Origin of the sequence: Pseudarthrobacter sp. DSP2-3-2b1 (genome assembly GCF_049895945.1) — a bacterium.
Taxonomy (GTDB): Bacteria; Actinomycetota; Actinomycetes; order Actinomycetales; family Micrococcaceae; genus Arthrobacter.
The window spans coordinates 1-57,274 of sequence record NZ_JAFCTI010000016.1 but is presented as its reverse complement, the minus strand read 5'-3'; the positions used below and the strand labels follow the sequence as shown (position 1 = coordinate 57,274).

The following is a 57,274-nucleotide window of genomic DNA, read 5'->3' as shown; positions in this document are numbered from 1 at the left end:
GAAGTCCTCGCGGAGCTGGCCGAGCTGGGTGAAAAGATGAGGGCCGCACAGTCATCCCTGGACGCGGCCGCCCTGAGGGAGCTGGGCAAGGAGCGCCGCACCCTGCTCGCCTCCGCTGTGGACACCGCCCGGTCCGAGGCGGAACGGCAGGGGCGGAGCATCAGCGCCACTATCGCGGCCGACGTCGAACGGTCACTGCGTGCGTTGACCGCGGACGAGGGCGCCGCCGCCGCAGTTCAAAGCGGCCTGCTGGTCCAGTCACTGTCAGCCGATGGGGTGGACACCGTCGATCTTGACGGTGCGGTCGCGGTGCCCGGAGTTGTGCCGGTCCGGCGTGCCGCTCCGGCGGCTGCGGCCGCCTCCCCCGCGGCGGTCTCAGCCAAGGAAGAACAGCGTACGACGACGAAAAGCGCCGCCCGCCCGGCGGCGGACCAGCCGCGGCTCAAGGCAGTCCGCCAGACCCCGCGGCCCGCATCGCCGTCGGCCCTGGAGAAAGCCAAAGCTGCCTTGGCCGAGGCCAAGGCAGCTGAGGAGGAATCCTCCCGGCTCGCTGATGAGCGGCGCGGCCAGCTGGAGGACACAGAAGCCGCCGTGGCTGATCTGACCCGTGAAACACGGCAGCTCCGGGCCAGGCTGCAAGAGGCCGAGGAGAAGCTCGAACGGTCCAGGAAGCAACTGGGCGCCCTCGCAGCTGAAGCCAAACAGGCGGCCAGGGCGGCGGAAAAGTCACAACGCTCAGCCATGCTCGCGCAGGAGCGGGTCCTCCGGCTGGGCAACACGCGGGACTGATACACGGTAATTGTCAGACCCCGGTTGCACACTGGATTTATGGAAAACCACACCGCACACGAATTTCACGTCACCTACTTCGACGCCGATTGTGGCCGCATCCGGAGTGAAAGCTTCGAGTCCCTGCAGGACGCGGAACGCTTCGCCAGCCGGAGCTGCGCCGGCGAGGACTCCTGGGCCGTCATTGATGCTGTCGCCGTCGAACAGGCCCGAGTCGCCGCCTGACCGGACGCGTCCCTAGGCGAAATCGGATACGGCCGGATCCGAGCCGATCCGGCCCTCGCCCCGGGCTGACCTGTCCAGGCCGTCAAGGGCTTCAATGTCTTTGCTGTCAAGCGCGAAGTCCAGAGCCGCGAAGTTCTCATGAATGCGCGTTTCCGTCACGGATTTGGGGATCACCACGTTGCCGATGGCCAGATGCCAGGCGATGACAACCTGCGCCGGGGTGGCCTGGTGCTTGGCAGCTATCCCTGTGACCGTAGGATCCTCGAGAAGCTCGCCGCCCTGTCCCAGTGGGGACCACGCCTGCGTCAGGATTCCCTTCGCGGCCCCGAACTCGCGCAGTTCACGCTGGCTGAAGTAAGGGTGAAGTTCAATCTGGTGGATGGCCGGCACCACTGAAGTCTCGTCAATGAGCCGCTGCAGCCCCTCCACTGTGAAGTTTGAGACTCCGATGGACCGGACCCTGCCCCGCTTCTGGAGCTCGATGAGGGCTTTCCACGTGTCCACGAACTTGTCCTGCTTGGGCTGCATCCAGTGGATCAGGTAGAGGTCCAGGGTCTCCAGGCCCAGCTTGTCCATGGATTCCTCGAATGCGGCCAGTGTGGACTCGTAGCCCTGATCGGCGTTCCACAGCTTGGTGGTGATGAAGAGCTCCTCCGGCCTGAGGCCTGAGCTGGCAATGGCCCGGCCAACGCCAGCTTCATTCCCGTAGATTTTTGCCGTATCGATGTGGCGGAAGCCTGCCTCGAAGGCCTGGCGGACAACCTTTTCAGCAATGCCGTCCTCTACCTGCCACACGCCGTAGCCGAGCTGGGGAATGGTGCGTCCGTCATTGAAAGTGAGTGTCGGTGTAGAAGTCATCCACCCATCGTGCCAAAGGGAACGGCCCGGGCCGGCGGTGAAAGGCGCCGCTAAGCCAGACGCTTAACCTGGAATACTTTCAGGGTGGCCGCTGGCGGCGTCCCCGGCGAGCCGGCGTTCGGCGTCAGCCACCTGCTCCAGCACGGATTCCGCCCGGCGCCGTACTGACGCCGCTCCCACCGGAACAGGCCCGACGGCGAGCCGAAGCATGGCGGCGGCCTCTGCAGTGGTAGCGAGCGAGTTGCCGGCCTTGGACAGCGCCCGGTGGACACCGGCCAGCGGTCCGGGGATATCCAGTCCCTCGCTCGGCGAGCGTCTCTGGGCTTCGACGCAAACCGCGCGGACACGTTCGAGGAGTTCGGAAAGCTCGTTGGCTATGTCGACCAGTTCGGCGTAGAGCTGTTCGTCCTCGACCCCTTCAAGGACCTGGTGGTAGCGGTCAAGTCCCCGGTGGAACCGGTCGTGGGCGCGCCGCCAGAGGCCCTTGCCCAGCTCAGCATCGTCCTTGCGCCCTTGACGGGCGGCAGTGAAAAATCCCACGCGGGAGCCTAGAGGTACTGGCCGGGGCCGTGGTCCGGTTCGTCCGGCCGCACAGGTGATCCTGCTCCGGTCCGCGGCTGGCCGGCGGTGGCCCGCTGCGGCTCGCCGTTCTCCCCGATAATTACCCCGGGGGCTATGACTGTTCCTGGCGGAAGCTGCTTCATCTGCAGCTGGGCCACAGCCTGCTCCCGAGCGGCATGCTGGGCCGCAATGGCCGTCTGTATGCCGTGAAAGAGCCCCTCCAGCCAACCAACCAGCTGGGCCTGGGCGATCCGGAGCTCAGCGTCCGAAGGCGTGCCGTCCTCCGGAAAAGGCAGGCTGATCCGCTCCAGCTCTTCAACCAGCTCCGGCGCCAGCCCGTCCTCCAGCTCCTTGATGGAGCGCTCGTGGATTTCAGCCAGGCGCTCGCGAGCGGCCAGGTCCAGCGGAGCGGACTTAACCTCTTCGAGAAGCTGCCGGATCATGGTGCCGATCCGCATGACTTTCGCCGGCTCGTCCACCAGGTCCTGAACGCTGCTGCCCCTGGGCCTGCCGGCAGGCGCCGCATCTTGTGCTGGTCCGCCCCCAGCCGGCCGGCCATCCGGTGCCCCGCTGCCGAGGGCAGGGCCGCCAGGAGCCGGACGGCCAGGAGCGGGACTGCCGGCGGCAGGGGTAACCGGTCCCTCGCTGTCAAGGGTTTTGCCCTCAACGGGGACGTCGTCAAGCTGAGTGTCGTTCGGATCGCTCATGCGTTCATACTCTCACGAGCTGGCGGCGCGCAGCCCAGCCGCTGAAGTCCCGCCAGGTCATGAATCGCAACCCGGTCCATACCCTGCTGCCCGCGCACCCTTCCAGCCCTGCCGGGGCGCCCAGGGAAGCTCAGCAGCACCTGCCCTGCGGGTTGGAGTCCTCGCGGTCCGTCCGGTCCCGCCAGAACTCACGTTCTGTCAAAGGCGGCAGCCCATGCCCGGCCGCGCGGTGATGCTCCACATACTTGGTGTACGCGTCCGCTCCGAGGACACCGCCAAGGTAGCGGGCAAAACCCCGGAAGCCCGTTGTTACTGCGGCCAGGCTGGTATTCATCAGTGGTGGCCCGGCCTTTCGTACCGCAGTTCCGCAGGCAGCTTGTTCCATTCGTCCATCAGTTCCTTTTCCGCCGGCGTGGGGATGAGCCCTGCAGGTGCGAACACCCGCGAAGCGCGGGCCGCGTCCTCATGGTCGTCGTTTGCTATGCCCGCCCCATGGTTACGGAATGCCTTGGCGGTGGCGATGAGCGCCGTGGCGATAACAATGATGCTCAGGACCACGAAGATGACAGACAACCAACCCTGGATTGCAGTGTTGCGGACCACGGCCTCCATGGCAGCGACGGTCTTGGCCGTTCCAAACTCGGTTTTGCCGTCGGCCAGGGCTTTGGAGAAGGCCGCGTTGTTGGCGAAGTACCCCACGGCCGGGACCGGCGAGAAGATCTTCTGGAAACTGGCGGTGATGGTTACCACTGCCGCAAACGTCAGCGGAAGAGCCACAATCCAGAGGTACTTGAATGAGCCCCGCTTGGCCGCAATGGCCAGGCAGACCGAAAGCGCGATGGCCGCAAGCAACTGGTTGGCAATGCCGAACAGCGGGAACAGCGTGTTGATGCCGCCCAGCGGGTCCGTGACACCCATCAGCAGCACCGCGCCCCAGGCCCCCACCATGACCGCTGTGCAGAGCCAGGCACCCGGCCGCCAGGAGTGCTCCTTGAACTTGGGGATGAAGTTGCCGATTGAATCCTGCAGCATGAAGCGGGCTACACGCGTGCCGGCGTCGACAGCGGTGAGGATGAACAGTGCCTCGAACATGATGGCGAAGTGATACCAGAACGCCATCAGGGCCGTACCGCCGATAAACTGCTGCATGATGTGGGCAAGGCCCACGGCCAGGGTAGGCGCACCGCCGGTCCGGGAAACGATGCTCTCTTCGCCAACGTTCCTGGCCGTCTCCGTGAGGAGCTCGGGGCTGATGTTGACCCCCGCCAGGCCCAGGCTGTTCACCCAGGTTGCGGCGGTTTCCACCGTGCCGCCGGTCAGGGCAACCGGTGCGTTCATGGCAAAGTACAGGCCGCGGTCAATGGAGATGGCAGCGACCAGGGCCATGATGGCCACGAACGATTCCATCAGCATGCCGCCGTACCCGATGAGCCGGGTCTGGCGTTCCTTTTCGATCAGCTTCGGGGTGGTGCCTGAGGAGATCAGGGCGTGGAACCCGGACAAGGCCCCGCACGCGATGGTGACAAAGAGGAAGGGGAACAGCGCCCCAGGGAACACCGGCCCGTTCTCCCTGCTGGCGAACTCGCTGAAGGCGGGAACTGTGATTTCGGGGCGGACCACGATGATGGCCAGCGCCAGCATGACGATCACGCCGATTTTCATGAACGTGGAAAGGTAGTCCCGGGGTGCCAGCAGGAGCCAGACCGGCAGGATAGCGGCGATGAAGCCGTAAACGATCAGGCCCCAGGCGATGGTGACCTTGTCGAGGGTGAAGAACGCTGCGCCCCATTCGGTCTCGGCCACGATGCCGCCGCCGATGATGGCCGCCATCAGCAGCACGAAGCCGATCAATGAGACTTCCATGACCTTGCCCGGCCGGAGGAAGCGCAGGTAGATCCCCATAAAGAGGGCGATGGGAATGGTCATGCCCACGGAGAAGACGCCCCAGGGGCTCTCGCCCAGCGCATTCACGACGACGAGCGCAAGGATGGCGACGATGATCACCATGATCAGAAGGGTTGCGATCAGGGCGGCGGTGCCGCCGATGACGCCGAGTTCCTCGCGGGCCATCTGGCCCAGGGAGCGGCCGCCGCGGCGCATGGAGAAGAAGAGGACGAGGTAGTCCTGCACCGCTCCGGCCAGGACGACGCCGATGATGATCCAGATGGTGCCGGGCAAGTAGCCCATCTGGGCAGCAATGACGGGACCTACGAGGGGGCCGGCCCCGGCAATGGCGGCGAAGTGGTGGCCGAACAGGACGTTGCGGTCCGTGCGGACGTAGTCCTTGCCGTCGGCCTTGTATTCCGCAGGAGTGGCGCGGCGGTCATCGGGCTTGGTGATGTAGCGTTCGATCACCTTGGAGTAGAACCGGTAGCCGATCAGGTATGTACAGACTGATGCAAAGACGAACCAGATGGCGTTGACAGTCTCGCCCCTGATGATGGCCAGCATGAACCAGGCAACGCCACCGAGCAGCGCGATGGCTGCCCACAAGGCGATCTTGGCCGGTGTCCATTTCCTGTCTTCCGATTCGCTGACGGCGGCATCCACAGCCGTCGGCGGCAGCGCCGGATCAGCGGTCAAGGGACCGCCCCGTTGTTGCCCTGAACCTGCCGGTTCACTAGACCTGTTGGCCATGTCTCCTCCTCGAGAATTCCTGCTTGAGTCGTTTGCTCGGTTTGCTCAAAGGCACCCTACCAACGCAGCGCCAACGAGAGAACGGCTGCGGCATCGCGCCGTGTGTCCATGCGGTGAACGGCGGGCTGTGGGAGCCGAGCGCGCGGTTCAGGTCGACTGGTCACAATGACGCCGGCCCGCCGTACGCCCGGCTGTATGAAATGCTCAGTCCGCCGGACGCAGGAAAAGCCCCTGCGCGGTTGTTCCCGGGCAGGGGCCTTCTCAATGGCTGCACCGTCGCGGGGGCAGCAGGTGCACGTGCTGTGGCGGCACGCGCTGTGAATACTTGGGTGGCGCCTACGCGTGTGAGTAGGTGAGGCAGTCGGCGTTGTCAGCGCCGGGGCCAACATGGACTTCAGGTGCATTGCACATCAAATGGTCGTTATGGACGCACTCGGAGCGCTGGCACGCCCCGACGTCGGCCAGGACCTTCGGCAGGCCGCCGTGCGTACCGGTGTCGATGAAGGTGGCGCAACTGGCATGGTCTTCGCTGCCACCGACTGTGATGGCGTGGGCCGTACAGCCTTCATGGTCGTTGAACGAGCAACGGGTAACACTGCAGTCTGCAACATGAGATGTCATACGAGGTTCCTCCGTACTTCGGCTGCCCGGGCCGGACAGCGTCCTGTGTCCCACGCTAAGCCCGTTCAAGCCAATCAAAAAGACCCAAATATGTGCCCTAATTCGCGTAAGTGACGTATTTCAGGCCTCAACTCCCCGGCGGGACATCGGAAGCCGTGCCCTTGTGAAAATCCAAGCCAGGGCTGAACCGGTCAGCGGCACAGCAACCAGCAGCGCAAGGAGCTGCAGCCAGGGAATTGTTGGCCCGGCAAACATCCGGGTGGCGGACACGATCAGGGACGCTGGGACAACACCGGCGGCGAGCCCGAGCAGTGTGCCGAGCCCTGCCGTCATCAGTGCCTGGGCTCCGGCTAGGGACTTCCGCAGACGCGGTGCTGCACCTACGGCCGCCAACGTCATATGGTCGGTCCTGGCATCCGCGAGCGCCAGGCCTGTGGTGATGCCCGCCGCGCTCAAGGTGATCAGCGCGCTCAAGCCCACCAGCAGCCAGAGCAAGGCTGAATTGTCCGTGTCCGCCCCGCGTTCCACGTATAGGGTCATGCCGGGAACACCGTAGAACCGGGCGAGGGCCGCTGAGACCTTGTCCCCCTCCGCGTCCGTAGGAATCCCCCGCAGCTGCACCAGGAGCGCTGCCGGCTCAACCGTCAACCCCAGCCTGGCAGCAGACTCCGGTGAGATGACGCCGTAATACGGCACCGGAGCCACGGGAACTTCGACGGCGGCCCGCAGCCGCGTGCTGGTGACCACCTCGTAGCCTTCGAACCGTTGGCCCGTGGTGGGCTTGGGCTTGCGCATGTCGGTGGATTCAAGCGTGGTGTGCCCGTCCTGGACGTATACGGGATTACTGACTGCCATGCCCCCGTTTTCCAGCACATCCAGAGCCTCCTGGCCCGGTTCCCGGCCAAGGACAGCACGGAGCTCGTCCGCCCCGCCCACAATCAGCTGTGGGAGTTGGCCGGAAATTCCGGCAGGAAACATTGAGCCGCGGCAGCGCCAGTCTGATGCGTCCGCGATCCGCCCTTTCGGTGTTGCCGGGCACTCATGGCCTGCCGGGACGGCGAGCCCGTACTGCAGGCACCCGGCAGGGTCCCCGCCCGCCACCCATCCACCATCCTCTGTGGCCTGCAGATCACACCACCGGGTCACTACCGAGTACAGCGGCTGCGTCCATTCGACCGCTTCGAGGGACTGCCGCACCACTTCAGCCACGGCATCAGGGTCATGGAAGGCAGGGTCCGGGTTGGCTGCGCCCGGGGAATTACCGCCCTGGACAGAGGGCCCGGCCGCCACGGGGACACCGTCCAGGGTCAGGGGAAGGGTCGCCTGAAACTGGTGCGCGGACCAGTAGTGGGTTCTCTTGGCATCCTCGAACTGGCTCGCTGCCAGCACCATGACCGCGCTGGCCAATGTCGCCGCGGCGAGAACGGCCGCCACAGCCGGGACGGTGCGGGTCCGGTTCCTGGCCGAATCCCTGGCCGCCAACCGCAGGGGCAGGCTCAGCCTGCCGGTGTGGCCGGTGAGAAGCGAAACAAACCCGCCGGTTAGGAGCACAAGGGCCACCACCAGCAGGACGGTGCCGCCAATCAGCAGGCCTGCCACAACGGGAACCCGTTCCGTCAGCACATCAAGGTCATCGCCAACCAGGCCAAGCCAGCCGCCGGCCGCGAGCAGCAGCACGGCCAGGACCAGCAGCGCCGTACCAACACGGGCCGGCCCCTTCCCGGGGACCGAGGGAGCGCGTCCCGATTTGAGCGCACCGAGTGCCGCTTGCCGCGCCACCTGCCGGGCGGGCACCAAAGCGGCAAGCGCGCACGCTCCCAGCCCCATGGACATTGCAACCACCGTCACCTGAATGTCCGGGTGGAAGCCGGGGAAACGCACCGACCCCTGCAACCTGGTCCACAACACAACCCCGGCCCCGCCGGCCAGACCCAGGGCCGCGCCGCTCAGCACCCCGGCCGCGCCAAGCCACAGCCCACCGGCTGTCACCACGGCCCGGACGGTCGGAGCTTCGGCGCCGGAGGCTGCCAGGAGAGCAAGTTCGCGGACCTGCCGCTTGGCCCCCACGGCGAAGGCGGCCCCCGCGAGAAGGCCCACCTCAAGCAGGGCGAGTGCGCCAACCAGACCCAGGGTGAGGTACAGCGCCCAGTCTTCCCAGCCCCGGGGAGCGGCCGCATCACGGACCGGGGGCGGGTCCAGCAGTACGCTGCGCGAGAGCACCGAGACGCCTTGCTTGTTCAGTTCGAGAATCTGCTGCCAGGTAACGGGCGCATCGCCCACGAGGTAGTAGAGGGTCTCGCGTTCTCCGGTACCGGCTTCTGCCTGGCCTGGCTTGAGGAAGAGGATGGCGTTGTTGTCCGAGAGAGTGGCATCGCGCAAGGTGCCCACCGCTGTAAAGGTACCCGCCGACGTCGTCATCCCCTCCCCCAGTTGCAGGCCAAGGCGCTTCAGGAGTCCCGGCGAAACCAGGACTTCCTGGGGCGCTGCAGGGGCGCGGCCCTGCAGCAGCGTGTACTTCCCGGCGAACGCGGGATTGAGGGCGTCCACTGCTTTGCCGATCAGGCGGACCTCTGCCTCACCGGATTCGCCCGTGACGGCCACGGGAGCTTCGGTCAGCACCCCGTAACCGGGAGGGATGACGTCCCGCGGATCCACCGGGACGTAGCCGGGGTCCGCCTGCCAGCCGCCCCCGAAGGAGGTATCGTTCAGCGGCTCCTGGACCATTTGGCTATTGGGTGCGGGGATCGGGCGGAACCGTGCCTGGGTGCTGCCCAGTTCGTACCGGACCTGTTCCGCTGCCGTCTCCTGCGTGCTCTGGATCAGGGTGGCCGCGCCCGTCATTCCGCCGACCGGCAGCATGATCAGCAGGATGATGAGCAGTGAGCGGCCCTTGTGGCGGCTGATATCGCGCCGCGCCATCCGGAGGGCCACCCGGTAGGACTGCCGGCGGCCGCCGGGTACGGGATCGAGGCGGAGTGCCACCTCAGTAGCCGGCCTGGGCCAGGAGGATGGCGGGATCGTGCATGGCAGCCGCCTGGTCTACGATCCGGCCGTCCCGGAGGAACACCACCCTGTCCGCCCACGCCGCGTGCCGGGCCTCATGCGTCACCAGCATCACGGCCGCGCCGGCGTCAGCCCTGGCCCTCAGCACCTCCATAACACCTTGGCCGGTGGTGGAATCGAGCGCGCCGGTGGGTTCATCGGCGAGGATCAGCCTGCGCTCGCCGACGATGGCGCGGGCAATGGCAACCCGCTGCTGCTGGCCACCGGACATCTGGTCCATGAACCGTTCCGCGAGTTCGGGAATCCCTACCTGCCGCAGCGCGTCCAGCGCCTGGCGATGCGCCTTCCGGGTGGCAGTGCCGTCCAGTTCCAGGGGCAGGGCCACGTTTTCGGCGGCGGTGAGTGTGGGCACCAGGTTGAAGTCCTGGAAAACATACCCGACGGCGCGGCGTCGCAGCCGGGCGAGCTCGTTCAGTCCCAGCCCCGAAAGGGGCGTTGATTCCACAAAGACAGTTCCCGACGTCGGGCTGTCCAGTCCCCCGGCCAGTGCCAGGAGGGAGGACTTACCGGAGCCGGATGGCCCCATCACCGCGACGAACTCGCCGGCGGCGATGGTGAGGTCCACGCCGCGCAGTGCTGCGACCGCCGTCGCCCCGTCACCGAAATTCCTGGAGACGTTGGCGAGCTCCAGGACCTGCTGCGGTCCCTGGACGCTCACCGGCGGTTATCCGCGATGAGCGGGGCAGCCTCTTCCACAGTGACCCCGTTGGACGGTTTACGTGCTGCAGCCTTGCCCGCTGTCTGCGCCTGCTGGATCATCCGCGCTTCGCAAAGATCCAGCCATCGGACCTCTGCTTCAGTCTGGAAGATCAACGAGTCCAGCACCAAAAGCCAGGCCGTATCAGCCGACTTGGCACTGGCCGCGGTGTCCCGGCGGGCCTTGGTGTAGTCCTGCAGCGCCCGGATGGAGGCCACGCGCTGGGCCTGGATGATGGCCTGCACGTCCACCCCGGGCAGCGTCACAGCGAGCGCCAGCTTGATGGCGAGCTCATTCCGCGGCGGGTTGTTGCGCTCCACGGGCGCGGTAAACCAGCCCTGTACGTCTTTTTTTCCCGCGGCGGTGATGCTGTAGATGACATGGCCTTCACCATCACTGCCATCGTTGCTGACCAGACCGTCGCGCTCCAGCCGGTCCAGGGTGGTGTAGACCTGGCCGATGTTCAGGGGCCAGGTTGACCCGGTGCGGTTCTCAAACTCGACCCTGAGCTGGTAGCCGTAACGCGGCTGGTCCTGCAGCAGAGCGAGGAGGCTGTGGCGGATGGACATGATGCTCCTTGCGACGGCGTCAGCGTGCGGTATGCACGGACCCCAAGACCCGTGCATACCGCGTATGGACTCAGGCTAACGCAAGCCTGCCCGCGGCACAATACTCAGTATTTACCCCGCTTTGGTGCACCTACATGACGAGCAGGATCTTCCCCACGTGGTCACCGGAATCGAAGTACTTATGGGCACCCTGAACTTGGGCCAACGGAAAAGTCTTCGCCACCAGGGGCCGGATCCGGCCGTCGGAGATCAGCGGCCACACGGACTCCCGGACGGCGTTCATGATGGCGCCCTTCTCCTCCACGGGCCGGGGCCTCAGAGCCGTTGCCACAACGGCAGCACGCTTCTTCAGGAGCAGGCCCAGGTCCAGTTCGCCCTTGGCCCCGCCCTGCAGTCCGATGACCACGAGCCGGCCGTAATCGGCGAGCGCATCAACATTCTGCGCCAGGTACTTGGCCCCCACCACGTCCAGGATGACGTCGGCGCCCTTGCCACCGTTCTGCCGCCGCAAACTTTCGGGGAAGTCTTCCTCTTTGTAGTGGATGGCTATGTCAGCCCCCAGGAAAGCCTTGGCCGTACCGACTTTCTCGTCCGTTCCCGCCGTGGTGGCAACCCTGGCACCGAAGGCCTTGGCGAGCTGGATGGCCATGGTGCCGATTCCGCCGGTGGCGCCGTGGATCAGGACGGTTTCGCCCGCCTGCAGCTGCGCGGTCATGATCAGGTTCGAATACACGGTGGCCGCCACTTCCGGCAGGGCCGCGGCAGTGACCACGTCAACGCCGTCGGGAATCCGCAGCACCTGCTCCGCCGGCACGGCAACCTTTTCGGCGTAGCCTCCCCCGGCGAGCAGCGCCACCACTTTGTCTCCGATGGAGAACGCCTTGGTGACCCCGGGGCCAAACCCGGCGATCCGGCCCGACACTTCAAGCCCCGGAACCTCGGAGGCACCGGGCGGCGGCGGATAGAAGCCCCGGCGCTGCTGGACGTCGGCCCTGTTCAAACCTGCCGCGACAACGTCGATCAGTACCTCGCCCTGCCCGGGGACCGGCGCGTCCACCTCACGGACCTCCAGCACCTCCGGACCGCCAGGCTCTGTTATGTAGACGGCTTTCATCCCGAACTCCCGTTTCTAGCTGATGAGTGCACCAAACCAGTGTGCACCGCACGCACGCCGGACCGGCGTTTTGTTGCAGCCAACTGCCTATGAAACACTACTCGTTAGGGAAGGTTGTCCGAGCGGCCGAAGGAGCTAGTCTTGAAAACTAGTGTGCGGTAACCCCGTACCAAGAGTTCGAATCTCTTACCTTCCGCGAAAGGAACCCCGGTTCGCCAGCAATGCTGGCCAGCCGGGGTTCTTTAGTTTTAACTCTCTCCCCCCACAGCCCACCCGGAACCGGCCAGGGTCCTCCCAACGTTGTTGACAAGACCCGGCCGGTTCATGCGTTATGCTCCGACCTCATAAACCTACCCTGCGGTAACCTCGCGTTCACCCAGTACTGCTTGGCTCTCCAATGGACATGTCTGGCCGGATGAAATGACCGGCTGATTTGCCGGTGAAAATCGCTCCGGCTTAGAAAAGCGCCCCGTGACCCGGGGCCCACAGTGAAAGTTAGAGCGGATGAATCACTCCACCTTGAGGGCGGCGCTCGGCACCGTGCTGGCAGCAGGGCTCGTTGCAGCCCCGCTGGCAACCGGCCCCGCGTTCGCCGTCGATGCAGCACCTGCTGCCGCGGGCACCTCGCCCGTCATCATCAACGAGGCCTACCTCAGCGGCGGCAGCAGTGGCGCGGCGTACAAGAACAAGTTCGTTGAGCTGTACAACAGCTCCGATTCCCCGGTCTCCCTGGCGGGCTGGTCGCTCCAGTACCGTTCTGCCAGCGGTACAACGGCGCCTACCGTGGCGCCGCTGACGGGCTCCATTCCCGCGAAGGGGTACTACCTCGTCCAGGGCAGCAGCAACGGCACGAACGGGGCGGACCTTCCCGCTGCGGACGTGGTGGCTACGAACCTGAATTTCCAGGGTCAGAACGGCACCATCGTGCTGGCGAAGCAGGCAACAGCCGTCACCCTCGCCACCGGTTCGGTTATTGAACCGGCCGGAGTGGCCGACCTTCTGGGCTATGGCACCTCCGTCACCTTTGAGACGCTGGCCGCGAAGGGCACTACTTCAAACTCCGACGTCAAGAGCTTGAACCGCAGCAACTTCGTAGACACCAACAACAACCTCAATGACGTCACGCTGAGCGCCAGCATCACCCCGACGGCGGCCGGCGGAAGTGTCGTCCCTGACCCCGACCCGACACCGGACCCGGATCCCACCCCGGACCCGACTCCCGCTCCCGTTGCGAAGACGATTAGCGAAATCCAGGGCACCGGCACCGCGAGTCCACTGGTTGATACATCGGTCACCACCCGCGGCAAAGTCACCGCGGCGTTCCCCACCGGCGGATTCGCGGGTTACTACATCCAGACCCCGGGAACCGGCGGGGACCTCACCCCGGCCGGCCACACGGCGTCGGACGCGATCTTTGTCTACTCGGCCGCCACGGCCGGTTCCGTCCAGATCGGCGACTACGTTGAAGTCACAGGTGCCGTCAGCGAGTACCACGGCATGACCCAGGTAACGGTCGCCGCCGCTGCGGGCCTGAAGAAGCTCACCGATCCAGCCCCTGAAGTGAAGGCCACCAACTTCACCCTGCCGGCCGCCGAGACCTTCCGCGAGTCCCTTGAAGGCATGCTCCTGGCACCCCAGGGGCCGGTCACCGTGACCGATAACTACACCCTGAACCAGTACGGCGAAATCGGGCTCTCCGGCGGAACCACCACCCTGGTTCAGCCCACCGCCGTCGCGCGTTACGGCACGGCTGAATTCCAGGCAGCCGTGGCGGACAACGCCGCCCGCGGGATCAAGCTGGACGACGGCGCCACCATGAACTTCCTGAACAGCTCGAACAAGGGCCAGGCGCTTCCGTACCTGACTGTCGCTGACCCCGTCCGCGTCGGTTCGCCGGTAACGTTCAAGACCAACGTGGTCCTCAGCTACACCAACGATGCCTGGAAGTTCCAGCCGCTGACCCACCTCACGGATGCCAACAGGGCAACTGTCCAGCCGGCGGACTTCGGCGCCACCCGCACCGAGGCGCCCGCCGCAGTGGGCGGCAACCTGAAGATCGCGTCCTTCAACGTGCTGAACTACTTCCCCACCACAGGCGACGCCCTCACCGGCTGCACCTACTACACGGACCGCGCCGGTAACCCCATCACGGTCCGCGGCGGTTGTGACGCCCGTGGCGCTGCGAACGCGGAGAACTTCGAACGCCAGCAGGCCAAGATCGTCGCCGCCATCACCAAAACCGACGCCGATGTTGTGTCCCTGATGGAAATCGAAAACTCCGCCAAGTTCGGCAAGGACCGCGACGACGCCCTGGTCAAACTGGTGGACGCGCTCAACATCGCCACCCCAGGGATCTGGGACTACGTCCGCACTCCTGCCAACGCTCCCCCGCTGACTGACGAGGACATGATCCGCACCGCCTTCATCTTCAAAAAGGCCGTGGCCGAACCCGTGGGTGAATCCATCATCCTCAACGACACTGCGGCTTTCGCCAGCGCGCGCAAGCCCCTGGCGCAGGTCTTCAAGCCTGTGGGCGCTGGACTCGACAAGAAGTTCATCGCCATCGCCAACCACTTCAAGTCCAAGGGATCGCCTCCTCCGGCAGACCCGACGGACACCGACAAGGGCCAGGGCGCATCCAACATCGCCCGCACCGCCCAGGCCGCGTCGCTGCGGGACTTTGCCGCGAGCCTGCAGGCGGAGAAGGAAACCGACAAGGTCTTCCTGATCGGCGATTTCAACTCCTACGCCAAGGAAGATCCGATGAACGTGCTGGCTGAGGCCGGTTACGTCAACCAGGACGAGAAGGCAAAGAACGCGGACGGCTCCGCCAAGCATTCATACCTCTTCGGTGGCATGGTGGGCTCGCTGGATCACATCCTCGCTTCCCCGGCAGCCAACGCCGTGGTCACTGGTGCGGACATCTGGAACATCAACTCAGTCGAGTCTGTGGCCCTGGAGTACAGCCGTTACAACAACAACATCACCAACTACTACGTCCCGGATCAGTTCCGCGCCAGCGACCACGATCCGGTTGTGGTGGGGCTGGACCTCCCGGCGGGACCTGCAACCCCCGCTAGCGTTGAGCTGAACTTCCTGGGCATCAACGATTTCCACGGCCGGATCGACGCCAACACCGTCCTCTTTGCAGGAACCATCGAGCAACTGCGCGCCGCTGCCGCCCCGGGGGCCACTGCCTTGCTGTCCGCAGGTGACAACATCGGAGCCTCGTTATTTGCTTCGGCAGTTGCCAAGGACCAGCCCACCATCGACGTCCTGAACGCCCTTGAACTTCAGGCGTCAGCGGTGGGCAACCACGAGTTCGACGGCGGTTGGGCGGACCTGCGGGACCGCGTCATCGCCGGCGGCACGAACGCCACGTTCCCGTACCTCGGCGCCAATGTGTACAGGAAGGGCACCACCGAACCGGTGCTGCCGGAATACACCGTCCTGGAGATGGACGGGATCAAGGTTGCCGTCATCGGCACCGTCACCGAGGAAGTTCCCTCGCTTGTCACTCCGGCAGGCATTGCCGACCTTGAATTCGGTGACCCCGTGGACGCCATCAACCGCGTAGCTGCGAAAATCACGGCGGAAAACCTCGCCGATGTGATCATCGTGGAAAACCACGACGGCGCCGGATCCGGTACGCCGGATGGCGCCACCCTGGCGGAGGAAGTGGCAGCCGGCGGCCCGTTCGCCAAACTGGTCACCGAAACCTCCGCTGACGTGGACGCCATCTTCACCGGCCACACGCACAAGGAATACGTCTGGGACGCTCCTGTCCCGGGCACGGAGGGCAAGACCCGCCCGATCGTCCAGACCGGAAACTACGGCGAGAACATCGGCCAGATCCGTCTGACTGTGGACACCGCCACCAAGGACGTCACCGCCTACACGGCGGGCAACGTCAAGCGCACCGCGGCAGCAGCCGCGGATCTGGTGGCTGCTTACCCACGGGTGGCTGTGGTTGATGCGATCGTGAAGAAGGCACTGGCCGAGGCCGCCGTGATCGGCGACCAGCCGATCGGCGCGGGAACGGAGGACATCACCACCGCGTTCTCGGCTGACCCCGCCGGCGGGGCGGCCAAGCGTGACGACCGTGCCAGCGAATCCACGCTGGGCAACCTCGTGGCCGACTCCCTGCTCGCTTCGCTCCAGCCGGCGGAACTGGGCGGCGCGGAAATCGGCGTGGTCAACGCCGGCGGCCTCCGCAACGAGCTGTACTACGCACCGGACGGCACAGTCACCTACGCCGAAGCCAACGCGGTCCTGCCGTTCGTGAACAACCTGTGGACCACGTCCCTCACCGGTGCACAGTTCAAGACGCTCCTGGAGCAGCAGTGGCAGACCAACGCTGACGGTTCGGTGGCCAGCCGCGCCTACCTGCAGCTGGGCCTGTCTGAGAACGTCAACTACACCTACGACGCAACCCGCGCCGCCGGTGACCGCATCACCTCCATCCGGGTGGACGGTGCGCTCATCGATCCGGCCAAGGCATACCGGATCGGCACGTTCAGCTTCCTGGCCACGGGCGGCGACAACTTCCGGATCTTCACGGAGGGTGCTGACACCAAGGATTCCGGCCTGGTGGACCGGGACGCCTGGATCAAGTACCTGCAGGCGAACAGCCCGGTATCGCCGGACTTTGCCCGGCGCTCCGTTGCCGTGGTGAACAACACTGCGGCCGAGGTCAAGAGCGGTGACGCCATCAGTTTGACGGTGTCCAAGCTGGATCTGACCTCGCTGGGCAGCCCGGTCAACACCGCACTGTCCGCGGTGTTCACCGATGCCGCAGGCACGGTGACCCAGCTCGGCAGCACCCCCGTGACCGCCGGCGCGGCCACTGTGAATGTGCAGGTTCCGGCAGGCGCGGCAGCCGGCACGGGCACCCTGGTGCTCACCGCCGTCGGGTCCGGCACCGTGGTCAAGACGGACGTGAAGGTCGCTGCCAGCGTCCCCGTCCCGCCCGTCTGCACCGCCCCGGTCAAGCCGCAGCGCCCTGCGGACCTGGTGGGCCAGACGAACTATGGCACCGCGATGTCCGCCTACCGTAAGTGCCTGAAGGGATAGTCCCCCACGCACCAAGACCAATGCGGGGTCACTCGCGCCGATTCCCTTCGGAATTGGCGCGAGTGACCCCGCGTTGCTTTAAGTGAGGCGGATCAAGCTGGCTGCGGTACCCGATCCGCGGTCTGGGCCGGGGCCTTGGCTGCGACGAAGGAGTTGGCCGGCCGGGAGAGCCCGTAGTGCTCGCGGAGGGTCCGCCCGGTGTACTCCCGCCGGAACAGGCCGCGGTCCTGCAGGATGGGCACCACCTGGTCCACGAAGATGTCCAGGCCGGACGGCAGGACCGGCGGCATGATGTTGAACCCGTCCGCGGCGCCGGACTGGAACCAGTGCGCGAGTGCGTCCGCCACCTGCTCAGGGGTCCCGGCGAAGGTGCGGTGCCCGCGGCCGCCGCCGAGCCGGCCGATGAGCTGCCGGACGGTCAGCTGCTCCTTTCGGGCAAGGTTCACGATCAGGGTGTAGCGGCTCTTGGAGCCCTCGATCTCATCCTCTGACGGAAGATCGGCCGGCAGCTGGCCGTCCAGTTTCAGGGATTCAGGGGGGACCCTCAGCTGGCCCGCCAGTTGGCGGACCGCGTGCTCGGGCAGGATCAGCTCGTCCAGTTCCCGCTCCAGCCGAAGTGCCTCTGCCTCGGTGGCGCCGATGACCGGAACGATGCCCGGCAGGATCTTGATGGACTGCGGGTCCCGGCCGGCCGCCGTCGTCCGCCGTTTCAGGTCGGCATAGAAGTCCTGCGCATCCACTAAGGTCTGGTGCGCGGTGAAGACGGCCTCCGCGTACACGGCCGCGAAGTCTTTGCCGTCCACCGAGGAGCCCGCCTGGACAATCACGGGGTGCCCCTGCACCGATCGGGGGACGTCCAGGGCGCCCTCCACCTGGAAATGCTGCCCTTCATGGTTGATCGGGTGCACCCGGTCAGTGTCCGCCCACACTCCCGCAGCCCTATCCCCCACCAGTGCGGTGTCCTCCCAGCTATCCCAGAGTTTCCGGGCAACATCGAGGAACTCCGCCGCCCGCTGGTACCGCTGGGAGTGGGCGGGCTGGCCGGCCAGGGAGAAATTCCTGGCGGCCGCGTCACCCGCGGTGGTCACCACGTTCCAGCCGGCCCGGCCGCCGCTGATGTGGTCCACCGAGGCAAAGCGGCGGGCCAGGTTGTACGGCTCGTTGTACGTGGTGGAGGCTGTGGCAATGAGCCCGATCCGCCCGGTGACGGCCGCGATGGCGGCGAGCAGCACGGTGGGTTCGAGGCTCGTGTAGGGCCTCTGGGCCACGTTCCCGTGCAGCACCGGCGAGTCTGCGAAGAAGATCGAGTCCAGCTTGCCGCGCTCGGCGGTCTGCGCCAGCCGTTGGAAATGCGCCACGTCCGTGCCGGCAAAACTGCTGCTCTCCGGCAGCCGCCACGACGCCTCGTGGTGGCCCGTGCTCATCAGGAACGCGTTCAGGTGCAGCTGCCGTGCGCCGTTCTCCGGCGCGCTCACTGGTTCACTCCGGCTGCTGCAAAAGCGGGGGCCTGGGAAGGTTCCGGTACGACGACGGTCTCGGAGTAGGCGGACGAGTCACCCTTGATGGAGGTGCTGTTGCGGCCGTCGACGCCGCGTGGAATGTCGCCGGCGATGGTCACGCGGTTAAGCTGGCGGGGCTGGCCATCGTAGTTGTCCGGTGCGTAGTGCTGGGTGATGCGGTTGTCGAAAAGCACCAGCTGGTCCGGCTCCCAGTTCACGCGGACCACGTTCTCGGGGCGGGTGATGTAGGCCTGCAGGAGGCGCAGGATGTCCTTGGACTCGGTGTTGGACAGCCCCACGATGCGCAGCCGCTGGGCGAACCCGCCGATGAACAGGCCCCGCTCCCCCGTCAGCGGGTGGACGCGGACTACAGGGTGGGCGGATTCGAAGTGGATCCTGGTGAATTCCTTGCGGCGTTCGTCCGCGTTGGCGTGTTCCAGGTTCTTGGGGACGGAGTAGTCGTAGTCGTTGGTGTGGATGGCCCAGAGGGTGTCGGCGAAGTTCCGCAGTTCCTCGGGCAGGTCCAGGTAAGCGCCGGCCGAGGAAGCAATCAGGGTTTCGCCGCCGTAGCCCGGCAGGGTGATGCTGCGCAGGGTAGAGGCCTGCGGCGGGTTCACCACGAACGTGACGTCGGTGTGCCAGTTGTTCGCGCTCCCGTTCTCGCTGTCCACGGGCAGGACCGCGGGTTTGCCGTCCACCGATGCCACGGTGGGGTGCGCCTTGGTGAGCGGGCCGAAGTGGCTGGCGAAACGGACCTGGTCCTCGTCCGTCCGGACGTTAGCTTGGCGGAAAACGAGGGCTTTGTGGGTGTTCAGGGCGGCACGGATCTGGGCCACGGTTTCCGCGGTCAGGTCACCGCTGAGGTCCAGGCCGCGGACTTCCGCGCCGATGCGGGCGCTGAGCTTGGTGAACTGGAGCTTGGTTTCGGTAATGACGGTCATGGGATTTCCTTTGCAGTTCAGGAGGGATTTAGGAGGTGGAGCCGACGGCGGTGCGCCAGCGGGAGAAGTGCCGTTCGAGCGCCACGAGCAGGGCGTTGACGGCCAACCCCAGCACGGAGACGGTCAGGATGCCCGCGTACATGTCCGGGATAAGGAAGCTCATCTGCGAATTGACGATCAGGTAGCCCAGCCCGGCCTTGGCGCCGACCATTTCGGCGGCGATAAGTACCAAAATGGACGATGTGCCGGCCATCCGGATCCCCGTGAAGATGGTGGGAACCGCTGACGGCAGGATCACCTTTTGGAAAAGCCTGAAGCTGTTGAGCCCTAAGGATTTTGCGGCCCGGATCAGCAGCGGGTCCACGGTCCGGACACCGGCGATGGTGTTGAGCAGGACCGGGAAGAACGCGGCATAGGCGACGATGGTGATCTTGGATTCCTCGCCGATCCCCAGGAGCAGGGTGAACACCGGCAGCAGGGCCAGGGTGGCAGTGTTGCGGAAGAGCTCCAGCAGCGGGTTCAGGAACGAATTCAGCCAGCCGTACCAGGCGATCAGCAGCCCCAGCACCACGGCGGAGACCACGGCGATCCCGAAGCCGGATACCGAGCGGGTCAGGCTGGCCTGCAGATGGCTCTGCAGCTGCCCGTCCTCCACGAGCTTGGCGCCGGCTGCCAGCACTTCGTGCAGCGGCGGGAGAAAAACCCGGGTGGCGGGCGTGGCAAGGTACTGCGGACCAAACTCCCACAGCGCCAGGAACAGGATGACGGCCAAGGATTTCCAGCCGGCCCGCCCGGCGAGGTGGGCAGCGGCACGCAGCCCGGCCGCCGGCGTCGGGCGTTGTCCGCTTTCGGTGCCGGGTCCTCCGGCCTGCCCGCCTACGGACTGTCCGTCTCCGGACTGCAGGGAAGGGTCGACGGCGGCAGCCGCCTCTGATGGTCGGGTCAACACAGTGCTCATCAGGCGGCACTCCTTTCGAGGGGCTGTTCATCGGGGGCGGTGCCGTCCGGGAGGATCTTCCGGTGGCCGGAGTCCTGGGCGAGGCGGACTTCGTCGTGCAGCAGGGACCAGACCTGGTGGCGGTGTTCGACGAAGGCGGGGTGGGAGCGGATGTCCGCCTCGCCGCCACGGTCGGGGATGTTGATGTCCACGATTTCCTTCAGTTTTCCCGGCCGGGCGCTCAGCACCGCCACGCGCTGGCCAAGGTAGACCGCTTCGTCGATCCCGTGGGTGATGAAGACGATGGTCTTGCCGGTCGCCTTCCAGATCCGCAGAAGCTCGTCCTGGAGCTGTTCGCGCGTCTGGGCGTCCAGCGCCGCGAAGGGCTCGTCCATCAGGAGTACGTCCGGCTCATAGGCGAGGCTTCTGGCGATAGCCACGCGCTGCTTCATACCGCCGGACAGTTCATGCGGGTACCGGTCCTCGAAGCCGGCCAGGCCCACAAGGTCCAGGAACTCGCTGGCCTTCGCCGCCCTTTCCTTCCTCGACAAGCCGGTGTTCTCCAGACCGATCGAGACGTTGGCCGAGGCTGTGCGCCACGGGAACAGCGCGTATTGCTGGAAAACCACGGCCCGGTCCTGGCCCGGTCCGGTGACTTCCTTGCCGTCCACCAGGACCTTCCCGGATGTGGGACGGGAAAGCCCGGCCAGCAGGTCCAGGAGGGTGGTCTTGCCGGAGCCGCTGGGGCCCACCAGAGTGAGGAACTCACCGGCGGCGACGTCCAGGCTGAGGTCATCGATGGCAGTGAGGACTGAGGGTTCGCCTTGGCGGCGGATGCCTGAGCCCTTGCCCGGCCTGACTGCGAACTCCTTGGTGACGTTTCGGAGACTGATTTTGGGTGTCATGTCCTATCCTTTCGAGGTTGCAGCAGGCGCCGGGGTATCGAGCAGGTTGAACTCATTGGTGTAGAGCTTGGTGGTGTCAAGGCCGCCGGTGATGATCCCCGCAGATTTCAGGTAGTCGGACCAGCGGGTGAAGTCGGTGTCCTGGATCCGCCCGCCGGGTGATGCCACCCCTACGCTCTTCCAGTACTTCAGCGCTTCGGTGCTCTCGTTCCGGCCGCGCTTGGCGATGATTTCCTCGAACTTGGCGATCACCTGCTCCCGTGGGGTGGTGCGCTCCCACTCGATGGCTTTCGCGACGCCGGTGACCAGGGTGCGGCTGGTTTCGGGGTTTTTCGCCAGGAAGTCGTTCCGGAGGACGTACTGGCCGGCATCGAAGGGACCGCCGATGACGCCGACGTCGGTGAACAGGGCGCGCACGCCGCCCTCGGCGAGCGCACGGTCCTGGAGCACACCGCCAAGCGTCCCGACGTCGACCTGCTTCTTGCGCAGGGCCACCTCAGTTTCGTTCGGCGGCACCACCACGAGCTGGACCTGCTTGATTTCCTCCGGCGTGAGTCCGCTGTTCTTCAGGTGGGTATTGATGACCGCTTCGTGGTGGGCACCCAGGGTATTCACTGCGATCTTCTTGCCGATCAGGTCCCGGGCGGTTTTGATGGGGCTGCCTTCCTCGACGTAGTAGCCGGTGAAGGTGTCCCTGTCCTCGCCGTAGTAGTTGATGACGGCTTTCACCGGTGCGCCGGCCTCTATCAGCTTGATCACGGCGCCGGTGAATGCTCCGCCGATGTCCGTCTGATCCGTGGCAACCGACTGGATGCTCTGCGGGCCGCTGGTGGTGTTGCTGACCCACTCGAGTTTGACGTCACCGAGGTAGCCGAGGTCCTCCGCCACTTCCACCAGCGCAACGGTGTTGGGCGAACCCTGGTACCGGACGGTTTTCACTTCAGAGCCGCCGGCACCCTGTGCCCCTCCTGACTGTGCCGTTGCTGCGCCGCCACAACCCGCCAGCACCAGGGACACGGCGATGGCTGACACGGCGGCAGCGGCCATACGCCGTCCCAGGCCTCGGCTGGGGCCGGCGGTGGTTGTTGTTGCTGCGGGCTTGGTTCGGTAGTTCATGGGGATTCTTTCTGCGCTTGGTGGGTGGAACCCGTTGATGCGGCTCCGGGCCGGCTGGCTCGTGGCAACCACTAGAACAGAGAAAAATCCGGGGAAGAAGGGTGGCGTTCACACGAAGAAACCGCGGGTCACAGGCGTCTACAGCGCGTCTTAACCGGCAATCCGGGACTCATGGGTCAACGCGGCGTCATCCACCACAACAGTGCGCAACGTGGCGTAGGGGAGCAGGGCGCGGGACGTCATGGAAGGCAACGCAATGACGCGGCCGCTCAACATGGGGACGTCGGAACCACAAACAGCTACGCCTCACGACGCAGCATGTTTCTGCTGCGGACGCGGTGAGCGGTGTTCCGGAGGCAAATATTTCTTCCCGAAGCCGCGGATTATTGCAACGCTGTGTACTGCCTCACCACAGCGTTGGATTCAGGGGGCCGTTCAGTTGCCGACGATGGCCCGGGCGATTTCGTCGGCGTCGCGCAGTGTCCGCTGGCCGCTGGGGTAGGTAGGACCGCCCGGCTGGATGGCTTCCGCGGCGATGGCTGTTCCCCACTGGGAGGCAGAAAGCTGCAGGCCCAACACGTACAGACCGTCCGGGACTGCGCCGTTGGACGCCACCGGCCGGTACGGGTGCGGGGCAACGTCAAGACCTGTGGACTGCACCGGGGCACCTTCGGCCGTCATCATCAGCCGCGGGCGCACCATTCCGTCCGCGAGCAGCTGTTCCAGGAGCGGCGAGTCATTGGCGGACACCCGGTTGGCGGGCGCAAGTGCCTCCACCATCGTCGTCGCGGTGACCGGCGGACCTCCCACCCACGGTGAAACGGCAGTAAAACGTCCGGTCCTCCGGTCAACGCCGAACCGCGGATCGGGCCCCACGAAGCTGACCACCCCGGCCCGGGCCAGGGCGGACAACTGCTCGGAACGGAGGGCCGGCGGCCCGCTGGCAAGTCCCTCCACAAACGACTCGAACCAGCCACGGAGACCGGCGACCCACGACGCATCGGTGATGCCGCCGTCGGCCACTGCTGTCTTGAGCACCGCCCGCCCGTGATGCAGTGCACCGATGGCCATCTTCACCGGGTCCTGCTCCCCCAGCGCTGAACGGCGGGCGTCATCAACGAGATAATCCACCACGGCGGCGTCCAGTTCAGCCCGCGACGCGAAAGACCGGCCGGCCAGCGGGGAGGCCAGGCCCAGCAGGTCCAGGCGGTGCCGCGGCCCGATATGCACTGCCAGGACGCTCTCCACCGCGGCCTCCCAACTGGCGGCACTGTGAGCGTGGGGGCGCAGGGCCTCATCCAACGCAGCCAGGAACACGGCCGGGTCCGGGACTACGCCCTTCTGCGAGCGCACCAGGGTGGAGTAGTAGGCCCAGAGCGTGTCGCGGTGCAGCAGCGGCCAGAGATCGTGATCGAAGCCCGGAGTGATCCCGGTTGCCGCGAACCGCGCCAGCGCCGCGTCTGTCAGGTACCGCAGGGTGACCGACGACGGGTAGTAACCGCCCAGCGCGGCCTTGGCCCGGTAGGGGGTGCCGCGGCGGGAGGCGGCACTGATCAACGGCTCCTGACCGGAGGGCTGGTACTCGAGCCTGCCACCGGCGTCGATGAATTTCCCGCCCCGGCCCTCGGTGAGCTGCCCCATAACGTCGAAGAAGTTCAGCCCCATCCCCCGCACCAGAACAGGTTCCGCGGCAGGGATGGCGGACCAGTCGACGTCGGCAGGGACGGCGGGCGGGAAATACTTCAGGCCCAGCTGCTTCGCTGACGACTGCAGCTCGCGCTGCTCCGGGTTGAGCCGGGAACTCAGGTGCCCCAGGGCGAGGACCACGGAATCGACGGTCAGCGAGCCGCCGCCGGCGAGTCCGACGTCGAACGTTCCGGCGACTGCTGTTGCGCCGCCGGGGCCGGCCTCCTCCGCGGATGTTCCACCGCCGGTTACGGTTGGGCGCACCCACACGGCTTCCGTCTCATGGAAGCTGACGGTGACGCCGTCGGGGAGCTTTGCCATGAGCTCCTCGAGCGTGCAGCGCAGGTAGCGGCCGTAGAGCGCGCGGCTGGGAAAGTCGCGGGATCCCAGCGCGGCCAGTTCCGACCGTTCATCCGGCGTGAGGGAGGGTAGCGGACCGGTTTGTTGGCGGGCGCGCCAGCGGTCGAACGTGGTGCCGGCGAGGGGCTTGGCCAGCCCGGGGTCCTCAGGGATGACCGTGGGATAGAAGGACTGGGTGTTCATGAGATACAGCCGGGACTGGTCAGGCTGCCACACATGTCCGGGACCCGCCGGGTAGGGATCAATCACGTCAATGTGGAGTCCGGAGCCGGGGCGGGCAGCGGCGTTGGCGAGCAGGCGTTCCAGGACACTGGTACCCCGGGGGCCGGCGCCGATGATGGCTGTCCGGATGCTCTGCGATTTACCCACGGCATCCAGAGTATCGGCCCATGCCCGTTGTGTTTGACTTGCACGCTGCGCTCAGATGTTGTTTGGATGGGGCGCATGACCACCACAGCAGCTGATCAAGCGCCCGGTTCTTCCTCCCCCAATGCCTCTTCGAATGCCTCCAGCGGCGGGGCCGCCCCTGAACCCACCGACGAGAACGTCTGGCTCGAGGAAATCTACGGCGAGGCGCAGCTTGACTGGGTCCGGGAGCAGAACGCCCGCACCGAGGACCTTCTGGAGGACGCTGACTACGCCGGCCTGGAAGGAAGCATTTTGGAGGTGCTGGACTCAACGGACCGGATCGCCATGGTGGGCAAACGCGGCGATTTCTACTACAACTTCTGGAAGGACCAGGCGAACCCCAAGGGTTTGTGGCGCCGCACCACCTGGGAGAGCTACGTAACGGACTCCCCCGAATGGGACGTCCTCCTGGACGTGGACGCACTCGCCGCCGCGGAAGGTGAGGAGTGGGTTTTCCACGGAGCCACCTTCCTTCGCCCTGCCGCTGGGGAGCCGTACAAACTGGCGCTGCTGGCGCTTTCCCCCGACGGCGGCGATGCCAACCGCTACCGGGAGTTCGACGTCGGAAGCCGCACCTTTGTTGACCCCGCAGCCGGCGGCTTTGACCTCCCGACGGCGAAGGGGAACGTCTCGTGGCTGGATGCGGACACGCTGCTGGTTGCCTCCACCGCCGGGGACCTGCCCAAGACGGCGTCCTCCTACGCCCGGACCGCCGTCACGCTGCGGCGCGGCGAAGCGCTGTCCGCCGCTGCCCGGCTTTTTGAGGTGGCTGAGGACCACATGATGGCCCTGGCCGCGCACGACTCCACGCCCGGTTTCGAGCGCACTTTCGCGGTGGACTACATCGACTTCTTCAACCGCCGCACGTTTGTGCAGGCTGACGGCGTTCTGGTGGAGATCGATGCCCCTACGGATGTGAACCTCAGCGCCCACCGGGAGTGGCTGCTGTTCCGGCCGCAGCGCGACTGGGTTCTGGACGGCACCACCTACCCTGCAGGTTCGCTGCTCGCGGCCAAATTCGAGGACTACGTTGCAGGGACGCGGGAAATCTCGGTGCTGTTCACCCCGGATGCCCACACCTCGCTGCAGTCGTGGAGCTGGACCAGGAATTTCCTGCTGCTGAATCTTCTGCGCGACGTCTCGTCCGAGATCCGGGTGCTGGACCCCTCCAGGCCGGGCCTGGCGGCGGGCGGTGCTGCCTGGGCTTCCTCCCTGCTGGACGCCTGCCCGCCGCTGCACGACGTCAACGCCTACGCAGTGGACGACGAGGATGAGGGACCGGCCGACGGCGGTGCGGGCGACGATTTCTGGCTGGTCGCCACTGGTTTCACCACCCCCAGCACGCTGATGCGCGGAACCCTGGTGAGGGACGGCGCCGGGACGGGCGGCGTGGTGAGCAGCCATACGGCAGTCAAGGCGTCGCCGTCGTTCTTTGATGATGCCAGCTACGAGGTGCAGCAGCACTTCGCTGTTTCGGCAGACGGCACCCGGGTCCCCTACTTTCAGGTTGCCTCGCGGGAGCTTGTCCTGGACGGGCAGAACCCCACGCAGCTCTCCGGTTATGGCGGCTTTGAGATTTCCAGGACCCCTGCCTACAGCGGGACCGTGGGCAGGGCGTGGCTGGAGCGCCGGACCACCGCCCCTGGTGGGCCGGGCGAGGCAGCTCATTCCCGCGGCGGGGTCTATGTGGTGGCCAACATCCGCGGTGGCGGCGAGTACGGACCGTCGTGGCACCGGGCAGCCCTGAAGGAGAACCGGCACCGCGCTTTCGAGGACTTCGCGGCAGTGGCGCAGGACCTGATCTCGCGCGGGGTCACGTCACGGGAACGGCTTGGCTGCGTGGGCGGCTCCAACGGCGGGCTGCTGGTGGGCAACATGCTCACCCGCTACCCGGAACTCTTTGGTGCGGTCTCGTGCGGAGTGCCGCTGCTGGACATGAGGCGTTACACCAAGCTCTCCGCCGGCCACTCCTGGATCGCCGAATATGGCGACCCGGATGTGGCTGAGGAATGGGAGTACATTAAAACGTTCTCGCCCTACCACCTGCTCAAGGACGGGGTGGAGTACCCGGAGACGTTCATCTGGACGGCCACGTCCGATGACAGGGTGGGACCGGTCCAGGCCCGCAAAATGGCTGCGCGGATGGAGGCCATGGGCATCCCCAATGTCTGGTTCCACGAGGCGCTGGAGGGTGGCCACGCCGGTGCCTCCGACAACCGGCAGGCGGCGGCACTCCAGGCACGCAGCCAGCACTTCCTGTGGCGGACGTTGGCTGGCGGGGGCGCCTGACGCGGCCCCAGTTCGGCGCGAACAGCGGCCTGAGTCGCCGCTCCCGGCGGCGCCGGGCTCCCGTTTTGCGCTGCATGCCCCGTTCTGCGTATCCTTGGTGGGCTAGGAATAGCAATTGGAGACGTGCCAGAGCGGCCGAATGGGCTTCACTGCTAATGAAGTGTGGGGCACAACTCCACCGGGGGTTCAAATCCCCCCGTCTCCGCGTTTGGCCCCGGTCCTTGACCGGGGCCTTTTGCGTACCCGGGTTCTGGGTTCAGCCAGTCCGGCGTACGGACACGCAGCGCGCACCGTTAGCCCGCGGTGGCAGGATGGTTCAATGGCAGCAAGCAACGGCACGGACACGGAACCCAGCACTCATCAGGTGTGGAATCCCCGGCTTGCCCTGCTGGTAGCCGCAACCTTCTTCATGGAAATCCTCGACGGCACCATCCTGACCACCGCCATCCCCAGCATCGCCGCGGACCTGCGCGTGCCCGCCGCCGACGTCAACATCACCATGACCGCCTACCTCATGACCGTGGCCATGGGTATCCCGTTCAGCGGCTGGCTCGCCGAACGCATGGGGGCCCGCCGCGTGTTCTGCCTGGCGATCGCGCTGTTCACCCTGGCTTCTTTGGCCTGTGCCCTGAGCACCGACCTCACCATGCTGACCCTCAGCCGGATCCTCCAGGGCGCAGGCGGGGCCATGATGGTCCCGGTGGGGACGCTGGTGGTGCTCCGCGGAACACCCAAGTCAGAACTGCTGCGCGCCACAGCCTTCCTGGTGTGGCCGGCACTGCTCGCCCCCGTACTGGCTCCACTGGCGGGCGGGGCCCTGACCACTTACCTGTCCTGGCATTGGATCTTCCTCATCAATCTGCCGCTGGGTGTGGCAGCCTTCATCGCTGCCCTGCGGCTGGTCCCTACCGGCGCCGGAGACCGTCAGCGGCGGCTGGACTGGCTCGGGCTGATCCTCACCAGCGCGGGAGTTGGCGCCCTGGTGGTTGGCCTGGAACTGGCCACCGCCCACCCGGACGGGCCATGGGCAGCCCTGAGCGCAGCTGCAGGTGCAGCGGCCCTGGTTGCCGCGGTGCTGTGGATGAGGCGCGCCAGAACCCCGCTCTTTGACCTCACCGTCTTTTCCACCCGGACCTTCCGTGCCATGGCCACCGGTGGGTTTGTTTACCGGCTGACCATTACCTCGGTGCCGTTCCTGTTGCCGCTGATGTTCCAGGCCGGCTTCGGCTGGTCGCCGATCCACGCCGGAATCATGGTGGCCGCGGTTTTTGTCGGCAACATCGGCATCAAGCCGGCTACTACCCCGCTGATCAGGCGCTTCGGCTTCCGGGCCATGCTGGTCTTCGGCTCGCTGGCCTCCGCGGCAACCTTCGCCGCCTGCGCCCTGATCACTCCTGACACGCCGGAAGCCCTGATCTTCGCCTTGCTGGTCCTCAGCGGGGCATTCCGGTCAATCGGCTTCTCCGCCTACGCCTCGGTGCAGTATGCGGACATCGGGCCCGCCCAGCTCACCTCCGCCAACACCGTATCCGCCACGCTGGTGCAGCTGGCTGCAGGTGCCGGCATTGCGGTGGGCGCGCTCCTGATCCGCATTTTCGACGGCGTGGGCGCCTTCTCCGCAGATCCGGCCGGCCCGTACCGCGGGGCCTTCCTGACCATGGCTGTCCTGATGCTCCTCAGCACGGCGGACAGCCTGGCCCTTCACCGGCAGGCCGGTGCCGCCGTCAGCCGGCCTGGCCAAGAACAAGCGGAAGAACAGCCCCCGCACCCGCCCGCCGCAGGGCGCGTCCAGCCACGGTGACTGTCCAGCGGCTGTCCACGAGGTCATCAATCAGCATCACGCCCTGACCGCCCAGGGAAGCCAAAGCAGCCTCCAGCTCCGGGCCCACCACCACGCGGTCCCAGACGCCGGCCAAGCGGTACGCGCTGTTGCCGCCCCGGCTTCCCGTTGGTCCGCCATGGCCGAGGTCCAGCTCGCCCAGGTAGGGCATCCTGCCGATTTCCGAGATCCCCTGCGCAAGCGAGCGGACCAGTTCAGGTTTGCTGCGTGAGGGCATGCTGACGATTGCCGCCGGCCTGCCCGCACCGCTCCAACCCGGGTTCCGGCCAACAGGAGTTGCCCATTCGCGCAGGACCTGGACGCATGCCTGCAGCATGGCCGGATCGACCGGCCGGTCTTCTGCCCCGGCCGCGAAAATCCCACGCATCGCCCCGCCCCAGCCCAGATCGGTGAGCCTGGCCAGCACCCGGCCGTCCGTCAGTGATTCGTCGGGCTTGATTTTGCCTTTCACCGGAACGCCCAGGCGGTCCATGCCACTGGGCCACTGCAGGCGTGCCTCGAGCACGCCGCCGGCGCGGCTGAGGGTTTGCCCGGCGGCCGCGGTGGCGTCCTCGGCGATGTCCGCGGGGAACCAGCGGCCGGCACAGTTGTCGCACCGTCCGCAGGCGTGCGCCGTTTCGTCATCCAGAACCGAGGTGATGTACTCCATCCGGCAGCCGGCCGTGTCCTGGTAAATCACCATGGAGTCCTGCTCGTCCACCCGGGCTTCGGCAATGCGGCGGTAGCGTTCAGAATCGTAGAACCAGGGCTGGCCGGTGGACCGCCAGCCGCCGCCGACCCGTTCCACGGCACCGTCCACGGCCAGAACCTTGAGCAGCAGTTCCAGCGGCGTGCGGCGCAGGTCAACCCGCGCTTCCAAGGCAACCGTTGACACGGCCGTGCCTGCTTCAGCCAGGGCGGTCAGCACGGCACTGGCCTTCTCCTCGGAGGGCATGGAAGCAGTGGCGAAGTACTGCCAGATATCGCGGTCTTCCGAGCCGGGCAGCAGCAGCACGTCTGCGTTTGCCGCGCCACGGCCCGCACGCCCCACCTGCTGGTAGTAGGCCACCGGGGAAGACGGAGCCCCCAGGTGCACAACGAACCCAAGGTCCGGCTTGTCAAAGCCCATTCCCAGGGCGGAGGTGGCCACAAGCGCCTTCACCTGGTTGTCCTTGAGGAGCTGCTCAGCCCGTTCGCGGTCCGCAGGATCGGTCCGGCCCGTGTAGGCCTGCACCTCGTGACCCGCTTCGGCAAGAAGACGCGCCGTGTCTTCGGCAGCGGAGACTGTCAGGGTGTAGATGATGCCGCTGCCGGGGAGGTCGGCGAGATGGGTCAGGAGCCAGCCCAGCCGTTCGCGGGAGTTGGGCAGTGCCAGGACGCCCAGGCGCAGGGAGTCGCGGCCGAGGGTGCCGCGGATGGTCAGGACACCGGCGCCCAGCTGTTCCTCGATATCGTGGACCACCCGCGAATTGGCCGTTGCTGTGGTGGCAAGCACAGGCACGGAGTCAGGCAGCTGCGTGATGAGGTCCGCGATCCGCCGGTAGTCCGGCCGGAAGTCGTGGCCCCAGTCGGAAATGCAGTGGGCCTCGTCAATGACCAGCAGACCGGTCCGGCGGATGAGCTCCGGCAGCTGGTTTTCCCGGAATGAGGGGTTGGTGAGCCGTTCCGGCGAGACCAGGAGCACGTCCACCTCATCGGCCGCGAGCTGTTCCCGGACGGTGTCCCACTCCAGCTGGTTCGCGGAGTTGATTGCCACGGCCCGGACGCCGGCACGGGCGGCCGCGGCGACCTGGTCCCGCATCAGGGCCAGAAGCGGCGAGACGATCAGGGTGGGGCCTGCACCGCGGCGCCGGAGCAGCAGGGAGGCCACAAAGTACACTGCCGATTTTCCCCAACCGGTGCGCTGGACCACCAAAGCCCGCCGGCCGCCGTCGACCAGTGCTTCGATGGCTTCAAACTGCCCGTCGTGGAAGCCCGCTTCCGGATGCCCCACAAGTTCACGGAGGACCTTCAGCGCCTGGGTCCTGGTGGGACCGGAGTCAGCAGCAGCGGCGGGGCGAAGGGCGGTGTTCTGGGTATCGGCCATTGATTCAGTATCCCAGCCGCCACCGACAGCGAGGACCCGGAGGCCCACTATGTGGATACGGTCAGTGCTCCACTTCCCCTCAACAGGCACCTGTCCGCTTCCACGTAAGATAAGACCCGTGACTAGCGAACAGACAAAAACTTTTGACCTCTCGGCATCCTTCAAGGCCTACGACGTCCGGGGAATCGTGGGTGATTCCATCACGGCCGAAATCGTCGAAGCCGTCGGAGCCGCGTTCGTCGATGTCCTTGAGCTGGAAGGCCAGACTGTCCTCGTGGGCGGCGATATGCGCCCGTCCTCCCCCGAATTCAGCAAAGCGTTCGCAGACGGTGCCGCCACCCGCGGAGCCAACGTCCAGCTGCTGGACCTGATCTCCACCGACGAACTCTACTTCGCCTGCGGGTCACTGAACGCGGCCGGCGCAACGTTCACTGCCAGCCACAACCCCGCGGAGTACAACGGGATCAAGATGTCCAAGGCCGGTGCGCAGCCCATCTCCTCCGAATCCGGACTCAAGGAAATCCAGGCACTCGCCGAGCACTACCTCAACACCGGCTCCATCCCGGCAGCGCCCACACGCGGCCTGATCGGCGTCCACGATGTCCTCAAGGACTACGCCGTGTACCTGCGCAAGCTGGTGGATCTCTCCGGCTCCCGCCCGCTGAAGGTCGTGGTCGACGCCGGCAACGGCATGGCCGGCCTCACCACCCCGGCGGTTCTGGGCGACGCCCTCCTGCACAAGCTTCCGTTCGAGATCATCCCCCTCTACTTCGAGCTGGACGGTTCGTTCCCCAACCACCCGGCCAACCCCCTTGAGCCGGAAAACCTCCGTGACCTGCAGGCCGCTGTCCTCGCCCACGGCGCCGATATCGGACTGGCGTTCGACGGCGACGCCGACCGCTGCTTCGTCATTGACGAAAAGGGTGAGCCCGTTTCGCCGTCGGCCATCACCGGCATGGTGGCGCGCCGCGAAATTGCCCGCGCCCAGGCTCAGGGTGAGGCGAAGCCCACCATCATCCACAATCTGCTCACCTCCCGCGCAGTGCCGGAGCTTGTAGAGCACGATGGCGGCCGTGCGGTCCGCACCCGCGTGGGCCACTCCTTCATCAAGGCAGTCATGGCAGAGGAAGGCGCGGTGTTCGGCGGCGAGCACTCCGCCCACTTCTACTTCCGCGACTTCTGGAACGCTGACACAGGCATGCTGGCCGCCATGCACGTCCTGGCTGCCCTCGGGGAGCAGGACGGCCCGCTGTCCGAGCTCGGCCGCGAGTACGAGCCCTACGTTTCCTCCGGTGAGGTCAACTCCGAGATCGACGACAAGGCCGCAGCCGTTGAGCGGGTCCGGGCAGATTTTGCCGCGGAAGACATCACCATCGACACCATGGACGGCAGCACGTTCACGGCAAACGACGGCAGCTACTGGTTCAACCTGCGTCCTTCCAACACCGAGCCCTTCCTCCGCCTGAACGTGGAAGCAACGGACCGTCCCACCATGGAACGTGTTCGCGACCGCGTGCTCTCCAATGTCCGGCGCTAAACCGTACGTGGACTCCAACGCCTCCAGTGGCTCCGCGGATACCCCTGTGGAAACCCCGTCCTGGCGGGACAGCGTCCCGGAAGCCACTGCCACGGACCTTGAAAACCTGTTGGGCACGGGCATCGGCGCGGCCCAGGAACAGCTGCAGCGGAACGGCGGGTTCCTGCCGTTCGCCCTGGTGGTGGAAAACGACGGTGAAGTCCGGCTGATGGCCGTCACCCCCGCTGACGCCAAGGACGGTTCGGATGCCGACTTCGACGCCGACTCGATGATCAGCGACCTCACCGAACTGCTCCGCCAGAACAGGGGTGAGTTCCGCGCCGCGGCGGTGGTCTGCGACATCCTCCTGGTGGAGGAGGACTCGGACGCCATCCATGTGGCTACCGAACACAGGGACGGCTCCCTTTTTGCGGCTGTGCTGCCATATAAACCCAACACGGAGTCCCCCCACGAATGGGAGTTCGGCCAGCTGGCAGCTGATTCCAGCGAACCCGCCATCTGGGTGGACTAGACCTCCGCTAGGTTGATGACATGAGACTCAATGCCTTTGCGGACGTAAGCCTGCGGGCAATGATGGTGCTCGCCGCAGCCCCGGACGGTAACCTGCTGACCACGCAGAGCATCGCCAACGCTGTGGGCACCCCGTACAACCACGTCAGCAAAGCCATGGCCAGGCTCCGTGAGCTGGGCATGATTGACGTCGAGCGGGGCCGGAACGGCGGCTCGAGGCTCAGCGCGGTGGGCCACACGGCAACGGTGGGCCAGCTGTTGCGGCTCTTGAATACCCGTGCAGACCCGGCGGACTGCCACACCCTGAATGGCGAATGCCCGCTCATCAATGAGTGCCGGCTGCGCGGCGCCTTGGCCCGTGCCCGGGAGGCTTTCTACCGGGAGCTCGATCCGCTGGTTATTGCCGAACTTCCCAGCTTCCGGCAGATGGCGCCCGTCTTTGCCATGATCGGGCTGCGGCCCGGCCTCTAAGTCCCGAAGCCCCGCACGTCACCGATTTGATTCGAAATTCTACAAGGTGTAGAACTTTGGATATGAATACTCGCATTGCAAATACGAGTATTGAATACGGCCGGATGAACGCCCGGTCCCTACATCAGGAGTACGCATGCTCTCGGACAAGTCCCGCCCAGTCATTGAGGCAACGCTGCCGCTCGTCGGCTCGCGGATCGGAGCCATCACCCCCAACTTCTATTCCAGGCTGTTCGCCGCTCATCCCGAACTGCTTGACGGGCTCTTCTCCCGTTCCAACCAGCGCTCGGGCAACCAGCAGCAGGCCCTGGCCGGAAGCATCGCCGCCTTCGCAACCCACCTGGTTAGTAATCCCGGCACTCTTCCCGAGACCGTGCTCGCCCGCATCGCCCACCGGCACGCGTCCCTCGGAATCACCGAACCGCAGTACCAGGTGGTCTATAAGCACCTCTTCGATGCCATCGCCGAAGACCTGGCCGAGGTCATCACGCCGGCAATCGCCGAGGCTTGGACCGAGGTCTACTGGCTGATGGCGGACGCTTTGATCAAGCTGGAGAAAGGCCTCTACGCTGCGCAGGCCAACGGCAAGATGTGGAGCCCCTGGAGGGTCGCAGCAAAGACGGCCGCCGGCACCGGTTCCATGACGTTCACCCTGGAACCCGCCGACGACACCCCCATAACACCGGCCCTCCCGGGCCAGTACGTCAGCGTGAAAGTGACCCTGCCGGACGGCCTGCGCCAGGTCCGCCAGTACTCGCTGTCCGGCGAAGCCGGCACAAGCCGCAGCTTCACCACAAAGAAGGACGACGGCGGCGAAGTCTCGCCCGTGTTGCACAACAGCGTCGAGGTGGGCGACGTCCTGGACATTTCCAACCCCTACGGCGAAATCACGCTCAAGGAAGGCGACGGCCCTGTGGTCCTGGCCTCGGCCGGAATCGGCTGCACGCCCACCGCGTCCATCCTGCGCTCCTTGGCCGATTCCGGCTCGGACCGCCAGGTGTTGGTCCTGCATGCTGAAAGCGACCTGGAAAGCTGGGCCCTCCGCAGCCAGATGACCGATGACGTCGAACGCCTCGACGGGGCCGATCTTCAGCTCTGGCTCGAGCGCCCGGTCGCCGGGACCAAGGAAGGCTTTATGTCCCTTCGCGAAGTGGATCTTCCGGCCGACGCCTCGCTGTACCTGTGCGGGCCGCTGCCGTTTATGAAGAACATCCGCAACGAGGCCATCAACGCCGGCATCCCCGCTACCCGGATCCACTACGAAGTGTTCGGCCCCGACATCTGGCTCGCCAGCTAGAAAGCGTACGACGACGGCCCCGCACCTTTTCGAAAAAGGTGCGGGGCCGTCGTCGTACTTTAGGGGTTTCAGCCCAGGCGTGCCTTCAATGAGGCAAGCTCGGAGGTCAGTGCCTCGGGCAGGGAGTCACCGAACCTGGCGTACCACTCCTCGATGGAAGCCAGTTCAGCGGCCCATTCCCCGGGATCAACGCGCACGGCGTCCTCCACGTCGGCGTGGGTCAGGTCCAGTCCGGTGAGGTCCAGCGAGTCGCCGGTCGGAACAAAGCCGATGGGGGTCTCCACAGCGGCGGCCTTGCCTTCGATGCGCTCGATGGCCCACTTGAGGACGCGGGCGTTATCACCAAAGCCAGGCCAGGCAAATCCGCCGTCAGCTGTCCGGCGGAACCAGTTGACCAGGAAGATCTTGGGCAGCCGCGCCGGGTTGGCCTTGGAGGAAACGCTGATCCAGTGCTTGAGGTAGTCACCGGCGTCGTAGCCGATGAACGGCAGCATGGCCATCGGGTCGCGGCGGAGCACGCCCACCTGGCCGGCAGCAGCTGCTGTGGTCTCCGAGGACAGCGTGGAGCCCATGAAAATGCCGTTGGTCCAGTCGCGGGCCTGGGTTACCAGGGGCACCGTGGTCTTGCGGCGGCCGCCGAAGAGGATGGCAGAGAGCTCCACACCATCGGGGCTGTTGTATTCCTCGGCCAGCATGTCGATCTGGGAAATTGGCGTGCAGAAGCGCGAGTTGGGATGTGCGGCTGGCTTGTCCGAGTCCGGGGTCCACGAGTTGCCCTGCCAGTCGGTCAGGTGGGCGGGAACCTCATCGGTCATACCCTCCCACCACACGCCGCCCTCGTCCGTGAGTGCAACGTTGGTGAAGATGCTGTGGCCCTTGGCGATGGCGCGCATGGCGTTGGGGTTGGTGCCCCAGCCGGTGCCGGGGGCTACGCCGAACAGGCCGGCCTCGGGGTTGGTGGCGCGGAGTTCGCCTTCCTTGCCGATCCGCATCCAGGTGATGTCATCACCCAGGGTTTCGACCTTCCAGCCTTCGATGGTGGGATCGAGGAGCGCGAGGTTGGTCTTGCCGCAGGCGGACGGGAAGGCCGCAGAGACGTAGTACTTCTTCTGCTCCGGGGAGGTCAGCTTGAGGATGAGCATATGCTCGGCCAACCAGCCTTCATCGCGTGCCATCACGGAAGCGATGCGGAGGGCGTAGCACTTCTTGCCCAGCAGGGCGTTTCCGCCGTAGCCGGAGCCGAAGGACCAGATGGAGCGCTCTTCGGGGAAGTGGACAATCCACTTGTCCGGGTTGCAGGGCCAGGCGACGTCCTTCTGGCCCTCCGCGAGCGGAGCACCCAGGGAGTGGAGTGCCGGAACGAAGAAGGCGTTGGTCTCGGTGATCTTGTCCAGTACCGCCGTTCCGATATTGGCCATGATGCGCATGGATGCGACCACGTAGGCGCTGTCCGTGATTTCGACGCCGAATTTGGGATCCTCAGCGTCGAGGTGGCCCATAACAAACGGGATCACGTACATGGTGCGGCCGCGCATGGAGCCTGTGAACAGGCCACGCAGCTTTTCCTTCATCTCGGTGGGCGCCATCCAGTTGTTGGTGAAGCCGGCGTCGCGTTCGTTCTCGGAGCAGATGAAGGTCTGCTCTTCCACCCGGGCCACGTCTGCGGGGTCCGAGAAAGCTGCGAAAGAGTCCGGGAAGAGCTCCTGGTTCAGCCGGGTCAGTGTTCCCGCGGCGACCAGTTCGTCCGTGAGCCGGGTGTTCTCTTCTTCGGAGCCGTCAACCCAGTGGATGCGGTCCGGCTGCGTGAGCTCCGCAACCTCTTCGACCCATGCGAGCAGTGCTGCATGTGTGGTGGGTGCTTTCTCAAGCAGCGGCTGTTGTGCCAGATCGCCCATTGCGGTTCCCTTCCTCGGGTTCGTCGGTGTGTCCTAAATGCTATTGGGCCGCCCGGGCCTGATTTTCTGGCCCACGCTGCAACTTCGTGCGCGTTTGAGCGAGAAACCGCGCAAAACCAAGGGAGGAACGTGCAAAACCATGAAATTAAGTGACAAAGGTCACCTAGACCGGTCTAGTCGTCGACATTACATGCTTCTCGATTTGGCAGGAGGTGCCAGCCTCGCGTAAAGTAATTCGAGGTTCGGGGAGCGAGATACTCCGCGAAACACAAGATGCGCCCATAGCTCAGCTGGATAGAGCGTCTGTCTACGGAACAGAAGGCCGGGGGTTCGAATCCCTCTGGGCGCACATCCTAAAGACCCGCACCGGTTCGCCGGCGCGGGTCTTTTGCTTTAATCCAGCGAACCCCTGGAACCCCGCATGCCCCGGCGTAGGCTGGACCAATGACCACTCAGGCTCTGACCCGCGAATTTGACGTCATCGTGCTGGGCGCCGGCGCCGCAGGAGAAAATGTGGCGGACCGGGTGGTCCAGGGCGGTCTGACTGCGGTCCTCGTGGAGGCCGAACTGGTGGGCGGTGAGTGCTCGTACTGGGCCTGCATCCCCTCGAAGGCCCTGCTCCGCTCCGGTACCGCCCTGCATGGCGCCCAAACGGTTCCAGGGGCGGCGGAAGCGGTCACCCGAACCCTGGATGTGGCCGCGGTCCTCAAGCGCAGGGACTACTTCACCGGCAACTGGCAGGATGACGGGCAAGTGAAGTGGGTGGAGGACACCGGAATTGAACTGATCAGGGGCCACGGCTGGATCACCGGGAAGCGCTCGGTTGAAGTAGCCGGACTGGACGGTAACTCCTACGAACTCACGGCGCGTCACGCCGTCGTCCTTGCCACCGGCTCAACCCCCACCATGCCGCCCATCCAAGGGCTGGCCGATCTGCAGGTCTGGGGTACCCGGGACGCCACCTCAGCCAAAGAGGTGCCCGGCCGGCTGGCAGTGGTGGGCGGCGGGGTGGCCGGGACAGAACTGGCCCAGGCCTTCGCCCGGCTGGGCTCGGCCGTGACCCTGGTGGCCAGGAGTGGCCTGCTGCGCAGCTTTCCGGCTGAGGCGTCGAATCTCGTAGCAGCCGGGCTACGGGCTGACGGTGTGGAGATCCGCCTCAACACCACGACGGAAACCGTCCGGGAAAACAACGACGGCACCTTTGAACTGACCCTGGGCGAGCAAAACCCCGACGATCTGAACCCCGACGGCGAGAACACGGGCGGTCAGGACACCGGCAAACAGAGGACCGTCACCGTTGACAAGGTCCTGGTCTCCACCGGCCGGCATCCTGCCCTCGAGGGTCTTGGCCTGGAAAGCCTCGGCTTCACCGCTCAGGACGGCAATGCCTTGACGCTCACCACCGATTCGACGGGCCTGGTCCAAGGAGCCCCAGGCAACGACTCCTGGCTCTACGCCGTGGGCGACGCCGCCGGCGGCAACTTCTTCACCCACCAGGGCAAGTACGAGGCCCGGGCCACCGGGGACGCCATTGCAGCACGGGCCAAAGGCGAACTCCGCGGCACCCCGGAAGCCTGGAGCCGCTACGCCCACACCGCCAACGAACACGCCGTCCCGCGTGTGGTGTTCACGGATCCGGAACTCGCCACCGTGGGGCGCACGCTGCAGCAAGCCCGCGAGGATGGCTACAACGCCTCATCCGTGGAACTTCCCATCGAGGTTTCCGGCGCGTCCCTGCGGTCAGACCACTACGAGGGCTGGGCGCAACTGGTTATCGACGAGGACCGGAGGGTGCTTCTGGGCGCCACGTTCGCCGGCCCGGAGGTGGCCGAACTGCTGCACGCCGCCACCATCGCCGTGGTGGGCGAAATCCCGCTGGAGCGGCTATGGCATGCGGTGCCGTCGTTCCCCACGGTCAGCGAAGTGTGGCTGAGACTGCTGGAGAAGTACGGCCTCTAGGTTCTATTTGGACTGACCGGTCAGTTTAGTTAGACTGGGAGCAGATAGCTTCCTGCGAAAGGTCATCTTTGCTCTCCGCTCAGCAACTCCTTGTGAAAGGCCGGCGCGGCGACCTCCTTCCGCCCACCTCCTTACGCGCCGGCCGCGGCGGCCTGCTCCTAGTCACCGGCGGACGCCAGGACCAGCGGACCGCCCTTGCCTTGGCCGTCAGTGGACGCATGAAACCCACCGGCGGGCGCATCCTGTGGGATGGCAGCCCCGGCACCAAGGCCCTCCGCCTCGCCAGCGCCCTGGTCGATTCACCCCGTGTGAACGAACCGGAGGAACACCTCAGCGTGCGCGACCTCGTCACCGAGGACCTCGCCCTGATCCCCCGCCGTTACCGGGGGACGCTGCTCAGCAAGCCCTGGCTGAAGGTCAACAGGTTCGAGGACATTGCGGATCTGTGGACCGAACAGCTGCCGCCGGACCGCAGGATGGAGCTGCTGACAGCCCTCGCTCTGGCCAACCCGCACACAGACCTCCTGGTGGTGGATTCCCCGGACCGCCACAGCGCCCACGCGGCGGATTGGCTCCCGCGGCTTGAACAGCTGGCGTACGACGGCGGCCGGCCGCTCGCCGTCGTCGTCACCGTTGCTGCCCTCCCGGCGGGGTGGAAGGGACCGGCAGCAGTGATCGGCAACTCGGTCCACCACCCCGGGGGCGTTCCGGCCAGGACGCCCGAAAGCGATCTCCGACTCGAAACCGAGGATGCCAAGTGACTGTCCTGCGGCTCGCCCGTTCCGAACTCAAGCGGATGACCGGCGGGCTGCTGCCCAAGCTGACCATTCTGGCGCTGATCATGGTGCCGCTGCTCTACGGGGCCGTGTACCTGTACGCCAACTGGAATCCCTATGGGAACCTGAACCAGATCGATGCCGCCCTGGTGGTCGAAGATACCGGCGCCACGTCCGGCGATGGCACCGAACTTCAGGCCGGCAGGAAGGTGGCGGACGGACTGGTGGACGGCAACGTCTTCAACTGGACGCCGGTAGGCACTGCAGCCGAGGCCGATGAGGGAGTCAGCAGCGGCAAGTACGCCTTCGCACTGAAGATCCCGCACGACTTCTCCACCAACCTCGTCTCCCCCGGCAGCTTCGATTCGGCCAGCCAGGCCATGCTGAACGTCACCACCAACGATGCCAACAACTACCTGCTGAGCACCATCGTGGACAAGCTGACCACCGCCGTGCACACCACCGTGGCCAAGGAGGTGGGCGAAGAGACCGCCAACCAGTTGCTCACCGGTTTCGGCACCATCCATGCCCAGATGCTCGAGGCGGCCGGCGGGGCGGGGCAACTTGCCGACGGTGTCGCGTCCCTCCGCGACGGCACCACCGCCCTGCATACGGGCACCAGCGAGCTGAAAAACGGCGCAGGGGAACTGTACGCAGGGCAGCTGAAACTCCGGGATGGGGCAAACCAGCTGACCGACGGCGCCGGGCAGCTCAGCAGCGGGCTTTCGGTGCTCAAGGACAAGACAGCCACCCTGCCGACGGATTCGCAGACGCTCGCCAACGGCGCAGCCCAGGTGGCTGCCGGAAACGCCCAGCTGAACACGAAGATCCAGGGCGTCGTCACCCAGCTCGACGCCGCCGGCCAGGGGTTCCGGACACGGGTCAGCGAATCGAACGCCCGCCTGGTGGCCGAGCAGGTCATCACCCAGGCGCAGGCGGACAGCATCCTTGCCGACTTTGACACCGCAGCAGCCTCCGGCCCGGTATCCGTAGCTAAGACCACCATCCAAACCGATGCGGCGCAGATCCAGCAACTGGCAGACGGCTCCGAAGCCGTGAGTGTGGGTGCGGCCCAGCTCGCTGCAGCTACCCCGGCCCTCAAGGACGCCATTGGCCAGGCCTCGGCAGGCGCCGACCAGCTGCACACCGGCGCAGCCACGCTGGCCACCGGGCAGCAGACAGCCCTCGACGGCGCCGGACGCCTGGCGGACGGAGCAGAGACGCTCGACGCCGGCGCGGGGCAGGTTGAGGCGGGGACCCGCACCGCCGCGGAGGGCTCCCGGACGCTGGCCGACCAAATTTCCAAGGGTGCGGGACAGGTGCCCAACCCTGACGACTCGCAAAAAAGCAGCCTGTCGCAGGTGATCGCCGATCCCGTTGCCGTCAGCAATGTCTCCCAGGCCAAGGCAGACTCCTACGGTGCAGGGCTGGCGCCGTTTTTCCTGACCCTCGCTTTGTGGATCGGCATCTTCATGCTGATCCAGGCCATGCGGCCCATCACCCAGCGGGCCCTGGCGTCAAATGCCCCCGCCTGGAAAATCGCCGTCGGGGGCTGGCTTCCGTTCCTTGCCGTTTCAGTGGTGCAAGCAAGCCTGCTGACTCTGGTGGTTGATCTGGCCCTCGGCCTGAACCCGGCGCATCCGGTGCTGATGTGGCTCTTTATGCTGGCCGCGGCCATGGCGTTCAGTGCCATCATCCAGGGCGTAGTGGCTTTGCTGGGATCGCCTGGAAAGCTTGTGGTGCTGATCCTGCTGGTGCTGCAGCTGGTGTCCTCCGGTGGAACCTTCCCCTGGCAGACCACGCCGCAGCCGCTGCATGTGGTGCACCAGGTCCTGCCGATGGGCTACGTGGTGACGGGCATGCGGCACCTGATCTACGGCGCTGACCTGTCCATGATCCTGCCCACCGTGATGGGCCTGCTCGGCTACACCTTGCTGGGGGCGGCCATGTCCACGCTTGCGGTGCGGAAGCACAAATACTGGACCCTCAAGTCGCTGAAGCCGGAGATCGCGGTATGAGCCGCGGAACCGGGGCTGGGACCGGAATCGGGGCCGCGGCCGGGGCGGGTCCTGCCGACAAGAAGCTGCGCCCGGAACGCACTAATGCCACGCGTCAAAAGCTGTTCGAGGCGTCGATGGAACTGATCGGCGAACGTGGCACCGCCGGCGTGACCATGGACGAGATCGCCGCGGCGGCGGGGGTGTCCAAGGGCACTGTCTATTACAACTTCGGCAGCAAATCGGATCTGATTGCCCAACTGCTCCGGCACGGCGTGGACATCCTGAAGGAACGCCTGCTGACCGAGCAGGGCGAAGCTGCGGCCGATCCTTTGGTGTCGATGGAGGCGATGATCGGGCAGGCCATGGATTTTATGGCGGAGTACCCGTCCTTCGCGCGGCTGTGGGTAAGCGAGAACTGGCGTATCCCCAGCGAATGGCAGGACACGTTTGCCGTCCTCCGTGCGGAGCTGCTCGCAGTGATCGGCGCAGCCATCGATAAGGTGGCCGCTGTTCATCCTGTGGACGTGGGCGTTTCGCGCGGCAGCCTGGAGACAGCAATCTTCGGTGCCTGCTTTGTGGTGGGGCTGGACCGCCAGACCTATAACCCGGAGCGCACCCGTGACCAAAGCGTTGCAGCAATCATGGCAATTATGCGCGGCTACGTCGTTAAGTAGCTTTTGGCTCAGCGATGATTGATCACATGCGTCACATGGGGAACAGCGGAAAGCTCGCCTTGGTCACGGCCGTGGTGGCGCTGCTCATGCTGGTTTTGACGGCCGTCACCCTCGAAGAGCCGGTCATGTTCACATTCCTCGGACTGCTGGCCCTGGCCTATGCCGCGGCACTCTTTGAAGTTCTCTCGAGGCGCCGGTACGCCGTAGCTGTGGCGGTTGGCGTGGGCACCAGCCTGACCCTGGCCTTTTCGCTGGCCTTCGTCAGCACCTGGGAACTCGCGTACGCCAACCAGTCCTCGATTATTGGTACGCCGCTGCCCACGGGAGACCCCGACAATTATTTCTTTCTTGCCGGCGGCTCTGCAATCGTCACGCTGGTGGTCCTGTTCCTTGGGGCGGCGTGGCCCGCCGTCAGGGGGCCGGGGGTTGCACGGCGGAAGCCCTCGGCGGCCAAGCGGCGGCCCGCTTCCTCTTCCCGCCGGCCCGCGGCCAGGTTTCCCGCTGGCAGTGGGTCAGCAGCACGAGGTTCAGCAACGCGGAGTTCAGCAACGCGGGGTTCAGCAACGCGGGGTTCAGCAACACGGGGTTCAGCAACGCAGGGTTCAGCAACGCAGGGGACGGGAGCCCGGACCGCTGCGGGTCAGGGTTCGTCCGGGTCCCGCGCTCCGGCGCGCCTGCCCGGGGCGGCAGCGAAGCGGCCCGCATCGTCAGCCTCCCCGGTTCGCAAACCGGCACCCAAGCCGGGATCCAAAGCCCCGTCCCGCCGCTGACCGGGCCTGCGGCTTACGGTGAGCACCGCCGTCGCCACCCCGCCCAGGAGGAGCAGACCGCCCAGCAGCTCGGCCGGCGCAGGCACCTCCCCCAGAACGAGCCACGCGGCGGTCATTCCCACCACCGGCACCAGCAGCGTGAAAGGGACCACGGCCGAGGACGGGTAGCGGGCCAGCAGCCAGTTCCAGATCCCGTACCCCACCAGCGACCCGAAGATGGCGGTGTACAACGCGCTCAAAAGCGTTACCGGCTGCAGGTCCCCCAGCGCCCCCAGCACGGCCTCCGGCCCGTCGACCAGGAAGGACAGTCCGGCCAGGGGAACCGGCACAACGGCACCGGACCAGACCACCAGCCCCAGCCCTGAGGCGGCTTTCGCCTGCCGGGCAATAACGTTTCCGGCGGCCCAGGACAGCGCCGCTCCGAGCACAATGATGAGCGGGAGCAACGGTGCCACAGCACTGCGGCCCAAAGCCACCACGGCCAGCCCGGCAACGCCCAGGACGACGCCGGCCAGCTGACGGCGGGTGGGCCGCTCCCCGAGGAACATGGCGGCCAAGAGAACCGTCAGGAGAACCTGCGCCTGCAGCACCAGGGAAGCAATGCCGGCGGGCATGCCCACCGCCATGGCCACATAGAGGAGACCGAACTGGCCCGCGCTCATAAAGAGTCCGACGCCAACGATCGCCTTCCAGCTGACGGCCGGCTTCCTGATGAAGAAAATCAGCGGAAAGACCACCAGGATGAACCGCATGGCCACAAACAGGAGCGGCGGAACTTCATGCTCGCCCGCGTGCAGGCCAAGGTCGATAGCCACGAAGTTCAGGCCCCAGAGCACGGCGACCAGGAGGGCAAGGAAGGAGTGGCGGAGGTTCACCCGTCCAACTATTGCAGACGGTGGCAGCCGGGGTTGTGCCGGCTTCGTGGTCAGTGCGCCCTTGGCACCTTGAACTTGGTCAGCCGGGCGTCCTGCCCGTCCAGTTCGGCCCAGGATTTTTCCGTCTCCAGCACCGTGAGCGCGCTGGTGGGATAGCGGGTGGCAGCGTCCATGTAGGCGTCGTGGTTGGAGTCGCGGGAAGCAAGATGCATGGCGAGGTCCTGGACTCCGGGCATGTGCGAGATCAGCATCAGGGTGGTGACGGTGTCCGGGACATGGTTGACCACTGTGAGCATGCGAAGCGCGGAGGCGGCGTACAAACCATCCTCGAGCTTCGGCGTCGGGGCCTTGTCCCCCAGTTCGGAGCAGACCCACGTGCACGTCTGGCGGGTGCGGAGCGCGCTGGAGCACAGGATGAAGTCCGGCACGATGCCGTGTTTAACCAGCCATTTCCCGGCCAGCGGCGCCTCCCGGTGGCCACGCTCCTCCAACGGCCGTTCGTGATCAGCCACACCGCCGGGCCAATCGGCTTTGGAGTGTCGCATGATCACCAGGCGCTTAATATGGTGCTCGCTCATCCCCCAAGCCTAGCGCCGCAGCAGAAACCCGCTGTTGCGTCGCTGAAGTCGACTAGATCGAGTATTCCGGAGCGGCCCAGACAACAACTTCGGGGTGCTCGTAGAAGCGGTACCCCTGGCCGCGGACGGTGCGCACAGTGTTGGCGAGGCGGCCCAGCTTGGAGCGGAGGCGGCGGATGTGGACGTCGATGGTGCGCTCGTTGGGGACTTCCTCGGCATTGCGCCACAGGCCTTCAAGCAGTTCATCACGGCCCACGGTACGGGTGCCGTTCTCCACGAGGTAGTTCAGGAGTTCGAATTCCTTGAAGGTCAGGTTGAGGGACTCGCCGTCCAGGTGGACTTCGCGGCGGGCCAGGTCGATCAGGACGCCCGAGGGACGCGGATCCTGGGGCTGCTGCAGGCGGGCAGTCTCAGTGCGCTTCTGTGCGTTGACTGTTGGGTCGCCGAACGTGGAACGGACGACGTCGAGCGCGGAACCGGGCGTGCCTGCTGGGGCCACAGCGACGGCAGCGTAGCTCTCAGCGCCGCTTACGAGTGACTGTGCGTAAGCGCGGATTTCCTGGGCCAGCTTGGCAATGGACGTTCCGGCAGCCGCGGCGGTCTCTTCATCAATGCCCATGTACAGGACGAAGCCACGGGCCAGGTTCTCGTTGGCAACGGGCCGTACGGCGTCGGCTCCGGCAATAACGGGCGTCGGTGCGGTGAGCGGAGCGGCTTCGACGGGCTGGACGGCGCGGAGCTGGCCGTAGGAGTTGGGGTTGTAGCCCTGGGGTGCGTAGGCGGGCGCCTGGATGCCGGCGCCGGGGCCGCCGGGGCCGAATGCCGGGCGGGCACCGAAGCCTTGGCGGAGGCCTGAGGCCTGGGGGGCCTTGCCTGCGTTACGGACGGAGATGTGGACGTATCCGGATGCAACGGTCATGTTTGCTTACCTCAATGTGAATGGCCGTCATCGCGGCTCGAATGCTGGTTTTCCCCGCAATGAAAACTGGGGAGGGGCGCCCTACGCTGGGCTGGGGGCGAATGCCTAAGAACTTCGTGGGGTCTGAAGGTCAGGCGTGCATTCGACAACAGCGAGTGTCGGCAGCAGCGGGTGTGCTGGGCCAATATTCTGCGGCTGCAGGTGCTGTTGAGTTCTTGTTCACAATTGAAAGTGTGCAACGTAACAATGAAAACTTGCAAGTAACAAAGGCCCATTAGTTCCGCATTGTGAGACAAAAGGGCTATATGTGCCGTAGATCACGATTCTGGAATGGCGATGAATTCGCGGTTGCAGTCAACAAACGCGGTGCTTCAGCGGGCTAGTCCCGAATATGCTTCGGGCCAACGCGACTTTCTGGCGAGAAAATTCATCCCTGTAAGAGTTCCCGGAATTGCTCTCTCGTTTTGGCCTTCTGTCCACCCCCAAAGGCTATATCTGCGCTTTGGCCCGGTGGGGCACCCAACCCCGGCAGCTGAGGAGCACCCCCTTCGTGCCCGGCGTTACCCACATACGACCGGAAACGGGAAGCGTCCTTAATTCAGCTCGCTAGGCTGGGATTCACAGCACGCTCACAGGAACCCCATAGCGCGCGCTAACCGAAGGATCGGAGAGTTGTCACATGGCCACCTCGCACTCCATGACCAACAACCTCCCGCAGCTCACCCACCCGGACGGCTCCCCCATCCGCGCCCTGGTGGTTGACGACGAACCCAGCCTCTCCGAGCTCATGAGCATGGGGCTGCGCATGGCGGGCTGGTCTGTTGCCGTGGCCGCCGATGGCCCCGAGGCCGTCAAACTCGCCAAGGAGTTCCGCCCGGACGTCCTGGTATTGGATGTGATGCTGCCAGGGTTCGACGGCGTTGAGCTGCTGGGCAGGATCAGGGCCTTCGCACCCGAGGTTCCGGCCCTTTTCCTGACGGCCAAAGACGCCGTCCAGGACCGGATCGTCGGCCTGGCTGCCGGCGGGGACGATTACGTCACCAAGCCATTCAGCATGGAAGAAGTCCTGCTGCGGCTGCACCGTCTGGTTCAGCGGTCCGGTGTCGCCGCTATGGACACCGCCGAGCTCGTGGTGGGCGATCTTGTCCTCAACATCGACACCCGCGAGGTGAGCCGCGCCGGCGACGACCTCCAGCTCACTGCCACCCAGTTCGAACTGCTCCGCTACCTGATGGAAAACCCCAAACGAGTGATCAGTAAGGCTCAAATCCTGGACCGCGTCTGGAACTACGATTTCGGCGGACAGGCCAACATCGTGGAACTCTACATTTCCTACCTCCGCAAAAAAGTCGACTCGGTACACCCGCCCATGATCCACACCGTGCGCGGCGCCGGCTACGTCATCAAGCCTGCGGAGTAGCGCCGCCATGTCGCCGCCGCGGGCAACCCCGCCACCCACACGGAGCTGGCTCAAACCCGCCACCTGGCACCTGCGCACCCGCCTTGTATTGCTAGCCATGGCCCTGCTGGTAGCCATCTGCGGCTCTGTAGGACTGTTCAGCTACGCCTCGATGGACTCTTTCCTCACCCGGCAACTCGACGAACAGTTGACCCAGGCCGCCGCCCGGTCCAACGATCCCGGCCGGCCCCCCGCGGGCGGATTCAACGGCAGGGACCCGCTGGACGCCCGTGGCCAAAGTGTCGGAACCCTCAACGCGCGGATCGTGAACGGCCAGATCAACAGCGGCGGCTACCTCGACTCGGACACCACGCGCTCCGCCCTCAGCTCAGAGGACAAGCAAACCCTGCTTGCCTTGGCGCAGAACGGAAATCCCGTGGACCGTTCGCTGTCCAACGGGGATTATCGGATTGTCGCCGTGGCGACCGGCTACGGCGACGTCCTGGTGACCGGCCTTCCGCTCGCAGCCAAGGAAAGCACCCTCGCCTCGCTGGTGTGGACGTTCACATTCGTTTCCCTCGGCGGCCTGGCGCTGATTGGCCTTGCCGGGACCGTGCTCATCCGGCGCACTATGAAGCCGCTGGAGCAGCTCTCGGAGGTCGCCACCCGAGTCTCGCAGCTCCCCCTGGATGCCGGTGAGGTGGCACTCGCGGTGCGCGTCCCGCCGTCGAACTCTAATCCCGGAACCGAGGTAGGCAGCGTCGGGCACGCGCTCAACCTCATGCTGGACAACGTGGCCAATGCCCTGGAGGCGCGGCAGAAGAGCGAAACCAAAGTGCGGCAGTTCGTGGCCGACGCGTCCCACGAACTCCGCACCCCGCTGACGGCCATCCGCGGTTACACAGAGCTAATGCGGATGACCGAAAACTTCACGCCGGACGGCCGGAAATCGCTGGCCCGCGTGCAGAGCCAGTCCGAACGCATGACGGCCCTGGTGGAGGACCTTCTCCTGCTCGCCCGGCTCGACGAAGGCCAGCCGCTGAAACTGGGCGAAGTGGACCTCACCCAACTGGTAATTGAGACCGTCAGTGACGAAAAAGTTATGGCCCCGGGTCACAGCTGGCGTCTCGAGCTGCCGGATGAGCCGATCGCTGTCACCGGCGATGCATCGCAGTTGCGCCAGGTTCTGGTGAACCTGCTCTCCAACGCCCGCAAGCACACGCCTCCCGGCACCACGGTGGTGACCGGCGTCTGCAGCGCAGCTGATGGGAGCGCCGAAGTAACGGTAACGGACGACGGCGGCGGCATGCCGGCTGACTTCGTGGACCAGGCGTTTTCGCGCTTTGCCCGCGCAGACGCTGCCCGGGCGGGCACGGCACCGGCCTCCGGATCTGCGGCTTCCGAAGGCACCAGCGGACTCGGCTTGTCCATCGTCCAGTCGATCGTGGAGGCTCACGGCGGAACGGTGACCGTAGATTCCGGCCCCGGCAAGACTGTTTTCAAGCTTCGCCTGCCCTTCGCCCACTGACCCTGCAAGCCGACACACCGCCGTCGTGATCTCCGTTACCAAAATGTGACTTAAGCGCTGAGCTCCTGTACCGTCGATTAGGTGCAGCTCTATCGGGCTGCATATCCGGATGACGCCAAGCTCTGCCGCTTCCCGGATTCCGCGTTCAGAGGCAGAGGCGGGGGACCCACGGTCCCGGGCCACGAGTGCCCTTGGGGTTAAGCCAGCACGTGATTTTCCGTGTGGCCGGATGCCCTCATCCGAACCCGACAGCTAACTCCGTAGGTGTGAGAGGCGATCCATCATGTCTGAATTCAAGGTACAAACGCGCCCTGAGAACGGGTCAGAGAAACTGCACGGCCGCCATGAAGTTACCGAGGCAGGCGCGGCACCGGGAGCTACCGAGTCCGGCTCCCCCACGTCACCCCGCGCAAAATTCCCGTCCTTTGGCCGCCGCGCAGCCGTATTCACCGCGGCGTGCGCCCTCCTTGTAGGCGTCGGCGCCGCAGGCCATGCCTCGGACGCCAATTTCCTGACGGCCAGCGAGACTGCGCCGGCTTCCGGTGCCTCCGCTGACGCGGATTCCAACCTGAGCTTCGAAAAGGCCGAGATCCAGGCCAAGCCTTCCCCGGAAGCCGCGCCGGCCGAAATCAGCGTCGCGCCTCAGGCTGCCGAGCCGGCACCCGCGGCTCCTGCGCCTGACCCTGCTCCTGCGCCCGCCCCGGCACCTGAGCCTGCCCCGGCGCCCGCTCCCGTTGTAGCAATTGATGACCCGGCCGGCGCCCAGGCGTACGCCGCCGGGCAGCTAGCCTCCTACGGCTGGGCGGCTGACCAGATGCAGTGCCTGAAGACGCTCTGGACCAAGGAATCCGATTGGACCACCACGGCCACCAACCCCAGCAGCGGCGCGTATGGCATCGTCCAGTCGCTGCCTGCGGAGAAGATGGCGAGCGCCGGTGCGGATTACCGCACCAATTACCGCACGCAGATCAACTGGGGCCTGAACTACATCCAGGAGCGCTACCAGTCGCCCTGCGGCGCGCTGAACTTCCACCTCTCCAACAACTGGTACTAAGCCGCACCACTGGTACTAAGCCGCACACAACTGATACCAGCCGCACAGCCGGTAACAGCCGCACACCCGATACCGGCCGAACAAGGACCTGGCGCAGCCCGTACCGGACGCTACTGGTCCCGCCAGCTGTAGTACCAGCTGGCCCAGCATCTGTTGGCGCCGCGCCCGCCGGGGCATACTGGGGCCATGGAATTCACCACCACCATTCTCGGCAGCGGCAACAAGACCGGCATAGAGGTTCCGCCGGAGGTGGTTGCCGGACTCGGAGCGGGCAAGCGACCTCCGGTGGTGGTGACCATCAACGGCAAAAGCTACCGCAGCAGCATCGCCGTGATGGGCGGGCAGAACCTGATCGCTGTCAGCGAGCACAACCGCGAGTTCACCGGCGTTTCAGCCGGTGACACCGTGGAGGTGCACGTCGAGCTGGACACGCAGCCCCGCATAGTCGAGGTTCCGGACGACCTTGCCGCGGCCTTGGCTGCCGAACCTGACGCGCAGGCGTTCTATGCCACGCTCAGCTACAGCGGTCAGCGGCGTTATGTGGAACCCCTCGCGGACGCCAAGACACCGGAGACCCGGGCACGGCGGATCGCGAAGGTAGTTGCCGATCTCAAAGCTGGAAAGAAATAGTCCTTAGTCCCTGCGCATCTGCAGCCACAGAAGCGGTAACTGCTGAGTAGTCCGGGATATGCAGGACGCCGGGCGGCAGCGCTCCAGTGTTGGCTCCCACTGCGATGGTCCGGATGCCGGCGGCCACCCCGGCAGCAATTCCTGCCGGCGCATCTTCAAACACCACGGCGTCCCCGGGCTCCACGCCCAACAGGCGTGCCGCCGTCAGGTAGCCCTCAGGGTGCGGCTTGCCGAAGGTCACAACGTCAGCCGTCACGGACGTGCCTGGCATTGCGAGTCCGGCGGCGTCCATCCTGATATCCGCCAGAATCCGGTCGGCGGACGTCACCAGCGCCACGGCGTCGGCGGGCAAGCTTGCGAGCAGCCGGGCGGCCCCGGGCAGGGCGATGATGCCGGCAGTCCGCACCCGTTCCATGGCACTAAGTTCCTCGGTGAGCGCCAGGACATCCGACCCCGCCGGAGCGAACCGCCGCACCGTATCGACGGCCTGGACACCATGGGAGGTCCGCAGGATTTCGGCAATGTCCAGGCTGTACCGGGCCGCGAACTCACCCCATACCTCCTCCACCACAGCCGTGGAGTCCACCAGGGTTCCGTCCATGTCAAAGAGGACGGCACGGCAGGTGAGCGTGCGTGCTGCAGAAGGAGCGGGGAGGGTCATGCTCCCCATTTTGCCTTGCGCGGATTCGCCATACGGCTTTACCCGGCGCGCTATGTTCCGGGTCCGGGGATGTCGCGCCCGGGGATGTACTGCACGGCCCATTTGTTGCCGTCCGGATCCGCAAAATAGACGAAGTGACCCCAGTCCTGCACGTCAATATCGCTGACATCCACGCCGTTGTTTTTCAGGTGGTCGTGGGCCGCCTGGATGTCAGTGACCACGAGCTGCAGGTTCGGCGCACTGCCCGGCGGGGCATCCGTGAGCCCCTCGCCGATGCTGATGGAGCAGGCGGAGCCAGTCGGGGTGAGTTGGACGAAGCGGATTCCGTCAGTGGGCCGTTCGTCGAAGTCCGCGTTGAAACCTACTTTGTTGACGTAGAAGTCCTTGGCGCGGTCGACGTCGGATACGGGCACAAAAACGAGTTCAAGTTTCCAGTCCATCCGCACAGGGTAGCGGCGGGGCTGGGAATCCGGTAGGGCCGGCTGCCCTCTGTCAGCCTGCGATGCCATAGAGGCGGTCGCCTGCGTCGCCGAGCCCGGGGACGATGTACGACTTCTCGTTGAGCTTCTCGTCGATGGACGCCAGGACGATGGTTACGTTGGCGTCGGCCAGTTCTTCCTCCAGCTTGGCCAGACCCTCCGGTGCGGCCAGGAGGCAAATGCAGGTCACATCCGAAGCGCCACGCTTGAACAGGAACTTGATGGCTTCGCGCAGAGTGCCGCCGGTGGCCAGCATGGGATCCAGCACGAAAATCTGCCGGTCGGTGAGGTCCTCGGGGAGTCGCTCGGCGTAGGTGATGATGTCCAGGGTCTCTTCATCCCGGGCCATGCCCAGGAAACCCACTTCGGCGGTGGGGACGAGCTTGGTCATGCCTTCGAGCATGCCCAGGCCGGCGCGGAGAATGGGAACCACCAGCGGAGTGGGCTTGGTGAAGGCGGTTCCCACCGTGGTGCTGACCGGAGTCTCGATGGTGACCGGCTGGGTGCGGACCTCGCGGGTGGCCTCGTAAGCCAGGAGGGTCACCAGCTCTTCCGTCAGCTGCCGGAAGACCGGTGACGGGGTGTTCTTGTCCCTCAGGACGGTGAGCTTATGGGCGACCAGCGGGTGGTCCACAACGAGAGTGCGCATGGGTCAAAACTATCACCCGGGCGCAGAGCCACCGCCCGAGGATCCACCGCCTGCACCGCGTTCAGTTGAGCCCCCTGTTGAGCCCTGAACACGCGCACCATCTTCGGTGTGGTCGTCCCGCAGGACCGGGTGTTCGAACGTGGGAGCCGGCCCGGCATGCTCATGCTTGCGCGTCAGATGGAAGAGCCGGTGCGCCAGGATCACCATGCCCACCCAGGCAAGGCCAAGGAACCAGCCGGCCATCACGTCAGTCAGCCAGTGGTGGCCCAGGAACACCCGGCTCAGACCCATGGCGATGATGAAGATTGCGCCTGCGGTGATGGCTGTGATGCGGGCCCAGAGCATTTCGAACTGAAGGCACATGATGTAGATGAGCACACCTATCACCACCGTGGTGTTGAGTGTGTGGCCGCTGGGAAATGATGGCGAGGTTTCGTAAGGCGGGACCGCTTCGGCGTGGTCCGGGCGGGTCCTGCCCACCAGGCGTTTGCCGAAGGTGGTGGCCGTGGTGGATACGGCTGCGGCCCCGCCAACCAGAATGATGGGCCGCCAGGTCCTGCTCAGGAAGGTGAGCCAAGCGGTCAGGATGCTCGCCAGAATGGGCATGCCAATGCCCCCGCCAATGTTTGTGAAGGCAGTCACTGCGGCATCCAGGCCGGGGTTCCGCAGGTCCTGCGCGGCGTCCAGTGCGGGCAGGTCCAGGGATGCGAGGCCCTCGTCATCCACAACGTTGTCGTACACCTCGGCACCCAGCAGCGCCATAGCTACCACCAGCGCGCCACCTACCAGCAGCGTGATCCACAGCGCGGCGTACGGCTTGAACCAAAGTCCCAGGCGTTCCCTGAGGGTGTCCGTGTCCACGTTGCCTCCCCGGCGTCCATGCTTTGTTGGCTGGATATCCTTCGAAACTATCATTGAGCCATGGTCCCGGCAGAAAAGGAACACGGCGAGTGGATGGCCCTTGCCCTGGAGGAGGCCCGGCGGGCACTGGACACAGAGGACGTGCCCATCGGCGCTGTGGTGATTGGTCCCGACGGCGGAGTGCTGGGTTCGGGACGGAACCAGCGGGAGGAGTTGGGAGACCCCACTGCCCATGCCGAAGTAGTGGCCATCCGCGAGGCCGCGGAGAAGTTACGCGAGCTGGCGAGGATCGGCGGCGGCACCGGTGATGGCTGGCGGCTCGCGGACTGCACCCTTGTGGTCACCCTTGAGCCGTGCGCCATGTGCGCCGGAGCTGTTGTGCTGGCGAGGATTCCCCGCGTGGTGTTTGGCGCCTGGGACGAGAAAGCCGGCGCTGCGGGCTCAGTCTTTGATGTTCTCCGCGAGCGGCGCCTCAATCATTGGGTGGAGGTTTACGGCGGTGTCAGGGAAGAGGAATGCGGTGCCCTGCTGAGGGATTTCTTCGCGGCCCACCGCACCGCCGCCCACCCCAGCGGGCTGTGACCCGCGGACCCCAGCTTTTGACCCCGCGAACTCCAGCTGCGATCCATGAACCCCTAGCCCGCAGCATCCAACGCATCGATCCGGTCCTGGCGGGAGCTGGGCGAGTCCAGGCTGAATGAGCGGAAGTCACCGAGCTCGTCCCGGATCCAGGCTTCCACTTCGGCAATGCGCCGGCTTACGGCCGGGGTGGCGCCGTCGAAGAGCCAATGGGCGATCCGGGCGTTTCCGGGATCGTACTGCCAGAGTCCGATGATCCGGCCGCGGTCCACGATGGGGTGATCCGGGAGATCGGCCTGCAATGCGAGCGTTGAGCCAAGCACTTTCCTGTCTTTGTCCTCCTCGGCGAAGAGTTCAGCCGAATTCCGCCGAAGGAGGACGAGCGAGTCGGTGCCCGCGAGCAACTGGATCTGTTCCTTCCCCGGCGGCTCGTAAGCAGCGAGGCGCCCGACGTCGTCGGGCAGCATCCACAGCACCTCCCCGTTCGCGGTGGGGACCTCCACGGCCGCGGTGGCGGCAAGTGCCGCCTTGGTGTGGGCCAACGTGAACCCGGTGAACCACTGCGATTGTTTGGCCGTGGCTCCTCCGGTCCAGCCCAGGTACCGCTCCATCAGGAGGCTGCGGGCGGCGGCGTCGGCCATTGCCGTGGGCTGCAGGTTCCAGATTGTGTACGCGTACCGCTGCTGATCGAGGCGCCCGTTGACCGGTACCCGGCGGATCCGGCCGTCAGCCTGCAGGAGGCCGAGGGCCGCCGGAAGTGTGGTTGCGGCGCCCTTCTTCTTGCCTTCGTCGCCCAGGTTCCGGACCGAACCGCCCAGCACGTCCTTGAGCTGCTTGGGGTCCAGCGGGCCACCCGCTTCCGCAAGGGCATGGAGGATCTCCTCTTCCAGGAGCGTAATCTCACCGCGGTCGACGCCCATTCTGGCGAGCACCCTGAACGGTGCCACGGCAGCATCCCGGCCAATCTGGAGGCCCCAGGCAAAATCCTCGTTTCCCAGGACGTAAGTGCAGCCGCGGGCGGTGGGTAATTCGTGGATTTTCAGGGACAGGACGTCGGCGTCTGCCTCGTCGCGGCTGGTTCCGGCGCGGGCGAAGAGCGTCAGATACGGGTTCGCGCCACCGACGGAGCGGGCCCATCCCGCTGACGAGAACACCTCGGCGGCATCCGCACCCAGCAACGACCCGTCGAGGCCCTGCTTATGCCAGGCCCACGCCTGCAGCAACTCAGGGGTGAGCAGGTCCGGCGAAGGATTCTCGGGCGGCGGCGTTTGCGTGTTCACTTCGGCATCTGGGACGGCATGCGTAGTCATGCCTCATTGTGCACTGGAGGTCCCTCCCGCGGTAGGCGGCACCTCAGCGGGCATTGCAGTTGCAGGTGCTGTTGCCGACGCCGACGCCGACGCCGCGAGGATCTCCAGCACGTTCAGCGCCGTGGCGTCCCAGCCCGGCAGCCTGTCCCGGGCAGCGACGGCGGCCGTTCGCCAATCGTCGCGGAGGGCGGCGTCCGTCAGCCATCCCCGGATCACGGCAGCGAGCACGTCCGGTTGGTCGTTTTCAGGACCGGCCAGCCCGACGGCGGTACCTGGCAGGGCGGCCGCTTCAGCCAACCGAGCGCTTTCTTCACCGACCCGAGGGTGGGGCGTACTGCTCCCCATGCCCAATGCATCCTCCGCACCTGTCCCCTGCCGGACGATGACCGGGATCCCATGTGCCAATGACTCGGTGACCACCAGACCAAACGATTCCGCCTTCGATACGAGCAGGCTCAGGTCCGTCCGGTTCCATGTATCCGCCAGCGACTTTCCCACCAGCTCGCCGGTCATCTGCACCCGGCCTTCCAATCCGTGGGAGGCAATCGCGGACCGGACCAGTTCCGCGTACGCGGGGTCGGCGTCGACCGTTCCCACCAGCGACGCACTCCAGGCCAGATCCTGGAGCTGCGCCAGCGCCGCAACGATCAGCGTCTGGTCCTTGTTGGGGAGCAGTGCGGCTACCGCGATGAGGTGCGGCGGCTCCGAGCCGGCCGCCAACGGTGCCGCATTCGTCCCGGGGAGCACCACCCTGCCTGACAGCCCGTACTTGTCGCTGACATGGGCAGCGGCTGACTCACTGGTGCAGACCACGCCAGCGGCTGCCCGCAAGGACCGCTTCTCGGCGTCGGGATGGCTGGGTGAGGGCATGTGCAGCAGGACCCAGGTTCTCTGGCCGGCTGCGGCGGCGTACTCAATCTCGTCCGGGGCACCGCAAGCGATCAGGCCATCCACCAGGGTTACAGTTCCCGGCGGTACCTCCGCCGTCGGCTTCCAGGTGCCCAGCTTCCAAGCGCCCAGCAGACCACCCAGCCGGCGCCGTTCCTTGGCGCTGGCATCGGGCCAGGAGCCATCTACCGGGACTATGTCCACCTCAACGCCCAGCGCCCTTAGGCCCTCGGCCAGCCGCGCGTTGAAGACGTTGCCGCCGGAGTTGTGACGGATGTTGCCCGGAACCAGGAAAGTGACGTGCACGGGCGATCAGGCGGTCAGGTCCAGCGAAAAGGTGGCCCAGGCGTCCGGGTTTTCGCGGAGGGTGACGTCGATGGCCGTCAGTTCACGGCCGTCGGCGCTGTCCTTAAGCTTCGACGAAACAGACTGGGCGATGTACTCAGCCAGCGCCTCCGTGGTGCTGAGCTTGCCGGCAAAGTCCGGGTGCTCGTCCAGATTGCGGTAATTGAGGCCAGCGAGGACTTCTTCGATAATGCCGCCGGCAGCACCGATGTCCAGCACGATAGCGTCCTGATTTAGCGCACGACGGCGGAAGGTCACCTCCGCTACGAAGGTCGCCCCATGCAGGGCCTGGGCCGGGCCGAAAACATCCCGCGGGAGGCTGTGGGCGATCATAAAGTGGCGTCGGACGGTCAGGCTGAACACTGGCTACCTCTTGTCTTTGGGGTCGGGGTATTCGATCACATGGCACAGGGCCTCGAGCGTTCCGTCGGCAAGGTTCTGTACAACTTCCGGCAGGTCCACGAACGGGGATGCGCCGGTGAGGAATGCGTCGAACACCGGATCTTTCAGGAGTGACACTGCCAGCTCGAGCCGGTCCGCGTTGGTGCGCCGGTGCCTCCGTGCCCTGGCCACAACTCCAACCTGGCTAGCGCGGATCGAGAGCCGTCGGGCGTGGAAGTCCTCGCCGAGCGGCACTGCGACCTCGCGGTTGGCGTACCAGGACATCTCGATCACCACACCCTCATCGCCCGTCAGCTGCAGACTGCGCCCCAACCCTGCTTGGGATGCGGAGCAATGGAACACGATGTCGCAGTCGGGCAGGGCGTCGTCCGGATGGGCGAAGCCGACTCCCAGCCGGTCCGCCAGGTTCTTGCGCTCCGGATCAAGATCGACGAGTTGGAGGCGGCCCAGCGGAAACGTGCGCAGCAGCGTAGCCACCATGCCGCCCACAAGGCCCGCTCCCACAACCGCGATCCGGTCGCCCAGGCGCGGGCCTGCTTCCCACAGCGCGTTGATGGCTGTTTCGACGGTTCCCGTGAGCACCGCGCGCCGGGCCGGGACGTCATCAGGGATCCTGGTGAGGTCTTGTGTGGCGGTCACGTAGCGGTCCTGATGCGGGTTGAGGCAGAAGACCTTCTGACCTATCCAGTCAGCAGGTCCCTGTTCGACGACGCCGACTGACAGGTAGCCAAACTTCACCGGAGAAGGAAAGGAACCCTCCTGGTGCGGCGCCCGCATCTCCTCTGCCACCCGCGGCGGTACGGAGCCGGTGTGCACCACGATCTCCGTCCCCTTGCTGATGCCCGAGTAGAGGGTGCGGACGAGCGCTTCGCCGGGCCCGGGAACGGGCAGCGGTTCGCTCCGTAGCTCACCTTGTTCGGGTCCGGTGGTCCAGTAGGCGGTTGCCCGCGCTGCTTTGCGTGAGTTAGTCATCTTGCTTACGAATCTAGTCCCCGGGATGGACGCTGCGAAAGCAACCCGCCGCCGTACGGCTGTGTCTGGCCTGGGCTTTCCTGACTTCGCGCAGACTGAAGCCCTGACCTCGACCGCCTCGCAAGCGGCTAAGACTAGGGATGATCGGGAAGTGAATCTCTGGGCCGACCATCATCCACGTGCAAGTCGCCTGCTGACACTTGTGCCGGCCAGTTGTCCGGTAGTTGGGGTGGTTCCCAGTCGGGTTCTTCGGTGGCGTAGCTCCTGCCGGTGGGTGAGATCCAGCCTGGTGGGTG

At 65.8% G+C, this 57,274-nt stretch carries 47 protein-coding genes, 3 tRNA genes and 1 riboswitch (1 of these 51 cut by a window edge); of the genes, 21 read left to right on the top strand and 29 right to left on the bottom strand.

Annotated elements, in window-relative coordinates:
- Both ACP7AX_RS17165 and ACP7AX_RS17160 read left to right on the top strand, forming a co-directional pair.
- Positions 1-789 carry the 3' portion of a hypothetical protein gene (locus tag ACP7AX_RS17165; RefSeq protein WP_426228129.1) on the top strand. The gene continues 192 nt to the left of window position 1, outside the view, so the window shows 789 of its 981 coding nt (coding positions 193-981); its start codon lies off the left edge, out of view; its stop codon occupies positions 787-789.
- A 39-nt stretch (positions 790-828) separates the two neighbouring features.
- The gene (locus ACP7AX_RS17160) at positions 829-1,014 is read left to right on the top strand and encodes a hypothetical protein (RefSeq protein ID WP_131684988.1); all 186 of its coding nucleotides are present in this window, start codon (positions 829-831) and stop codon (positions 1,012-1,014) included.
- A gap of 12 nt (positions 1,015-1,026) precedes the next feature.
- On the opposite strand, the gene ACP7AX_RS17155 is transcribed toward ACP7AX_RS17160, so the two are convergent.
- The 10 genes from ACP7AX_RS17155 to ACP7AX_RS17110 all read right to left on the bottom strand — a co-directional run bounded on the left by ACP7AX_RS17155 (position 1,027) and on the right by ACP7AX_RS17110 (position 11,841).
- Positions 1,027-1,872 (bottom strand): aldo/keto reductase, encoded by an 846-nt coding sequence (locus ACP7AX_RS17155; RefSeq protein ID WP_131684987.1) that lies wholly within the window; start codon positions 1,870-1,872, stop codon positions 1,027-1,029.
- Between the two features lie 63 nt (positions 1,873-1,935).
- Positions 1,936-2,412 carry a hypothetical protein gene (locus ACP7AX_RS17150; protein ID WP_131684986.1) on the bottom strand — a complete coding sequence of 159 codons (477 nt, stop codon included), beginning with the start codon at positions 2,410-2,412 and terminating at the stop codon, positions 1,936-1,938.
- An 8-nt stretch (positions 2,413-2,420) separates the two neighbouring features.
- Positions 2,421-3,140 carry a proteasome activator gene (locus tag ACP7AX_RS17145; RefSeq protein ID WP_131684985.1) on the bottom strand — a complete coding sequence of 240 codons (720 nt, stop codon included), beginning with the start codon at positions 3,138-3,140 and terminating at the stop codon, positions 2,421-2,423.
- Between the two features lie 130 nt (positions 3,141-3,270).
- On the bottom strand, positions 3,271-3,474 hold the full coding sequence (locus ACP7AX_RS17140; protein ID WP_131684984.1) for a CstA-like transporter-associated (seleno)protein: 204 nt from the start codon (positions 3,472-3,474) through the stop codon (positions 3,271-3,273).
- Complete coding sequence (locus tag ACP7AX_RS17135; protein WP_426228125.1) at positions 3,474-5,777, bottom strand: carbon starvation CstA family protein; 2,304 nt, start codon at positions 5,775-5,777, stop codon at positions 3,474-3,476. Before ACP7AX_RS17135 ends, ACP7AX_RS17140 begins: the two co-directional genes overlap by 1 nt.
- A gap of 336 nt (positions 5,778-6,113) precedes the next feature.
- On the bottom strand, positions 6,114-6,398 hold the full coding sequence (locus ACP7AX_RS17130) for a DUF1540 domain-containing protein (protein ID WP_426228123.1): 285 nt from the start codon (positions 6,396-6,398) through the stop codon (positions 6,114-6,116).
- Positions 6,399-6,518: 120 nt separating this feature from the next.
- Positions 6,519-9,380: a hypothetical protein gene (locus ACP7AX_RS17125; RefSeq protein WP_426228121.1), complete on the bottom strand. Its 2,862-nt coding sequence runs from the start codon at positions 9,378-9,380 to the stop codon at positions 6,519-6,521.
- Position 9,381: 1 nt separating this feature from the next.
- On the bottom strand, positions 9,382-10,119 hold the full coding sequence (locus ACP7AX_RS17120; RefSeq protein WP_426228119.1) for an ABC transporter ATP-binding protein: 738 nt from the start codon (positions 10,117-10,119) through the stop codon (positions 9,382-9,384).
- Positions 10,116-10,727 (bottom strand): helix-turn-helix transcriptional regulator, encoded by a 612-nt coding sequence (locus ACP7AX_RS17115; RefSeq protein ID WP_131684980.1) that lies wholly within the window; start codon positions 10,725-10,727, stop codon positions 10,116-10,118. The genes ACP7AX_RS17120 and ACP7AX_RS17115 overlap by 4 nt, the downstream gene beginning before the upstream one ends.
- A gap of 130 nt (positions 10,728-10,857) precedes the next feature.
- Positions 10,858-11,841: an NAD(P)H-quinone oxidoreductase gene (locus ACP7AX_RS17110; protein WP_426228117.1), complete on the bottom strand. Its 984-nt coding sequence runs from the start codon at positions 11,839-11,841 to the stop codon at positions 10,858-10,860.
- Positions 11,842-11,949: 108 nt separating this feature from the next.
- Between ACP7AX_RS17110 and ACP7AX_RS17105 the strand changes: the two genes are divergently transcribed.
- Positions 11,950-12,037, top strand: a tRNA-Ser gene (locus ACP7AX_RS17105).
- Between the two features lie 308 nt (positions 12,038-12,345).
- The gene (locus ACP7AX_RS17100) at positions 12,346-16,914 is read left to right on the top strand and encodes an ExeM/NucH family extracellular endonuclease (protein ID WP_426228115.1); all 4,569 of its coding nucleotides are present in this window, start codon (positions 12,346-12,348) and stop codon (positions 16,912-16,914) included.
- Positions 16,915-17,006: 92 nt separating this feature from the next.
- On the opposite strand, the gene ACP7AX_RS17095 is transcribed toward ACP7AX_RS17100, so the two are convergent.
- The 6 genes from ACP7AX_RS17095 to ACP7AX_RS17070 all read right to left on the bottom strand — a co-directional run bounded on the left by ACP7AX_RS17095 (position 17,007) and on the right by ACP7AX_RS17070 (position 24,727).
- Complete coding sequence (locus ACP7AX_RS17095; RefSeq protein ID WP_426228113.1) at positions 17,007-18,389, bottom strand: LLM class flavin-dependent oxidoreductase; 1,383 nt, start codon at positions 18,387-18,389, stop codon at positions 17,007-17,009.
- A complete protein-coding gene (locus ACP7AX_RS17090) occupies positions 18,386-19,354 on the bottom strand; it encodes a TauD/TfdA family dioxygenase (RefSeq protein WP_131684976.1) in 969 nt (322 codons plus the stop codon). The genes ACP7AX_RS17095 and ACP7AX_RS17090 overlap by 4 nt, the downstream gene beginning before the upstream one ends.
- A 28-nt stretch (positions 19,355-19,382) precedes the next feature.
- A complete protein-coding gene (locus ACP7AX_RS17085) occupies positions 19,383-20,312 on the bottom strand; it encodes an ABC transporter permease (protein ID WP_426228110.1) in 930 nt (309 codons plus the stop codon).
- Positions 20,312-21,196, bottom strand: a complete 885-nt coding sequence (locus tag ACP7AX_RS17080; RefSeq protein ID WP_426228108.1) for an ABC transporter ATP-binding protein — start codon at positions 21,194-21,196, stop codon at positions 20,312-20,314. Before ACP7AX_RS17080 ends, ACP7AX_RS17085 begins: the two co-directional genes overlap by 1 nt.
- A gap of 3 nt (positions 21,197-21,199) precedes the next feature.
- On the bottom strand, positions 21,200-22,312 hold the full coding sequence (locus ACP7AX_RS17075) for an ABC transporter substrate-binding protein (protein WP_426228106.1): 1,113 nt from the start codon (positions 22,310-22,312) through the stop codon (positions 21,200-21,202).
- A gap of 435 nt (positions 22,313-22,747) precedes the next feature.
- Complete coding sequence (locus ACP7AX_RS17070; RefSeq protein ID WP_426228104.1) at positions 22,748-24,727, bottom strand: FAD/NAD(P)-binding protein; 1,980 nt, start codon at positions 24,725-24,727, stop codon at positions 22,748-22,750.
- Between the two features lie 75 nt (positions 24,728-24,802).
- Here ACP7AX_RS17070 and ACP7AX_RS17065 point away from each other — a divergent pair, with 75 nt between their 5' ends.
- The 3 genes from ACP7AX_RS17065 to ACP7AX_RS17055 all read left to right on the top strand — a co-directional run bounded on the left by ACP7AX_RS17065 (position 24,803) and on the right by ACP7AX_RS17055 (position 28,856).
- The gene (locus tag ACP7AX_RS17065; protein WP_426228102.1) at positions 24,803-27,055 is read left to right on the top strand and encodes a prolyl oligopeptidase family serine peptidase; all 2,253 of its coding nucleotides are present in this window, start codon (positions 24,803-24,805) and stop codon (positions 27,053-27,055) included.
- A gap of 117 nt (positions 27,056-27,172) precedes the next feature.
- Positions 27,173-27,260 (top strand) — tRNA-Ser (locus ACP7AX_RS17060).
- Positions 27,261-27,374: 114 nt separating this feature from the next.
- Complete coding sequence (locus ACP7AX_RS17055; protein WP_426228100.1) at positions 27,375-28,856, top strand: MFS transporter; 1,482 nt, start codon at positions 27,375-27,377, stop codon at positions 28,854-28,856.
- On the opposite strand, the gene ACP7AX_RS17050 is transcribed toward ACP7AX_RS17055, so the two are convergent.
- The gene (locus ACP7AX_RS17050) at positions 28,780-30,960 is read right to left on the bottom strand and encodes a RecQ family ATP-dependent DNA helicase (RefSeq protein WP_426228098.1); all 2,181 of its coding nucleotides are present in this window, start codon (positions 30,958-30,960) and stop codon (positions 28,780-28,782) included. The genes ACP7AX_RS17055 and ACP7AX_RS17050 overlap by 77 nt on opposite strands.
- A 118-nt stretch (positions 30,961-31,078) precedes the next feature.
- On the opposite strand from ACP7AX_RS17050, the gene ACP7AX_RS17045 reads away from it, so the two are divergent.
- The 4 genes from ACP7AX_RS17045 to ACP7AX_RS17030 all read left to right on the top strand — a co-directional run bounded on the left by ACP7AX_RS17045 (position 31,079) and on the right by ACP7AX_RS17030 (position 34,775).
- Positions 31,079-32,497 (top strand): phosphomannomutase/phosphoglucomutase, encoded by a 1,419-nt coding sequence (locus ACP7AX_RS17045; protein WP_426228096.1) that lies wholly within the window; start codon positions 31,079-31,081, stop codon positions 32,495-32,497.
- The gene (locus ACP7AX_RS17040; protein WP_426228094.1) at positions 32,484-33,008 is read left to right on the top strand and encodes a hypothetical protein; all 525 of its coding nucleotides are present in this window, start codon (positions 32,484-32,486) and stop codon (positions 33,006-33,008) included. The genes ACP7AX_RS17045 and ACP7AX_RS17040 overlap by 14 nt, the downstream gene beginning before the upstream one ends.
- 20 nt (positions 33,009-33,028) lie before the next feature.
- Positions 33,029-33,478 carry an Rrf2 family transcriptional regulator gene (locus ACP7AX_RS17035; protein WP_131684969.1) on the top strand — a complete coding sequence of 150 codons (450 nt, stop codon included), beginning with the start codon at positions 33,029-33,031 and terminating at the stop codon, positions 33,476-33,478.
- 136 nt (positions 33,479-33,614) lie between these two features.
- On the top strand, positions 33,615-34,775 hold the full coding sequence (locus ACP7AX_RS17030) for a globin domain-containing protein (protein ID WP_426228092.1): 1,161 nt from the start codon (positions 33,615-33,617) through the stop codon (positions 34,773-34,775).
- 68 nt (positions 34,776-34,843) lie between these two features.
- Here ACP7AX_RS17030 and ACP7AX_RS17025 read toward each other — a convergent pair whose 3' ends face one another.
- A complete protein-coding gene (locus ACP7AX_RS17025; protein WP_426228090.1) occupies positions 34,844-36,670 on the bottom strand; it encodes a phosphoenolpyruvate carboxykinase (GTP) in 1,827 nt (608 codons plus the stop codon).
- Between the two features lie 275 nt (positions 36,671-36,945).
- Between ACP7AX_RS17025 and ACP7AX_RS17020 the strand changes: the two genes are divergently transcribed.
- From ACP7AX_RS17020 to ACP7AX_RS17000, 5 genes are all read left to right on the top strand, one after another.
- Positions 36,946-37,019 (top strand) — tRNA-Arg (locus ACP7AX_RS17020).
- A 95-nt stretch (positions 37,020-37,114) separates the two neighbouring features.
- Positions 37,115-38,629 carry a dihydrolipoyl dehydrogenase family protein gene (locus ACP7AX_RS17015; protein ID WP_426228088.1) on the top strand — a complete coding sequence of 505 codons (1,515 nt, stop codon included), beginning with the start codon at positions 37,115-37,117 and terminating at the stop codon, positions 38,627-38,629.
- A gap of 68 nt (positions 38,630-38,697) precedes the next feature.
- A complete protein-coding gene (locus ACP7AX_RS17010; RefSeq protein WP_426228086.1) occupies positions 38,698-39,390 on the top strand; it encodes an ABC transporter ATP-binding protein in 693 nt (230 codons plus the stop codon).
- The gene (locus ACP7AX_RS17005; protein WP_426228084.1) at positions 39,387-41,423 is read left to right on the top strand and encodes a YhgE/Pip family protein; all 2,037 of its coding nucleotides are present in this window, start codon (positions 39,387-39,389) and stop codon (positions 41,421-41,423) included. The genes ACP7AX_RS17010 and ACP7AX_RS17005 overlap by 4 nt, the downstream gene beginning before the upstream one ends.
- Positions 41,420-42,079 carry a TetR/AcrR family transcriptional regulator gene (locus ACP7AX_RS17000; RefSeq protein WP_426228082.1) on the top strand — a complete coding sequence of 220 codons (660 nt, stop codon included), beginning with the start codon at positions 41,420-41,422 and terminating at the stop codon, positions 42,077-42,079. Before ACP7AX_RS17005 ends, ACP7AX_RS17000 begins: the two co-directional genes overlap by 4 nt.
- 640 nt (positions 42,080-42,719) lie before the next feature.
- Here ACP7AX_RS17000 and ACP7AX_RS16995 read toward each other — a convergent pair.
- Genes ACP7AX_RS16995 through ACP7AX_RS16985 form a run of 3 tightly spaced genes read right to left on the bottom strand, consistent with a single transcriptional unit; the run spans position 42,720 to position 45,221 of the window.
- The gene (locus ACP7AX_RS16995; protein ID WP_426228080.1) at positions 42,720-43,724 is read right to left on the bottom strand and encodes an EamA family transporter; all 1,005 of its coding nucleotides are present in this window, start codon (positions 43,722-43,724) and stop codon (positions 42,720-42,722) included.
- 50 nt (positions 43,725-43,774) lie between these two features.
- Complete coding sequence (locus ACP7AX_RS16990) at positions 43,775-44,302, bottom strand: SixA phosphatase family protein (protein WP_426228078.1); 528 nt, start codon at positions 44,300-44,302, stop codon at positions 43,775-43,777.
- A gap of 52 nt (positions 44,303-44,354) precedes the next feature.
- The gene (locus ACP7AX_RS16985) at positions 44,355-45,221 is read right to left on the bottom strand and encodes a winged helix-turn-helix domain-containing protein (protein ID WP_426228076.1); all 867 of its coding nucleotides are present in this window, start codon (positions 45,219-45,221) and stop codon (positions 44,355-44,357) included.
- Between the two features lie 679 nt (positions 45,222-45,900).
- Between ACP7AX_RS16985 and ACP7AX_RS16980 the strand changes: the two genes are divergently transcribed.
- The 4 genes from ACP7AX_RS16980 to ACP7AX_RS16965 all read left to right on the top strand — a co-directional run bounded on the left by ACP7AX_RS16980 (position 45,901) and on the right by ACP7AX_RS16965 (position 49,832).
- Complete coding sequence (locus ACP7AX_RS16980) at positions 45,901-46,641, top strand: response regulator transcription factor (protein WP_426228074.1); 741 nt, start codon at positions 45,901-45,903, stop codon at positions 46,639-46,641.
- A gap of 7 nt (positions 46,642-46,648) precedes the next feature.
- Positions 46,649-48,148: a HAMP domain-containing sensor histidine kinase gene (locus ACP7AX_RS16975; protein ID WP_426228072.1), complete on the top strand. Its 1,500-nt coding sequence runs from the start codon at positions 46,649-46,651 to the stop codon at positions 48,146-48,148.
- Positions 48,149-48,275: 127 nt separating this feature from the next.
- Positions 48,276-48,426: riboswitch (cyclic di-AMP (ydaO/yuaA leader) on the top strand.
- Positions 48,427-48,431: 5 nt separating this feature from the next.
- On the top strand, positions 48,432-49,202 hold the full coding sequence (locus tag ACP7AX_RS16970) for a hypothetical protein (RefSeq protein ID WP_426228070.1): 771 nt from the start codon (positions 48,432-48,434) through the stop codon (positions 49,200-49,202).
- 186 nt (positions 49,203-49,388) lie between these two features.
- Positions 49,389-49,832: a YdeI/OmpD-associated family protein gene (locus tag ACP7AX_RS16965; protein ID WP_426228068.1), complete on the top strand. Its 444-nt coding sequence runs from the start codon at positions 49,389-49,391 to the stop codon at positions 49,830-49,832.
- Here the strand turns inward: ACP7AX_RS16965 and ACP7AX_RS16960 are convergent.
- From ACP7AX_RS16960 to ACP7AX_RS16945, 4 genes are read right to left on the bottom strand one after another with little or no spacing between them, the layout of a single operon-like run.
- Complete coding sequence (locus ACP7AX_RS16960; protein ID WP_426228066.1) at positions 49,813-50,493, bottom strand: HAD-IA family hydrolase; 681 nt, start codon at positions 50,491-50,493, stop codon at positions 49,813-49,815. The genes ACP7AX_RS16965 and ACP7AX_RS16960 overlap by 20 nt on opposite strands.
- 50 nt (positions 50,494-50,543) lie before the next feature.
- On the bottom strand, positions 50,544-50,933 hold the full coding sequence (locus ACP7AX_RS16955; RefSeq protein ID WP_426228064.1) for a glyoxalase superfamily protein: 390 nt from the start codon (positions 50,931-50,933) through the stop codon (positions 50,544-50,546).
- A 52-nt stretch (positions 50,934-50,985) separates the two neighbouring features.
- Positions 50,986-51,621, bottom strand: a complete 636-nt coding sequence (gene upp, locus ACP7AX_RS16950) for a uracil phosphoribosyltransferase (RefSeq protein ID WP_131133554.1) — start codon at positions 51,619-51,621, stop codon at positions 50,986-50,988.
- 12 nt (positions 51,622-51,633) lie between these two features.
- Positions 51,634-52,455 (bottom strand): phosphatase PAP2 family protein, encoded by an 822-nt coding sequence (locus tag ACP7AX_RS16945; protein ID WP_426228174.1) that lies wholly within the window; start codon positions 52,453-52,455, stop codon positions 51,634-51,636.
- An 87-nt stretch (positions 52,456-52,542) separates the two neighbouring features.
- Here ACP7AX_RS16945 and tadA point away from each other — a divergent pair, with 87 nt between their 5' ends.
- Entirely contained in the window at positions 52,543-53,064 is a 522-nt protein-coding gene (gene tadA / locus ACP7AX_RS16940) for a tRNA adenosine(34) deaminase TadA (RefSeq protein ID WP_426228062.1), read from the top strand.
- A 53-nt stretch (positions 53,065-53,117) separates the two neighbouring features.
- Here tadA and ACP7AX_RS16935 read toward each other — a convergent pair whose 3' ends face one another.
- The 4 genes from ACP7AX_RS16935 to ACP7AX_RS16920 are packed head-to-tail and all read right to left on the bottom strand — an operon-like array spanning position 53,118 to position 56,978.
- Positions 53,118-54,371: a DNA glycosylase AlkZ-like family protein gene (locus ACP7AX_RS16935; protein WP_426228060.1), complete on the bottom strand. Its 1,254-nt coding sequence runs from the start codon at positions 54,369-54,371 to the stop codon at positions 53,118-53,120.
- 3 nt (positions 54,372-54,374) lie between these two features.
- Complete coding sequence (locus ACP7AX_RS16930) at positions 54,375-55,565, bottom strand: glycosyltransferase family 4 protein (protein ID WP_426228058.1); 1,191 nt, start codon at positions 55,563-55,565, stop codon at positions 54,375-54,377.
- 6 nt (positions 55,566-55,571) lie between these two features.
- Positions 55,572-55,967 (bottom strand): 6-pyruvoyl trahydropterin synthase family protein, encoded by a 396-nt coding sequence (locus tag ACP7AX_RS16925; protein WP_426228056.1) that lies wholly within the window; start codon positions 55,965-55,967, stop codon positions 55,572-55,574.
- A gap of 3 nt (positions 55,968-55,970) precedes the next feature.
- Entirely contained in the window at positions 55,971-56,978 is a 1,008-nt protein-coding gene (locus ACP7AX_RS16920) for a dehydrogenase (protein ID WP_426228054.1), read from the bottom strand.
- Positions 56,979-57,274 lie beyond the last annotated feature (296 nt).

Excerpts from the sequence above, each read along its gene's own strand:
- ACP7AX_RS17160 (WP_131684988.1), top strand. The coding sequence starts at position 829 with ATGGAAAACCACACCGCACACGAATTTCACGTCACCTACTTCGACGCC.
- ACP7AX_RS17155 (WP_131684987.1), bottom strand. The coding sequence starts at position 1,872 with ATGACTTCTACACCGACACTCACTTTCAATGACGGACGCACCATTCCC.
- ACP7AX_RS17145 (WP_131684985.1), bottom strand. The coding sequence starts at position 3,140 with ATGAGCGATCCGAACGACACTCAGCTTGACGACGTCCCCGTTGAGGGC.
- ACP7AX_RS17140 (WP_131684984.1), bottom strand. The coding sequence starts at position 3,474 with ATGAATACCAGCCTGGCCGCAGTAACAACGGGCTTCCGGGGTTTTGCC.
- ACP7AX_RS17135 (WP_426228125.1), bottom strand. The coding sequence starts at position 5,777 with ATGGCCAACAGGTCTAGTGAACCGGCAGGTTCAGGGCAACAACGGGGC.
- ACP7AX_RS17130 (WP_426228123.1), bottom strand. The coding sequence starts at position 6,398 with ATGACATCTCATGTTGCAGACTGCAGTGTTACCCGTTGCTCGTTCAAC.
- ACP7AX_RS17115 (WP_131684980.1), bottom strand. The coding sequence starts at position 10,727 with ATGTCCATCCGCCACAGCCTCCTCGCTCTGCTGCAGGACCAGCCGCGT.
- ACP7AX_RS17110 (WP_426228117.1), bottom strand. The coding sequence starts at position 11,841 with ATGAAAGCCGTCTACATAACAGAGCCTGGCGGTCCGGAGGTGCTGGAG.
- ACP7AX_RS17100 (WP_426228115.1), top strand. The coding sequence starts at position 12,346 with ATGAATCACTCCACCTTGAGGGCGGCGCTCGGCACCGTGCTGGCAGCA.
- ACP7AX_RS17090 (WP_131684976.1), bottom strand. The coding sequence starts at position 19,354 with ATGACCGTCATTACCGAAACCAAGCTCCAGTTCACCAAGCTCAGCGCC.
- ACP7AX_RS17085 (WP_426228110.1), bottom strand. The coding sequence starts at position 20,312 with ATGAGCACTGTGTTGACCCGACCATCAGAGGCGGCTGCCGCCGTCGAC.
- ACP7AX_RS17080 (WP_426228108.1), bottom strand. The coding sequence starts at position 21,196 with ATGACACCCAAAATCAGTCTCCGAAACGTCACCAAGGAGTTCGCAGTC.
- ACP7AX_RS17075 (WP_426228106.1), bottom strand. The coding sequence starts at position 22,312 with ATGAACTACCGAACCAAGCCCGCAGCAACAACAACCACCGCCGGCCCC.
- ACP7AX_RS17065 (WP_426228102.1), top strand. The coding sequence starts at position 24,803 with ATGACCACCACAGCAGCTGATCAAGCGCCCGGTTCTTCCTCCCCCAAT.
- ACP7AX_RS17055 (WP_426228100.1), top strand. The coding sequence starts at position 27,375 with ATGGCAGCAAGCAACGGCACGGACACGGAACCCAGCACTCATCAGGTG.
- ACP7AX_RS17050 (WP_426228098.1), bottom strand. The coding sequence starts at position 30,960 with ATGGCCGATACCCAGAACACCGCCCTTCGCCCCGCCGCTGCTGCTGAC.
- ACP7AX_RS17040 (WP_426228094.1), top strand. The coding sequence starts at position 32,484 with ATGTCCGGCGCTAAACCGTACGTGGACTCCAACGCCTCCAGTGGCTCC.
- ACP7AX_RS17035 (WP_131684969.1), top strand. The coding sequence starts at position 33,029 with ATGAGACTCAATGCCTTTGCGGACGTAAGCCTGCGGGCAATGATGGTG.
- ACP7AX_RS17030 (WP_426228092.1), top strand. The coding sequence starts at position 33,615 with ATGCTCTCGGACAAGTCCCGCCCAGTCATTGAGGCAACGCTGCCGCTC.
- ACP7AX_RS17025 (WP_426228090.1), bottom strand. The coding sequence starts at position 36,670 with ATGGGCGATCTGGCACAACAGCCGCTGCTTGAGAAAGCACCCACCACA.
- ACP7AX_RS17015 (WP_426228088.1), top strand. The coding sequence starts at position 37,115 with ATGACCACTCAGGCTCTGACCCGCGAATTTGACGTCATCGTGCTGGGC.
- ACP7AX_RS17000 (WP_426228082.1), top strand. The coding sequence starts at position 41,420 with ATGAGCCGCGGAACCGGGGCTGGGACCGGAATCGGGGCCGCGGCCGGG.
- ACP7AX_RS16990 (WP_426228078.1), bottom strand. The coding sequence starts at position 44,302 with ATGAGCGAGCACCATATTAAGCGCCTGGTGATCATGCGACACTCCAAA.
- ACP7AX_RS16985 (WP_426228076.1), bottom strand. The coding sequence starts at position 45,221 with ATGACCGTTGCATCCGGATACGTCCACATCTCCGTCCGTAACGCAGGC.
- ACP7AX_RS16980 (WP_426228074.1), top strand. The coding sequence starts at position 45,901 with ATGGCCACCTCGCACTCCATGACCAACAACCTCCCGCAGCTCACCCAC.
- ACP7AX_RS16975 (WP_426228072.1), top strand. The coding sequence starts at position 46,649 with ATGTCGCCGCCGCGGGCAACCCCGCCACCCACACGGAGCTGGCTCAAA.
- ACP7AX_RS16970 (WP_426228070.1), top strand. The coding sequence starts at position 48,432 with ATGTCTGAATTCAAGGTACAAACGCGCCCTGAGAACGGGTCAGAGAAA.
- ACP7AX_RS16965 (WP_426228068.1), top strand. The coding sequence starts at position 49,389 with ATGGAATTCACCACCACCATTCTCGGCAGCGGCAACAAGACCGGCATA.
- ACP7AX_RS16960 (WP_426228066.1), bottom strand. The coding sequence starts at position 50,493 with ATGACCCTCCCCGCTCCTTCTGCAGCACGCACGCTCACCTGCCGTGCC.
- ACP7AX_RS16955 (WP_426228064.1), bottom strand. The coding sequence starts at position 50,933 with ATGGACTGGAAACTTGAACTCGTTTTTGTGCCCGTATCCGACGTCGAC.
- upp (WP_131133554.1), bottom strand. The coding sequence starts at position 51,621 with ATGCGCACTCTCGTTGTGGACCACCCGCTGGTCGCCCATAAGCTCACC.
- tadA (WP_426228062.1), top strand. The coding sequence starts at position 52,543 with ATGGTCCCGGCAGAAAAGGAACACGGCGAGTGGATGGCCCTTGCCCTG.
- ACP7AX_RS16935 (WP_426228060.1), bottom strand. The coding sequence starts at position 54,371 with ATGACTACGCATGCCGTCCCAGATGCCGAAGTGAACACGCAAACGCCG.
- ACP7AX_RS16920 (WP_426228054.1), bottom strand. The coding sequence starts at position 56,978 with ATGACTAACTCACGCAAAGCAGCGCGGGCAACCGCCTACTGGACCACC.